Source organism: Levilactobacillus parabrevis ATCC 53295 (assembly GCF_001434055.1).
GTDB lineage: Bacteria > Bacillota > Bacilli > Lactobacillales > Lactobacillaceae > Levilactobacillus > Levilactobacillus parabrevis.
Map to the genome: position 1 here is coordinate 1 of NZ_AZCZ01000012.1, position 57,671 is coordinate 57,671.

Sequence of the window (57,671 nt, forward strand, 5' to 3'; positions counted from 1 at the left end):
TACCAACAACAGTTGACATAGAACCTAATTAATCAGCACGTCTACCAGTTCCTATTGGTAGACGTGCTGTTTCTTTTTTCGCCAAAATTAAGGAGTGTTTTCTTTTGGAATTTCAACAACGATTACCACAAAACTTACGTGAGACGGTCTTATTTATGGCGGTTATCTCAGTCATTTCGGTGAACATTATTGCGCCAATCATTACCGGACTAGAGGTCGGCTTTTCTCTCAATCATTGGATCATGGTGCTACACCAAATTCCACTTCTCTGGGTCAGCGTCATCATTCTCGTCGTCTTAACACAACAGCCCGCGGGCAAGCTAGCTAGTTATTTTCTTGATCGCCAGTCGGGCTTTCGGTCAGCCATGCTGATCACGACGATGTGCAACGTCTTCTTGATGTCGCTAGTCTTGACAATCCTGGGTACCTGGATTGGGACGGGACAGATGACACTCGACCCAATCGTCCACTTCTTTGCCAAGTGGCCTCGAAACTTCACGATTGCTCTGATTGTGGAAGCCTTCATTGCCCAGCCGATTGCGCGTAGTGTGATGGCACTCGGGTCACGGTCGAGAATTAGATAGTTGTGGCTTGGCGTTAGGTTGCGTCCGATGGGGCTTGAATGAAGCCTTACGTTCGGAAGTTTTCTATGAAAACATTTAAAAATCTAGATTGTCAGACACAACGTCGCTTGGTCAAGAAAGCGTTTCACTTGAGAAAATCTTGCTATTCCCCCAACACCCAGGTAAAATCACACTAATTGGGTCATTTTAAGCCGACCACGATTACGGGATTGAGAAAGGGAGATAAGTGTGAAAGTCGTCAGACGATTACTAATAGTCGTTGTGTTAGTAGTCGCGGGGTTTGTTGCAAAGACTGGTTGGGGCCCATTTACCGGCATGCCCGGTGAAGTCGCTCAGCTACAAGCAGGTGTGACGCGTTGGGTTAGCGGTCACCAGCAACCGACGAAACGTCAAGGTAGTGGCCAGTCGTCAGTGCCTTCTGGACAATCGGAATCTACCGTCAAAGTGGAGCAGGTCAGTCACAAGCAGACGAAACAAGCCACCGGCACGCCGATCGAACCCATTGTTGTGGATCAACAGTTGAAACGAACCTACAAATATCACTTTGCCAAGGATGTCCCGGCTAAGGAACGACATGCGTTTATCCATGCCGTTCACGTCTATAATCACACGGGAATCGTGCATCTGAAGGCCGGCCGGGCGGCACAATCTGAAAATCAGATTACCTTTGGGGCCTATCACAAGAAGGTTGCCCGGAATCAAACTAGCGTGGAGTTGGGGCGTGGCGGTCCGCAGGTCACAGAAACGGTCAGTTTTCGGGGGATGACGATTCGCAATAAAGCGACAGCCAGCCTGAATATTACCTACGCGTTGGCCTTTAAAGACTCCGTGGCGATTCACGAACTAGGCCACGCGCTGGGGCTCGACCACAGCACGGATCGTGCCTCAGTGATGTATCCGTTAGATCAAGGAAAGATGCACCTGTCCTCTGCAGATGTCCGGGGGTTGCGTCAGGTTTATCAGCAGACTAAAAGCTGAAAACAAAAGTGCGATTCCATTGTGGGATCGCACTTTTTGAGTCTAATTATTCTTGAATATGTTCCTTAACCAATTCGAATATTTCAAAAATATGCTCATCGGCGAGGGTGTACTTGATAAACTTGCCATCGCGGTTGCCAACGACCAGTCCCGCCTGGCGCAAGGTCTTGAGCTGGTGGGAGATGGCGGATTGCGACACGTCCATGACGGCCGTGATTTCACTGACGGTCCGACTTCCTTGGTAGAGAAGCGAGAGAATCTGGTAGCGAGTCGCATCGCCAAAGGTTTTGAAGAGGTCGACGCTTTTTTTAATTTCTGTGGTTGTGGGAAGCTGATTGTTTTGTTTTTCCATATTAGTCACCATAACTTTCATTTTATCATAAAAGGCCGGGGCAAGTTTGGCCACTTTAACAGTTGACACGTTTTATAGATATGTTATGATGAACACATACATATGAGCGACCATTCATATCAAATTTCAGGAGGCGAGTACGATGCGGGAATATTTAAAATTAGCAGAGACCAAACGTAACTTAGCCATGATCCTAGGGAGTATGCTGCTCCTTGCCATCGCAAGTTTTTCACCATTATTGAAAGCGGTTACAATTGGGCTATACCTGATGGCGTACCTGCTCGTAGGGGGTCCGATCCTCGTGGATGCCGTGAAGGATCTGTTTAACGGCAAGCTATTTGGTGAGGCCTTTTTGATGACGGTCGCCACGGTCGGAGCCCTGGCGATTCAGCAGTACCCTGAGGCGGTTGCGGTCATGCTGTTCTACCGTATCGGGGAATTCTTCCAGGATTCCGCTGTCAGCAAGTCCAAACAGTCCATCACTTCCCTCCTGAAGATTCGGCCGGACGCCGCAAACTTAGTGGTCAACGGCCATACGCAACAGATCACGCCAGACCAGATCAAGGTAGGGGACACGCTCATTGTTCGGCCCGGAGAAAAGGTTCCTGCCGATGGGACGGTTACGAGTGGCGAGACCTACCTGGATACCAAAGCACTGACAGGTGAAACTAAGCCCAGTCTAGTAGTTGCCGGTGATCAAGCGTTGAGTGGGACGATCGTCAGCAATGGGGTCATCGAGCTCCGGGTTGAAAAGGCCTACGCGGATTCGACGGTGGCTAAGATTCTTGAGTTGGTTCAGGATGCCACTAATAAAAAGACAAAGACTGAAAACTTTATTACAAAATTTGCACGGGTCTACACGCCCGCTGTCGTTGGGATGGCAGCGTTACTCGCCATTGTGCCCCCACTGTTCTTTGCGCAACCATTCGCTGACTGGCTCTACCGGGCATTGATCTTCTTAGTGATCTCCTGTCCGTGTGCACTGGTTATCTCTGTACCGCTCAGTTACTTTGGTGGTATCGGGGCAGCGTCGCGTAGTGGGGTGCTCATCAAGGGAAGTAATTACTTGGAGGCCTTGAATCAGGTGAAGACGGTGGCCTTCGATAAGACTGGAACGCTGACCCGGGGTGAATTTGCCGTGGTCAACGTAGCACCGGTCAGCCTTAGCAAGTCGGCGTTAATTAACCTGGCAGCGACTGCCGAAGTGGCTTCACCGCATCCGATTGCCAAGTCAATTGTGGCGATGGCTGGTCTGAACACCGATAAGCAGTCGGCCGCTGAAGAATTAGTGGGGCTGGGTGTGAAGGCTACGCAGGGTGGACAACCGCTTTACGTGGGGAATGCAAAATTAATGCGCCAAGTTGGCGTGACGGTTGATTTGCCGGGCAGTACAACTGGGACCATGGTCTACGTGGCATTAGGTGGTCAGTACCAGGGTGCCATTGAAGTTGCTGATGCGATTAAGGAAAACACGGTACCAGCCCTGCACGCGCTGAAGCAGGATGGCGTGACTCACACGGTCATGTTGACCGGTGATAATCACCAAGTCGGTCAGGCTGTGGGCCAACAGATTGGAATTGATGCTGTTAAAGCGGAGTTGCTGCCACAGGATAAGGTTGCTGAGATGGGGGCTTTGAAGGCCCAGTTAGGTCCTAAAGAAAAGCTGGCGTTTGTCGGTGATGGGTTAAACGATACGCCGGTCTTAGCCAGCGCCGACGTGGGGATTGCTATGGGGGCGTTGGGATCCGATGCTGCCATCGAGTCGGCCGACGTTGTGCTGATGAATGATGATCCTTTGGCAATTCCACGCACGATTGCGATTGCTAAACGGACTAAGCAGATTGTGTGGGAAAATATTGTGTTTGCTCTCGGCATCAAAATTCTCTTCTTGACACTGGCTGCTTTTGGCATTACGACCATGTGGTGGGCGGTCTTCTCCGATGTGGGTGTGACGCTGATTGCCGTCCTAAATACGCTGCGGCTGTTGCTGATTGGCCGCCAAGAGAAACCACAGAAGGTTCAGAAGACACTGGCTAAAGTTAGTGGCTAGAATTAGAGCTCAAATGAGACGTCATCAGGCTGATTAAAATCGGCTTGGTGGCGTTTTTAAGTTCTCATTGTTTAGCGTGAACGTGCGATGATGGTGGGGCAACATCAATCGTAGTAAAATTCGTTAAGTTCGTGTATCGTATATTTTTCTTGGCTTATCCGACGTAATCTGGTATAGTTCTCCATATAGAAATTGATAATTGGCTTTTATTTATTATTTAATGTTCGTATTTTATAGGAGGAATCCACCGTGGATAAGTTTTTCAGGCTCAAAGAGTCAGGAACCACCGTTGGTACTGAAATTGGCGCGGGAGTCACGACCTTCTTCGCCATGTCATATATTCTCTTCGTTAACCCCCAGATCCTGGGACAGACGGGGATGCCGCAACAGGCCGTCTTTCTCGCAACGATTATTGCCTCGGTTGCCGGAACATTGGTTATGGGGTTGTTTGCGAACGTTCCGTATGCATTGGCCCCTGGGATGGGGTTGAACGCCTTCTTCACGTACACTGTGGTCATGGGATTGGGGTTCACTTGGCAACAGGCATTGGCGCTGGTTTTCTTCTGTGGCATTATTAACATCATTATTACGGTGACTAAGATTCGTAAAATGCTGATCTCTGCCATTCCAGTTAACCTCCAACTCGCCATCAGTGGGGGGATTGGGGCATTTATCGCCTACGTTGGATTGAAGAACGGGAACTTCCTGCAGTTTACCAGCGATGCTAGCAGCATCCTGACGGTCAATGGCAAGGCATTTAACGCCACGCAAGAGACCTTCAAACACGGTATCGGTTCCGTCGTGACCAACGGGAGCATTACACCGGCATTGGAAGTGTTCAACTCCCCAGCTTTGATTCTAGCCGTTATCGGTTTGGTCGTGACCGTGATTTTCAAAGTGCGGAAGGTGCCAGGGGCCTTGCTGATTGGAATCTTAACCACAACGATTATTGGAATCCCCATGGGGGTGACCAATCTGCACCTGGCCAGTGGCTATTCAATTGGGTCGTCCTTTCACCAATTAGGCACTACCTTCCTGGCGGCCTTTTCGTCAGAGGGGATGGGCTCACTGTTTGCCGAGCATAACCGGGTGATTCTGGTATTGATGACGATTCTGTCATTCAGTCTTTCAGATACGTTTGACTCGCTGGGAACCTTCATCGGAACCGGTCGGCAGACGGGAATCTTTTCCGGTAAGCGGGAACTAGAGTTAGAAGCGCAACCTGGGTTTAAGTCAAAATTGGATAAGGCCCTATTCGCCGATTCCATTGCGACCGGCGTGGGCTCGATCTTTGGGACCTCCAACCTGACGACCTACGTGGAAAGTTCCGCGGGAATCGGCGCGGGTGGCCGAACTGGGCTGACTAGTGTGGTCGTTTCCATCCTGTTCCTGTTGAGTTCGTTAGCTTCACCACTGCTGTCGATCATTCCAACAGCGGCCATCGCACCATCACTGATTCTGGTCGGAATCATGATGATGAGTGCCTTCAGTAAGATCCCGTGGCATGACTTTGGCGAGGCGATTCCAGCCTTCATGACGTCGTTTATCATGGCGTTTGCCTACAATATTACCTACGGGATTGCCGCTGGCTTCATCTTCTACTGCCTGGTCAAGACGGTCGAAGGCAAGGCCAAAGAGGTTCATGGGTTGATCTGGATTGTGTCGGCGTTATTCGTGATTAACTTCGCGGTGCTGGCATTAGTTTAATTGGGGGAATCAGGAAGCACCGGGATGGTGGCGACGCCGTCCCGGTGTTTTTGTGGTCTAGAGTGATGAGCGCCGGCCGTAACTGGATATTAGAATATTTGTAAGACGTGCTACCGGGGGCTGAGCTTAAGAGTGTGTTATTCTGTGGGCAAATATGACCTGGGAGGACTTAACGGTGCATCAACAATATGAGATTTTAGCGTATGGATCACCCGTAAAGATCAAGCGTCACGTCGCGAGCATGGTGGGCAAAAGCGTTCAGGTAATGGCAGATGTTAATTTGGAAACGGGAGAAATTAAGCTCGTCGTGGCGCCCGCGGATCTGCAGAAGTTACGAAAAGATGCGAAAATATCTGATCAATGAAGCTCGTTGTTTAGTAACTATTGGTTTGCGGATGTAGTGGCTTGATACGTTAGATGGACTCATGGCCAAAGCTAGTTCACCAAATTTGGGACACAAGCTAATAACTTGAATGACGACATTATAATGAAGGAACAGCGGTGCTGGTATGGCGGCCGCTGGTCTTTTTGTTGAAATTTTTAATGGGCCGAGAGACCCGGCCTAATAGTATATTTAGTAAATAACGATTAAACTTGCTCGTGTTTTACTAAATGATAACTATACTTTACAAAATGAAAGCGTTATAATCCACTTGTAAGCGTTTTTATTAACCGCAATTTAGTAATATTGAGAAGGCTCCCGGCGTTGGATTCAAAGGAGCCCACTAAAAGCCGCGAAAGAAAGCCCTTACAAAATCTATACATACTTAGGAGTGAGAAATAATGTCGAAAGAAGATAAGACGGATCAGAAAGCTGTCAAGGCAGGTGTCGGGGTCGTTACCAACGCCAAAGTTAAAGACGAAGAACAACCCAAACTGCCTTGGATGGTTTCATCCGCTATGTTTTTGGCGCCATTATGCTGGTACGGGCCAATTGGCTCCACTAGAAGTGTTTTAATCCCGCAATTATTCGCGCAATTGGATCCTGTACATAAGGTTTGGGCCGTTGGGATCTTAGCTACGGTTGCTTCCATCACGGGGGCCGTTGCCAACCTGTTATTCGGGGCATTCTCAGATGTTACCCGGACCCGCTTTGGGAAACGGAAGCCTTACATTGTTGTCGGAACGATTGCCATTGCAATTTCACTGGTTGTCATTGCCAACGTTAAATCGATCATGGCCATCATTCTCATTTGGATTGTTGCGGCTGCGGCCGAAAATGCCATTGCTGCGGCGATATATCCGCAAATATCGGACCGGGTCGCGCCTAAATGGCGGGGAACTGTTTCGACTTTCTACGGGGTCGGGTTTACCATCGCCCAACAAGGGTTCGCGCTGTTAGCGGCCCAATTCTTGGGTAACGTTAAGATGGGGATCTACTTCATGGCCGGCAGTACCGTTGTCTTGGCCATCATTCACTTGCTCCTGATTCAAGAAAAAGGGAACATGGATGAACCCAAAGTTTCCCTGAACAAGGATACTTTAAAGAAGTACTTCTTCTTCCCAACGCATGATGCACGGGACTTCTACTTAGCTTTGACAGGTAAGTTCTTCATGGTTGTTGGGTCAACCATCGTCACAACCTTCTTACTCTTCCTGTTCACCGATTACATTGGTCAAGGAACGAGTGAAGCTGGGAAATCAATTTCCATCTTCTCCTCAATTATGTTAATCATTGGTGTGATCTTCGCTTTGATTGGGGGACCACTTGCCGATAAGCTGAACCGGGTTAAGGCACCAGTTGTGATCGCAACCTTTGCCTTAGGTTTCGCCGCATTGTTCCCACTGTTTGTTCAAAAGCCATGGGCAATGTTCGTTTACGCCGTCATCGCCGCCTTCGGGAATGGGTTATACAACTCCGTCGATGGTGCCTTGAACATGGACGTTTTGCCTTCATCTGATACTGCCGGGAAAGACTTAGGGCTGATCAACTTGGCCAACACGTTAGGCCAGATGTTGGGTGCCATGGTGGCCTCAGCTATCGTTGCTGCCTTCGGTTACGGTGCAATCTTCATCTTCGCCATCGCCATGGAATTGGTCGGTGGTATCGCGATTGCCATGATCAAACGTGTCCGGTAATCTTGGTCGGTAAAAGTGACTGGTAATGGTTTTAGGAAAAGGATACGTTTATTAGCAAACGTACGGAAGACTCTATGTCAATAACGGCGTAGAGCCTTTTTCGAAAAGTAGGTAACGGGTGAATGGCTAGTTAGCGTCAGAATCTCTGGCAACCGTAGGCGGAAGTTTTCACCCGAAAGATAGGCAAAGGAGGACTTAACTTGAAACGACAGTTATTTAACGAGCAAATCAAAGCGAACCCACTCCGTAGTAAAGCGGATGTGAAGTCGGCATTGCTAGACATTCTTAGCCCTGCAATGGACGTCTTAAGTCAACAGAAGCAAAAGGGTCGTTTCCGCATGAGTGATAGCGGGGCGGTCTACCTGCAAGACAAGACTGAAATTGAAGGCTTCATGCGCCTGTTGTGGGGCCTCGGTCCCTTCTTCAGTAACGCCGAGAACGTCAAGGCTTACCCCGATTGGTTTGAAATGACCACGCAAGGGATTCTCGCCGGTGTTGATCCCCAATCAGACAGTTACTGGGGTGGTGACCTTGGTGACTATGATCAACTCTTCGTGGAAATGGGTGCGTTGACAGCATTCCTGTACGAGACCAAGCCTAACTTCTGGGACAGCTTGTCCACGACGCAACAAAAACAGATTGTGGATTGGATGGATCAGGTCAATGATAAGGTTGTCCCAAAGACGAATTGGCTCTTCTTTAAGGCCATGGTTAACAAGTTTATCACGGACTCCGGGTACGCCGACCATTCACAGTTAGTCGCCGATGATTACGCCATCACCAACACCCACTACCTTGACCACGGTTGGTCTTACGATGGGTACAAGAATCAAATTGACAATTACATTCCGTTTGCTTACCAGTTCTTCACCTTACTGACGGTTGGTCTGACCGACTGGCAGGGAGACGAAGCCACCTTGCTGCGGGAACGCGCCAAGGCCTTCGTGCCGAGCTATGCCAACTGGTTTGCGGCGGACGGGGCGGCCTTGCCTTATGGGCGGAGCCTCGACTATCGGTTTGCCCAAGCGGCCTTCTGGGCGGTTGCGGCGTATGCGCACATCGACTTGCCAGCGGGTTATGAGCTGGGGGACATCAAACATTTACTTTTAAACAATTTGCGTTGGTGGTTCCATCAAAATATCTTCACGACAGACGGCTTGATTCCAATCGGTTACGCCTACCCGAACATGGTCTTTGCGGAAGGCTACAACGGCCCCGCTTCGGCTTACTGGGCACTCAAGACCTTTATCTTCTACGCTTTACCCGATGACGATCCGTTCTGGACCACGCCGGAAAGTGACGACTTTAAGTTTGAGCCACTCAAGAAGCAGCCGGAACCACGGATGCTGGTCGCTCACAGTAAGACGGGGATGGAAGTCCAGTCCTTTACCGCTGGCCAGCACTCCCACGAACACGCTGCCGGTGCTGCCAAATACGAAAAGTACGTGTACTCCTCATCCTTTGGTTTCAGCACCCCCAAGGGTTCCGTCTTGCTTAAGCAGTGTGCCTTTGACAACACGCTGGCAGTCTCCGAATCCGAGAACTTCTGGCGGACGGCCTTTAAGTATGCCGACTACCAGATTCACGACGATTACGTTTATTCCGATTGGCAACCATGGGACGACGTGGATATTAAGAACTACGTGATTCCGGATATGCCATGGCACGTGCGAATTCACCAGATTGATACCGCACGGGAATTACACGTGGCCGAAGGGAGCTTCTCCGGTCCCGATAGTGGCGACCCGCGTGAACACGAAGTGGCAGTCAAGGCTAAGAACGCCGTCTTCTATCAGACACGAGTCGGTATTACCGGTTTAGTTGGCTTGTCAGACAATCTGAAAGTCGAATTGTCCGTACCGGAGCCCAACACCAACATCTACTTCCCTAAGACGAAGATTCCGCTGCAGACGGGAGTTTTGAAGCCCGGGAAGCACACCTTGGTTTCCCTTTATCTGGGAGATCGCGAGTTGGAGAGCCTGGACGCTAACGGTGAGATTGCGATTCCAACCATTGCCTTGGTCGGGAACCGGGTTGAGATTACATTGAACGGGCAGACCACCAAGGTCACCTTAGACGAATTTAAATAGAGTTTGGAGGAATCAGACACATGGAGCAAGAGTTACTCTACCCACTTACGAATAAATGCCGCTTTGACCAGAAATTAGATGGTCTTTGGGACTTTAAGTTTGACCGTGAGAGCCAGGGACTGGCTGACAATTGGACCGCTAAGTTACCCGATCCCATCAAGATGCCCGTTCCAGCCAGTTTCAACGACTTCTTTACGGACAAGGATTCTCGTGAATACACCGGTGATTTCTGGTATGCCAAGCGGGTCTTCGTCCCCGGGTCACTGCGCGGTAAGCTGATTGGCCTACGGTTCGGTGCCGCAACGCACCGTGCCACGGTTTACGTCAACGGTCAGGAAATTCGGAGTCATGAGGGCGGTTTTCTCCCATTTCTCGCCGACATTACTAGTGCCGTGAAATTTGACGAGGACAACCTGGTCGTGCTCAAGATGAACAATGAGCTGCACCGTGATGCCTTACCGGCTGGCGATACGGCCGTCCTGAAGAACGGTAAGAAAATGGTTAAGCCGTTCTTTGATTTTTATAATTACTCCGGTCTGAACCGCAGCGTCCATCTCGTTGCGATGCCAGAGAATCACGTGGTGGATTACACCGCTGTCTCTTCGCTGGGTGATGATGTGGCCACGGTTCACTACACCGTGACCACCAGTCAATCGGCTGGTAGCGTCAGTGTCACGTTGCGTGATGAGAACGACCAGATTGTGGCCACCAGTAATGGCCGGTCCGGCGACCTCGTTGTGCAGCACCCGCAGTTGTGGAACGTTCGTGACGCCCACCTTTACACGCTGACGATTCAAGTCACGGCCAACGACCAATTGCTTGATGAGTATAGCGATGAAATTGGGATTCGGACGATCACTATCGCCGGGCACCAGATCGAAGTCAACGGCCAACCCGTTTACCTCAAGGGATTTGGCCGCCATGAAGACAGCATCTACGCCGGTCGGGCTTTCGATCTCAACGTGGAGAAGCGGGACTTTGAACTGATGAAATGGATGGGGGCCAACTCCTTCCGGACATCCCACTATCCATACGACGAAGAGGTTTACCGCTTTGCCGACCGCGAAGGCTTTCTCATTATCGATGAAGTCCCCGCTGTTGGGTTTAAGATGGCGGCGGCCAGCTTCCTCGGGGGCCTCGATCAGTCCTTCTTCGCTGGTGACTGGACCGAGGAACTTTACAAGAAGCATCTCGACCAAGTGACCGACATGATCCACCGGGATAAGAATCACCCGAGTGTCTTGGCTTGGAGCCTCTTCAATGAGCCCGATACCTCTAGTAAGTCTGCGGTGCCATACTTTGAAAAAATGTTTGCGGCCACCAAAGCCTTGGACCCTGATCAACGGCCACGGACCTTTACGTTGAATGAAGATGACACCTTTGACACTTCCTATTGCAAGCAGTTCCCTGACTTCTACCTGTTGAACCGTTACCCTGGTTGGTATCACAAGTGGGGCTACGAAATTTCTGATGGAGAAGCCGGTCTGCGTGAGGAACTCGACAAGTGGGCAGCCTCGGATATCGACAAACCCGTTGTGTTCTCCGAATATGGCGCTGATACTCAGCCGGGCCTGCACAAGTTGCCTTCCGTGATGTGGAGCGAAGAGTACCAGATTGAATTGCTACAGATGTTCAACCGGGTCTTCGATTCTTATGACTTCATTCGGGGGGAACAGCCTTGGAACTTGGCTGACTTCCAAACGGTTGAAGGGAACATGCGAGTTAACGGGAATAAGAAGGGCCTGTTTACGCGGGATCGTCAGCCGAAGGAAGCGGCGTTCTATCTCCGCCAGCGTTGGCTCGACATCGACAATAACTTTAAGAACTAACGCTTCCTTGCGCCTTGCCGGGCGGTGAAAATCAACTGGAACGCTGAGGGCGGGCGCCTAAAGCCATAGAGCGGTCTTTAGGCTTGCTTTGAGCCTCTGAGGGACTAGTCTTAAAGGTACCAATTCCCTAAGCGGCACAGCCGCTAAGGGAATTCCCACAGCTGAGTTGATTTTCACCGCCCTCACGGCTGACGTTGCGTTAGTTCAAAGTTATTCGACTCTCTTAGATATTTTATAAAATTATATAAGGGCAGTTAACAATGTCTCGTGGTGTTGAGGAAACTTTGACTAGGTTTTTGTGGAAATTTAGCGATGTAGATTTCTAAACGATTGGACCAATTAAACAGCTAAAAACCGCAGTAAACCAGGTGTTGAGAACCTTGGATTTACTGCGGTTTTATTTTGATTGTTTTATACGCTACTGTCGCGCTTGATGATGCGGGTGCTGATGACCACGGATTCCGGAATCTTGTTGGCATCTTTGATCTGTTCCTGTAGGAGATCGAAGGCCCGTTCGCCCATGATCTCCGTGTAGACGTGAACCGTCGTCAGCGCGGGGTAGGCGTATTTGGCGATTGCCACGTCGTTGAAGCTGATGATGTTCACCCGACCGGGAACGGGGATGTCGTGCTGTTTCAGGGCTTTCAGCGCCCCAATTGCCATGGAGTCGCTGCCGATAATGAAGGCGTGTGGCAAGTCATCTTTCAGCTCAGTGATGGCCCGTTCCATCAACTGGTAGCCAGAGTCCGGACCGTAACTACCCGTGAACAGGAAGTCCGGATTGAAGAGGTCCTCGTGGACGAGTCGATTGCGGTAGGTCGTGGCGCGCGGGTCGTAGACGGCATTGTGCTCAGTCAACGTCTTTTCCTGGCCGGCAATCAGGCCAATGTCGGTGATTCCTTCGGTCAGGTAGTGGTTGATGATCCAATTGATGGGCGTCAGGAAGTCACTTTGAACGCTGTCGAAGCCATAGAGCAGGTAGTTTTCGCCGATGAAGACCAGTGGCTTGTGGTAGCCGGCCAACCGGTGGATTTCGGACTCGTCGTACTTGCCCACCGCGATGATGCCAGAGTAGCCGGTGAGGTCGATGTTGGCGATGTTGTTAAACGAGATGGTGTCGACGGAAACGCCGCCGCTGAGGGCCTTGGTCTCGATACCATACTGAATCTGGTAGTAGTACAGGTCATTGAGTTCTTCCTTGTCGGAGTGCCATTGCACCACGGCAATCTTGGCCCCGGACTGTTTAACCTTCTTGGGTTTCTTCTTGTACTGCAACTTTTCGGCGACTTCTAGGACCTTACGCCGGGTATCTTCGCTGACGGCGAGGGTGGCATCATAATTTAGGATACGAGAGACGGTAGATGCTGAAACGCCGGCGCTTTTCGCCACGTCCTTGATGGTTGTCATCGGGTAGTCCTCCTTCGATTAGATTTATTTATAGGCTATGTATTCCATTCCTTATAATTATTATAGCCGTAAATTTCGGAAAAACGTTTACTAAACTGGAAACTTCTAAATTTCTTCATTTTTGATAGATTGGAGTGTGTGAGCAGTCATGAATACAACACAGGTAACAATTGATGGTGATTTACTGGATACATCGGCGCAGGATGCCAATACCTTCAAGGGGTTTGGGTACTTGAGCTGCAATAATTCGTCGCGGCTCTTGCTGGATTATAAATGGGAACAGCCCGAGAGCTACCAGCAGATCTTAGCGATTCTCTTCGGCGGCCAGCACCCGCTGATGTCGATGGTCAAGCTAGAACTCGGGGATGATGCGAATACGTCTTCTGGGACCGAACCGGCGACAAAGCGCAGTGCCGATGAACCCGCTAACGTTTTGCGGGGCGCCGGCTACCAGCTGATTGCCGATGCCAAAAAGTTGAATCCGCGGTTAAAGACCAGCCTGTTGCGTTGGGGGGAACCCGGTTATTTGCGGCCACTGTGGGCGCCGGTCAAGAGCACTGATCCCGATCACAACGTACCGGAGGCGGCGTATGAACCGATGTATCAGCTCTACAAGCAGACCATTGTGGCAGCGTACCAGCAGTTCGGCTACCTCTTTGATTACGTGGATCCGGACAGAAATGAGACCAAACATCCGATGTATCGCTGGATCAAGTGGTTTGCCGACCGGTTACATAACGACACTGATTTCCCGGCGGGCTTTCCCGTGGCACGCTACCACCGGATCAAGTTGATTGCGGCCGACCAGAATTACGAGACTGAGTTTGGCGATACCATGCTGAAGGACCGGGAGTTACTCGAACGCGTGACGGCAGTCGGCTATCACTACAATACCGATGATGGGACGCATAATCAATACAAACGTTTAGCCGATGATCACCAGCACGAGGTCTGGTACAGTGAGGGCATTGCACCGATGACGTTTGGCAAGTATCGTGTACGAGCCAGTTCCGGCGATGGCATCGGTGGCAAGCAGAGTGGGCTGGATGTGGCGAACCGGCTGATTAAGGGTTATGTGAACTCTCGGCGGACCTTCTACATCTTCCAGCCCGCCGTTTCCGCCTATTATCCCGGGGTCAATTACAGTCACAAGGAGTTGATCACTGCGAGTCACCCGTGGTCCGGATACTTTGAAGTTGACAACGTGGGGTTGCAGATCATGAAGCACTTCACGGACTTCGCACAAACTGGCTGGCACGAGAGCAATCCGTGGCGTTATTTACCGAGTGCCTGCGACAGTCAGATCGGTGGGACGGAAAATCTGGATAGCCACACGGATGCGCCCAGTTATTTGACGTTGGTGGCGCCGGACAAACAGGACTTTTCAACGATTTTGGTCAACGATAGCGCGAGCCCTCGTCGGTATACGCTGGCACTCGTCAATCTACCAGCAGTTGGTAAGCCGGTCACGGTGTGGGAAAGCCGCGGTCCGGAACCGGGGCAAGTCTATGATAGCGGGCTGAAACAGCAACGTGAAACGCTCACGGCTACGGCTGGTAAGCTGACGATTCTCGTTCAGCCACATAGCATTGTGACCGCAACGACGCTAGATTTGAGTAACGATACCGAGGTCGTTTATGCACGGCAGACAGCACCCGCAGCCAATACGCTGTTGGACGTGACGGATAGCCAAGACATCTTCTATCAGGATGACTTCGGCTATGCGGCGGACTACCACACGACTCGAGGTGGCACACCGCGGTACACCACGGATCAGGGTGGGGCCTTTGAAGTCGAGCAGCGTCATGGTCAGGGCGTCCTGCGCCAACAGATCACCGAGGCCCAACGTGCGCTGGACTGGGAATACTCGTATGCACCGAACCTGACGTTGGGGGACGACCGCTGGAGCAACTACACCGTGGTAGTCTCCGTAAAATTCGATGACACGACCCAGCAGAATTCGGCGACTGGCAATTACTTTGGGATCGGCCTGTATCAAGTCACGGACGTCAAGGGGCGGCTGGAAAGCGCCCCGTATGTCTTTAAGGTAGCCACGGATGGTAGCTGTCAGTTGGTGAAGAATGATCGCATCGTGGCTTTGGGTTACGTGGATGGCTTGAACTTGGCACAAATTCACCAGCTGAGCTTTGGCATCAGCGGCAATCGATTAGCGGCGGGCATCGACGGGCAGACAGTATTGACCTTTGTGGACACGGACAATCCGCACTATAGCGGTCGCGTCAAACTGGGCACCGGCTACTATCACACGGAGATTACCCAGATTGTCGTTAAGAAGAATGATGTGGCGGATGGCGTCCAGTACCAGCGGATCGATGACTTAGACGAGCGGATCACCTACCGTGGCGACTGGCAACACGTCTGCGGGTTAGGCAATACGATTTGGAACCGAACCTTGTCGACGGGGACTGCCGGACAGAAGACCCAGGTGGCGTTTGACTTCACTGGGACTGGCTTTGCATTGTACGGTCGCCAGGTTGCGGCTAGTCGCTTAACGGTCAAGGTCGATGGTCACCTGTTGGTCCCTAATTTCGAACCGCAGCAGGCTGCCGATAAGGTGGAGAACGCCGTTTTCTTGGGGTTGTCTGCGGTCAAACATCACGTCACGACTGCGGTGACGGCCGGGACTTATACGCTGGATGCGGTTGGGTTTTACCGGTAGGCTGAGGGTGTTTCTGAATTCTTCAAGTATACTGGAAGAAAAGTGAAAAAATTGAATTCCTTCAAGTATGATTGATAAAAACAAAAAATCATTAATGTATTGAATCACTGTCGTCTGCATCCCTTTGCCGGGTACAGACGATTTTTTTGATGATTTCGAAAAAAGATGAGACTGAAACGGCGATTTTTACATTAGTAATAAGTATAAGGAGAATTTTTAAGGCGTTCGTGCTACACTCAAAGCAACTGAGTACTGAAAGGATGACAACCATGCCACAAGCAGATGTACTGTTAGTAATCGATGTTCAGAATGGGCTGAGCCAGGCCGCGGGGTATACCGCACTGGTGGATCGCATCAACGAGCGCCTCGATATCTATCATGACGAGGAGCGGCCGGTAATCTTTATGCAGCATACTGATGATGAAATGACTTACGGTAGCGATGCCTGGCGCCTCGACACACGACTTCACCGCCAGGCCGATGATACCGTATTCCTGAAGTACCATACGGATTCTTTTTACGAGACGGGGTTAGCGGATCGGTTGCATCATATTCTGGCTGAAAGCGTGGAAGTCTGTGGTTTACAGACGGAGTACTGCGTGGATACGGCGTTTCGGGTCGGTCACGACCGTGGCTTTGATATGATTACGACGGCTGGCATGAGTACCACCTTTGATACGCCGGAGCTCAGTGCGGCCATGATTCGCAAGCACCATGAGGGCATCTGGAATGGTAGCTTTGCAACGGTCTATCCGGCGGCGGAATAGCTGTCTCTCGAAACTAGTTAGTGTATAATTGAATTATGCACAACGGTTTCGAGAAGGGAAGTTTTCTAATGATAACGATCTATGATTTTTCCGAAATTGAGATGAGTGGCCAAGCCATCAACTTCGCTGATTACCGGGGGAAGGTCGTCCTAATTGTGAATACCGCTAGCAAGTGTGGGTTAGCACCGCAACTAGTGGGTATCGAAGCGTTGTATAACCGGTATCACGATCAGGGCCTGGAAGTCCTGGGATTGCCGTCGAATCAATTTCATCAAGAACTGGACTCCGACGAAGCGACGAGTGACTTTTGCCAGCTACATTACGGCGTGACTTTTCCGATGACCAAGCAAGTTCGCGTGAATGGTGAGGATGAAGATCCATTATTTACCTACCTCAAAGCCACCGCCGGTCATGGTCGAATCAAGTGGAACTTCACCAAATTCTTGATTGGCCGAGACGGCCAGTTGATTGACCGCTACGCACCGATCACGAAGCCAGAGAGTATGGAAGACGCCATCGTTCAGGCGTTGGGGACGACTGACTAACGATTGCCAGTCAAGTGTACACATTATTCAGACTGAGGAATAAATCAATAATTTTTCAAAATGAACAAAAAAATCGTGTTGCTTACCGGATAGGTTTACCCGCTAGGCAACACGATTTTTGTCTAAATTAATGTGCAATTAGGGAACCAATACCAACTGCTGCAATCACGTAAACTAATGCAATTGCAATGGTGGTCCAGGTCTCTTTTTGCCAGAATTTTTCAGTCACGGTTAGACCTCCTTAGGCTACCTTAGCGATTGGTGCAGCGGTAGACGTGAGCTTCGACTTGTTCAGAAGTAGGGAGCTGGCGACCACGGAGAATGAGCTGAACGCCATACCCAGGCCAGCAAGCTCTGGACTGAGAACGAGTCCGAGGGCGGCGAAGAGTCCGGCAGCCACGGGAATTCCCAACGTATTGTAGATGAATGCCCAGAAGAGGTTCAACTTGATACGGCTGAACGTCTTTTGACTGAGCTCAAGTGCGCGCACCACGTCCTGCAAATCATTCTTAACCAGAACGATACCACCGGCTTCGATGGCAATGTCGGTACCAGAACCCATGGCGATACCGACATCAGCGGTCGTCAAAGCTGGTGCATCGTTGATACCGTCACCCGCGAAGGCAACGGGACCATCTGTTTGTAATCGCGTGATGGCAGCGGCTTTGTCACCGGGAAGAACATTGGCGATGACTTCGTCGATACCGACTTGGTCAGCAATGGCCCGTGCTACCCGGTCATTGTCACCAGTCAACATTACCGTTCGTAAGCCGCGTGCTTTGAGCGCTGCGATGGCACCTGCTGAGCTAAGTTTAGGGGCGTCCTGAATGGCAATCAGGCCAATGACCTGGTCAGCTTGGCCGACGATGACGACCGTTTTAGCGGCGTTTTGTAACTGGGTCATTTGTTGCGTCAGTTCTGGCGTAAGCGTGTAGTTATCGAGAAGTTTGTCATTACCGATAAAGGCGGATTGACCGTCGACTGTGGCTTGCACACCCTTGCCCTGAATGGCTTGGAAATCAGTTGCGGCGACGGGGGTAAGACCAGTGTCGTGGGCCTTGTCCAGAACCGCGGTAGCCAGAGGATGTTCGGAGGCAACCTCCAGATTGGCGGCCACTTGAAGGACTTCAGGTCCCCCCACAATGTCGGTGACTTGGGGATGGCCCTCGGTGATGGTGCCGGTCTTGTCGAACACGACGGTTTTGATCTTATTGGCTGCTTCGAGGACTTCACCGTTTTTGATGAGAATACCCATCTTAGCGCTACGACCAGTACCGACCATCAATGCCGTCGGGGTGGCGATTCCTAGTGCACAAGGGCAGGCGATAATAATGACCGAAACGGCGAATAACATGGCATTCACGAGGCTGGCGCCCAACAGAACGTACCAGACGGTGAAGGTAAGGATGGCGGCAATCAGGACAGCGGGGACGAAGATGTCGGCGACCCGGTCCACAGTCTTTTGAATGGGTGCGTGACTGGTCTGGGCCTTCTTGACCATTTCAACGATTTGAGCCAACAGAGTGTCGTCACCGACTTTGCTGGCAGTAAACGTAAAGGTTCCTGTACCGTTGATGGTGGCGCCAATGACGTGGTCACCAGCTTGTTTGGTCACGGGCATACTTTCTCCAGTCACCATGGATTCATCGATGCTTGAGTGGCCATCGGCGATGGTGCCATCAACGGCGACCTTTTCACCGGGTCTTACGCGAATTGTATCGCCGACCACAACGGCACTCAGAGGGACCTTAGTGAACTGACCGTCACGGAGCACGTCGGCACTCTTGGCTTGGAGACCGATCAACTTTTCGACGGCCCCTGAGGCGGAATGCTTCATCTTTTCCTCGAAGTATTGTCCGAGAAGGATGAAGGTGATGACGAAGGCGGCACTCTCATAGAAGACGGCTCTGCCCGTAAGCATTGCATAGACACTATAGAGGTAGGCCGTTGCGGTACCAACAGCGACTAGTGTGTCCATGTTGGCATGATGATGACGGAAGGCAGCCCAAGCGCTTTGGATAAATGGCCGAGCGGAGACGGCCATGACCCCGGTCGTCAGGAGAAACATCGTCCAGGCGCCGCCAGGAAGCGTGAATCCAAAGGGGGCTGCCACCATTTCAATCAGCATAGGTAGAGAAAGAATCAGTGAGAAAACGAAACGATTCTTGATGCTCATGGTTCGATAACCACCTTTCCGCGGAACATATCCATACCGCAGGCAAACTTATAGGTGCCGGCGTGGCTGGTATCAATGGTGATTTTCTGTGGTTGGTTCAGTGGCAAATCGGCTAAGACATTGAAGTCGGGAAGCTGAACCTGATCCAGACAGCCAGCGTCGTTGATGCGGTTAAACGTGAGCGTGGCTGGCACGCCTTGTTTCAGAACGATCGTGTCGGGTTGGTAGCCACCGTCAACGGTGACGGTCGCCTTTTGTGTGGTATTTGTTTTTGTCATAAGATGACCTCCAATAGGGTTGTGTGCGTGATAAGTGATAGTTATTTGATGATGACCTTGCCGTGGAACATGTTCATTCCGCAAGCGTACTCGTATTCACCGGGGGTGCTGGTATCGATGGTAACGGCGTGATTTTCGTCCTTAGGCAAGAACTCGTTGATACCGAAGTCGGGGAAGACGACCTGTTCCAGACAGTTCGAGGGATCCTTGCGGTTAAATGTGATTTGAGCGGGAATCCCGCGCTTGAGAACGACGGTGCTTGGGGTGTAGCCACCACTGACGGAAACGTCGACGTCCTGTTTATCGTGAGTGACCGCCGCGTCGACCATTGCGGTGGTGTGCTTACCGAAGAACCACCAAGCGATGAAGCTAATCGCAATCACAGCGCCAATTGTAACGAAGAGTTTATCCATATTTAATTAGACCTGACTTTCTTTTTGTGTTTACAAACGTAATCGATGTAAATAGCATAAGACTATCGTTTACATTTGTCAACGAAAAAATAGCTTTAGATCATATTCTGTCTTTGATGACCGCCAAAAAACGTCACAGCCACTTGGAAGAAGTGGGCTGTGACGTCAGTGTTTGAATTTGAAATGAAGCGGGCGTTAGATTTCTTGGACCAGACCATCGAAGAAACGTTTGAGGGAAATCTTTCCCCGGGTGCTGCGTTCGCCCTCCAGGTACAGCATTTCACTCCGGACGTTCTTATATTCATACAGCGTGTTAGCGTATTCTACGACGATCTCGTCGCCCATGTCGTCGAGGCAGAGGTGAGCGAGGTTAGTCAGGCCGGTCTTTATGGCGCGTCGAACGCGCTGAAAGACGATCTTCTTCTCGCGGTCGTCAATGTGGTAGGCCACGTTGAAATCAATCTCACGAAAACTCAATTGTTGGTCAATCATGATCTGGGTGATAGCTAGAATGTCGGCGGAACCGGCTTCCGAGGTGATGCCCAGAAAACGCAGAATTGACAGGATCTTAGCCTTTTGCGCCTGATGGGGGTCCACGGTCGGAGTTGCCGTGGGAATGCCGCCAACCAGCGACTGCACGGCGTTGAGCTTGGCGGCCATCTGGATGCTTTGAGCGACCTTTTCCACGACCGTCTTGACCTCGATCAGGTTGATTGGCTTGTCGATGAAGAATTCGATGCCCGCCTGATAGGCCTCAGCTCGTAGCTCGTCGTCCTTAACCTGGGAAATCATGATGAAACGGAGATTGGGATGGAGGCGTTTAAGCTTTTCAACCAGTTCAATCCCGGACATGCCGGGCATCAACAGGTCAACTAGGACAATATCGACGTGTTGGATCATGATATCAGCGATTGCCTTCTGAGCGTTGGCGGCGACGCCAATCACGCTGTTGTTAGCGTCCTGTTCGAGAATCCGGCGTAGCATCATTGGGATAGCGGGGTCATCGTCGACAATGTAGAATTTCATGCGGAAACCTCCTGTGCGAGTCGTTGTTTATTGAGCGTAATTTCAAAATTAGTCCCTTTGCCGAGCTGTGAATGGACCTGAATATCGCCGTCAAATTGTTCCTGAACGATAATTTTGACGTGCGAGAGGCCGATGCCCCGGTAAACGTTCCCGGTGTTCTCGTCGAACTTAGTACTGAAGCCCGGCTGGAAAATCATGGCCTGAGTCTCTTCGTCCATGCCGGAGCCGTTATCACTGACGGTAATGATGACGTTGGGACCGACGTCGGCGACCGTGATGCGGATGTAGCCGTTGGTCTGGTCGAGCATGGCATCGGCGCTATTGAAGATCAGATTGGAGAGAATTGAGACCACGTAGTAGTGGTTGGGGATGACGATATCGACGTGGCTGTGGGTGTCGATAACGACACCCCGTTGCTCATCTTTAAGGGCTTCGCGGATGTAGCGAGTGGTCACACGCAGAATATCGGCCAGTTGCATGGGGGTCGCTTGATCGTTGCCAAAGGAACTACCCAGCCCGCAGATGACGTTTTGGTAGTCCTTCTTGATTTCGTGAACGTCGCGGGCGATGTCCAGGGCCATTTCACGTTGTGCGGGGGTGACATCGGCGCTTTGAAGTTGTTTGTTCAACAGGTAGGCGTTCTTCATGACGTTTTCAATCTCCGTAATATTTTTACGCATGAAGTAGACCTCACTCTTCACGACCGATGCCACCCAGATGAAGTGGTAGTACTGCTGTTCGTGGTCCTCATCGCGGACGAGAAGCGTGAAGTGGTGGTAAAGAAAGGCGAGACAGCAGCTGAGCAGGCTACGCAGGAGTGCGGTGACGAATAGCAATTGAAATAATCGGTAGTGGTAATCAGTGAACCCAGTTAAAATACTGACTTCCAGCAAGTTAGCGAGGTAGTCACAGACGATGATCGTCAGTAGAAAGGAGCTATTGTTTCGCTGACCCTTGCGCCAATATAGCCAGTAATACAGCACACCGTAACAGACGTAGAAGGCCATGTCGGCCGCCACGTAGCGCAGATTGTCGGTACGGCTGACATCGTTGCCAATGAATAACAGGATTCCCCGAAAGATGGGTGAGGCGCCAGCAATGGCGACCGTCAAGTGGATTGGATTCAGGTCACCGTTAAAGTAGAGAAAGATCGGCAGTAACAGCGCCGATAACGTCAGGATAAAGCCGGGGGTGTAGGCGGTGAAGTTGACCTGTGAGGCTAGGGCGATGCAGATGGCGGCAATGAGAATCCGCCGGTAACGTTCGTGACTAATGAAGCGGGATTGTTTCAACATCTTGAAATAACTCCTAACTTATTATGGACAATGGACGTTGCAAATATATGTATGATTGCTTTGACCTGAAAACAGTGCGGGTTCGCCTGCGGCTACCCAAAATTCCGTCTGCTATGGGGAACGGAGAAAGCCACAGTGCGGTCTTTCTCCTCGACTTGAAGCTGCAAAGTTCGTGCATCTTCAAGTGCGTCCCACGCTGTAAGGCCAGGAAAAATCGCCTGGTCTAACAGCGTCGTCACAGCTGACTGCATTTTGGGCCTCCTCCGGCTAAAATGATTTGGCAGTCAGTACCAAGCAATCTTTGTTCAGTGTAACGTACTTGGTTAACTTCGCAGAGGGAATCACTTTTATAAATTTGCTGTAAGTGACGAATAGTGATGATGTTGATAATCTTTTTTATTCCTTAGCGTGATTCAAGTAAAGCGAGTGTGTGAGTTAGCTGAAGCGCAAAGGGACACTTCAGTCTGACACACTAGCATTTACAGCGGCTTGGATCGCCAATTATGGTCAGTAGCCGTGGGAGCTTCAATATAATAAAAAAAGTATTTTCCCGACGACTTGAAGCTTCGTGAAGTTTCACGAAACCGATTACATATACTGTCATTGTAAATAACAAAGGAGGAATTAACAATGTACAATTTGCGGAATCGGAGTTTTCTCACTTTATTGGACTACACCCCTAAGGAAATGGGTTTCCTGTTACAGCTGGCTGAAGATCTCAAGAATGCCAAGTATGCGGGCACGGAACAGCAAAAGTTAAAGGGTAAGAATATCGCTTTGATTTTTGAAAAGAACTCGACTCGGACCCGTTGTGCATTTGAAGTTGGGGCCTACGATCAAGGGGCCCACGTGACTTACCTCGGCCCTTCCGGTACACAAATGGGCAAGAAGGAATCAGCCAAGGATACGGCACGCGTGTTGGGCGGGATGTTTGACGGTATCGAATACAGGGGCTTCTCCCAACGGACCGTGGAAACGCTGGCTGAATACTCAGGCGTCCCCGTTTGGAACGGTCTGACTGATGAAGACCATCCAACGCAAGTCTTGGCGGACTTCCTAACAGCTAAGGAAATCCTCAAGAAACCATACAACCAAATCCACTTTACATACGTGGGTGACGGCCGAAACAACGTGGCTAACGCGCTGATGATCGGTGCCGCAATCATGGGGATGACCTACCATCTGGTCTGCCCACAAGAACTGAACCCTTCACCAGAACTGTTGGCTAAGGTTGAAGCCATCGCAGAAAAGACGGGCGCAACTATCTTTATCACCGACGATGTGGACCAGGGGGTTAAGGGGTCTGACGTGCTCTACACCGACGTTTGGGTATCAATGGGTGAACCAGATGAAGTCTGGACGGAACGGATCAAGTTACTCTCACCCTACCGGATCACCAGTGAAATGATGGCAAAAACCGGCAATCCAAACTGTATCTTTGAGCACTGCCTACCATCCTTCCACGATACGGAAACCAAGGTAGGTAAGGAGATTGCTGAGAAGTTTGGAATTACCGAAATGGAAGTTACCGATGAAGTCTTCGAAAGCGACGCATCAGTGGTCTTCCAAGAAGCCGAAAACCGGATGCACACCATCAAAGCGGTGATGGTTGCGACCTTAGGCGAATAAACGGGGGACGAGCAGATGGCAAAAATTGTTGTGGCCCTCGGCGGAAACGCCCTGGGAAAATCACCGGAAGAACAGTTGCAATTGGTTAAACACACCGCAACGTCACTGGTTGGCCTCGTGGCGGCTGGTCACAAGGTTGTCATCAGTCACGGGAATGGTCCGCAAGTTGGGGCCATCAACCTGGGGATGAATTACGCGGCGGAACACGGTCAGACGGCGGCGTTCCCCTTCCCTGAGTGTGGGGCGATGAGCCAAGGCTATATTGGCTATCACCTCCAGCAGAGTTTGCAGAATGAACTCCATCAACGGGGGATTGTGAAGGATGTGGCGTCGGTCGTCACCCAAGTCGAAGTTGATGAAAGTGACGCGGCGTTCCAGCACCCTACTAAGCCGGTCGGCGCGTTCTACAGCAAGGAAGATGCCGATCGCATCGTAGCCGAAAAGGGCTACACCTTCGTTGAAGACGCGGGCCGAGGGTATCGCCAAGTGGTCCCTTCACCACAGCCCCAGTCGATCATTGAACTCAAGAGTATTAACGACTTGATTGAAAACGACAACCTCGTGATTGCCGGCGGTGGCGGCGGGGTTCCCGTGGTCAAGACCCCAGCTGGTTTGAAGGGTGTGCCAGCGGTTATCGACAAGGACCGCTCCAGTGCTTTACTAGCGGCCAACATCGCGGCGGAACAGCTGATTATCTTAACGGCGGTCGATGCCGTGTACGTCAATTACGGAAAACCGGATGAGGATGTACTCCGCGAGTTAACAGCGGCGGATGCCAAGCGCTACATTGACGAGGGCCAATTTGCACCGGGGAGTATGTTACCTAAGATCGAAGCCTGCTTAGACTTTGTCGCTTCGGGCAACAACCGAACGGCCCTGATCACGTCACTGGACCGGCTGGACGATGCATTGGCTGGAAAGGTCGGCACACTGATTAAGTAAGTTAGAACACCACTTATAATTTGGCAGACACATAGAGCGCGGTCCAAGGGATGTTGGCGTAGCACCCGTTCTTGGGACCGCGTTTTGGTATGACGTTTGGTTGGAACAAAGCTTGCTATCGCCTTACCGGGCAGCGTAAATTGGCTGGAACGCGTGGGCGGACGCCTAAAGCCATAGAGCGGTCTTTAGGCTTGGGTTTGAACCTCTGAGAAGCGAGTTTCAAACCCACCAATCACCTAAGTGGCATGCCACTTAGGTGATTCCCACGGCTGAGCCAATTTACGCCACCCTTACGGCTTACGTTGGCTTAGATCCAATCAGACGGTGAGTACCGGTTAATACTGTGACGTAGTGGTAGTTATACGAAGTACGTGTGTCTGTGGGTTGGTTAAACTAGTTTCAAATTTTTTGAAAGTGGCAGCCGCAGGCGGAAGTTACGCACAGTTTTCGGAATTGTTTAAAAGCAAGGACAGAAGTCAACTAAGAGCAAAGGGGTGGAAACATGGATACACCAGCACAACAACCTAAAAAGAAGTTCAAGCTGCGAATGCCCGGCGCGTTTGTGATCTTATTCATCTTAACGATCGTTGCCGTGATGGCGACCTGGATGATTCCTGCGGGGTCCTATTCCAAGCTTGCTTACGAATCGTCCAGCTCGTCATTGGTCATCACTAAGCCTTCGGGGAAGACGGAAAAGGTGGCGGCCACTCAGGAACAACTGGATAAGCTGGGTGTCAAGATTCAGATCAAGGAATTTACCTCAGGCGGGATCACCCAGGCCGTCTCGATTCCCAATACTTATCAACGGTTGAAACAACATCCGGCGGGCTTGGGCGCCATCACCAGTAGTATGGTGCGTGGGACCATCGAAGCCGTGGATATCATGGTCTTCATCTTCGTGTTAGGAGGACTCATCGGTGTGGTTAAAGCCAGCGGGGCGTTTGAAGCCGGCCTGCTGGCGTTGACCAAGAAGACGAAGGGTCACGAATTTATGTTGATCTTCATGGTGGCCGTCCTCATGATCTTAGGAGGAACGCTCTGTGGGATTGAAGAGGAGGCCGTGGCCTTCTACCCGATTTTGGTGCCGATCTTCATTGCGATGGGCTACGATTCCATCGTCTGTGTGGGGGCCATCTTCCTGGCGAGTTCGGTCGGGACGTCGTTCTCCACGATTAATCCGTTCTCCGTGGTGATTGCGTCCAACGCGGCCGGCATCAACTTTACGGAGGGAATCGTTTGGCGGATCGTCGGGCTGATTGTGGCTTCCATCTTCGTCATCTGGTACCTGCACTGGTACAGTAAGAAGGTGAAGAACACGCCGGCCTTCTCCTACACCTACGAGGACCGCACGTCGTTTAACAAGATGTGGTCGGTAGCCTCCGGCGACAGTGAAGAAGGCAGCGAGTTTACCTTCCGGAAGAAATTAATCCTGATTCTGTTTGTGGTGACGTTCCCCATCATGGTCTGGGGCGTGATGTCTCAGGGCTGGTGGTTCCCAACCATGGCGTCATCCTTCCTGGCATTTGCCATTATTATCATGTTCCTGACAGCGACTGGTAAATACGGGATCGGTGAAAAGGGTGTCGTGGATGCCTTTACCAACGGGTCTGCGAGCCTGGTCGGGGTCTCGTTGATCATTGGACTTGCCCGGGGGATTAACCTGGTCATGAACGAAGGTCTCATCTCCGACACGATTCTCCAGTATTCCTCAACACTGGTGGCGCACGTGAGTGGATCGGTCTTCATTCTGATCCTGATGCTGATCTTCTTCGTGCTCGGGTTCATCGTGCCATCCTCATCTGGTTTAGCCGTGCTGGCAATGCCAATCTTCGCACCGTTAGCCGATACGGTTGATATTCCACGGTTCGCCGTGGTTACGGCCTACCAATTCGGTCAGTATGCGATGCTCTTCCTGGCGCCAACCGGGCTGGTGATGGCAACCCTGCAGATGCTGGACATGAAGTACTCGCACTGGTTCAAGTTTGTCTGGCCAGTCGTTGTCTTCGTGCTGGTCTTCGGTGGCGCCATCCTGGTCGCAGAGGTGCTGGTCAGTTGAGTTTAGTGAGTTGAAATTGAAAAGTTAGCAAATAGCCGCCAGTCCCTGTCACTGAATTGCGATGGGGCTGGCGGCTATTTAGGTTGGATTAGACAAGTTAGTTTTTAGATTTGTAGCCAAAATCAGGAATGTTACGCCAGCGCTCAGAGAGGTAACGCACAGCCTGTTTGGGTTCGCGGGCCCGGGTGAAGATGCCCTTCTTGTTGCCTTGCACCCGCTGAATGCCGAATTTCGTTTGAAAGTCGGCGAAGTTCCAGAGCTGTTCACCCACAAAGTTCGGGATCTCATCGAAGACTTTACTGTAGGTCCGATAGTAATCGGTCTGATATTCCTCGGAGAATGGTTCGCCGTAAGCGCTGTGGACGCCGGCAATGGTATCGGCGCCATACTCGGTGAACATGATTGGTTTGTCGGGATACAGTTTTTGCCACGCCTGTAATTCTGCGCGGAGGTGAGTCTCGGCGGCTGACAGGTCGCCGGTATCGAGGTACCAACCGTAGTAGCGGTTGAGAGCCAGTACGTCGACCAGGTCGGATGATTTATCGGCGGCGGGTGACGCTTGAATCTCACCCACGTAGGTTAAGGGCCGATTCTGGGGATCTAACTGGCGCGCTAGCTTGAAGAGTGGCGCGAAGTATTCGTGGGCCCCCAGCGAGTAGTTGGCGGCTTCATTGGCGATTGACCACATGACGACACAGGCGTGATTCTTATCGCGGTCGATCATTTCGTGAATGACCTGACGGTGGGCCGGTTCGGTCTTCATTTTGGTCCAGGTGCCGTCATTGAAGTCGGGCTGAACGACGGCATTCATATTGAAATCAAAACGGGTCATTAGCCCGACCGCGGGCGTTTCGTCGATGACCACGATGCCTTCGCGGTCGCACAGCCGCATCATTTCATCCGAGTAAGGGTAGTGCGAGGTGCGAAAGGAGTTGGCACCCATCTGCTTCATGAGGTTGATGTCGAGAACGTTGTAGGCCGGGTTGAGCCCCTTGCCGTTGACGTAGGTGTCCTCGTGCTTACCGAAGCCTTTGAAGTAGAACGGTTGATTGTTAATCAGAAATTGGCCAGCTTTGACCTCGACCGTGCGGATGCCGAACGGCTCGTCGTACTGGTCAATGATCGTACCAGCAATAGTTCCGGACACATGCGCCGTATAGAGGTAGGCGTTGCCGGGTTGCCAGAGATGGGCGTGTGGGACAGTTGCCGTGTGGGTGGTTGGGTCGACGGTCGCCACGACTTGGCCGGTGGCATCGCAGATGGTCGTTGTCAGGTCGAGCCCCTCACCGGTTGAAGTGACCGTCACCGTAGCCGTTCCGGTAGTGAAATCTACCGTAGGGACGATGGTCACGTCACTGATGAAGTGCTGGGGTGTCGTGTAAATCTTAACCGGGCGGTGGATGCCGGCGTAGTTAAAGAAATCGAAGTTCTCATCGACGTGACGGGTCACCCGGCCATCGGCGTCGGTCGTTTCGTGATAGTTGCCGACGGGCAAGGTCGTGTGGTCGAGAAGGTTGCTGACTTTGACGGTCAGACGGTTCTTGCCGGGGATGAGGTGGTTATTTAAAACGACCTCAAATGGAGTGAAGCCGCCCTTGTGATGGGTAATTTCGATACCATTGACGAAGACCCAAGCCTCGTGGGTGACGGAACCAAAGCGTAAGACGAGCCGCTGGTCTTGAAGGGCGTGCATGATGGTGAAGTCACGTTCGTACCAGAAAAAGCCATCGTGTTGGCGAATCTTGGGGTTCACCGTCTGGTCGTTGAATGAGGCCGGGACGGCCATGAGCGTGGTGGTGGCGAGGGGCTGGGTGACTTCGACCGGGTGTTGTTCGTCTTCGACCTTGAATTTCCAGGTGCCGTCGAGGTCGAGGACGGTGCGGTCAGAATTGCTGACGGGATAGAGCATAGATTGTAATCTCCTTTGGTTATCAATGTGGGGTTAGTGAAGAGTTAGGATACTGCAAGGTTAGGATAGCACGCACCGACAGCGCTTACAACTGAGAGCCTGTTCGAACCGTTACGGTATGCCAGCGGGGTGTGCTATACTAGCAAAATGTAAGCAATATACCGTGAAATCTTCAAGGAGGATGCCCGAATGTCACTGACGACCGCAAAGAATTATCTCTTATTAACTGAAAGAATTGGCAAGAAGCCGATGCTGCGAACTCGTTTTACCACCCAAGCCTACCTGGTTCTAGCCACGTTACTGGATCTACGTGACCAGGATGTCCTGACCGTGACCGCGGGTGAAATGAAGATTGCTGACCAAGCCAAATTGGCGGCACTCCCGCAATACTTAGACGAGCTCAAGAGCCGGCTACAAGATGACCTGCAACAGGATGTCCAGCTTAAGTCGGTATTGAAAGTCGTCACGAGCTGGAACATTGTTAATGAAATTTATGACGGTATCGGTGGTGAGCTGGAGCGGGACGGCCGGGTGGAGAAGGTCGTCTTCCAAAATAATTTGAAACCGCACATTATCTATGAACCAACGGCGGTCAGCCGGACCCACGTTGCTGACACTCTAGCTCAGGACATCGACAGTCATCAACTGACGGCGGCGGATGTAAATCTGTGGTTGTTATTGCGGCAGCAAAAGGCATTACCGTATCTCTTCAGTGATGAGGCGCGCCTGACCAAATTGACCGCCGAGTTTGATCGGCAGACGGTAACTGATACGGATGCTGCAACGACACAGGTATTGACCGAAACAGCTGGTGAGATCATTCAGATGAAGAAGTTTGAAATGGATGGTTGGTTAAGCTAAATAGGTTGTGGTAAAAATAAACGGTCACCTCAGTTTGCTGGGGTGACCGTTTGTTTTTAGTTTTAGAAAATCTCATATTCGTCTGGATTTCTCTTTAAAACAGCAAGTAGTAAATCCCGCTCACCCCAATAAAGACGTAGATATACCGCTTAACGGTACCGATATTCAGGTGATTCAGCAGGTGTGCGGCAATCGCCGTTCCAATGATGGCGCCAACCATCCCGACCAGGATGTAGGGAATCACGCTGGTGGTGAGAATGCCATTGAACACCCGCAGCGTGGTGATATAGACGATGTCGATCAGAAAAAAAGTCTGGATATTCCCAATGTATTCGCCAGTGGTGTTGGCTAGCGAGAGAAAGTACAGCGCCATTAACGGGCCACCGATACCAAACAGACCATTAAAGAAGCCAGAGATAATCATGAAGATGCCGGCGACCAGCCACGGATAGGGTTTGGTCCCGGCATTTTTGTTAAATGAAAAGTAGAGGGACAGCGCAATCAATAGGCCACCGAGGAGCATGCGCAGCAGGTGGACGTCGAGCACTCGGACCAGATGAACCGACCAGGCCGCCACACTGGCGTAGACCAGGAAGGGAATGATGATTCGCTTGATATGGATGTCGTGGCGGTAGCGCAGTACCAGCGTGAGGACACTGGCCGCCATGATCAGCGAAGCCACACCGGCGCTTTCCGCAATCGGCAGAATGCTAGGCAGAAAAATCATCATCATGATAGCCGCACCGAAGCCCGTCAATCCCTGAACCAAGCCGGCGAGAAAGCCAAATAAAATTATGAGTAGCCAGGTCATTGATCAAATCTCCTTAAAAATAACTTAGTCTCAGTGTGGCCGATTGCCGAGAAGATGTCAACGCGTGAACGGATTCAAGCATGAGGGTTGCCAGCCAGTGCCATTGATGTTATAGTGTAATAGTAAAATATAACACTAGGGAGGCGGCGGATATGCATTTCGATGATAAGATTCCAATTTATTATCAAATCAAGAATCATATTTACCACGAAATCATCACGGGTACGCTACAACCAGGGGAAAAGTTGCCGTCCGTTCGGCAGCTGGCGGTGGACGTCACGGCTAATGTCAACACGGTTCAGCGGGCATTAAGCGAGATGATTGCGGCCGGAATCATTGAATCCAAACGCGGTAGGGGGAATTTTGTCACGATGGAAACGACCAAGATCACGGCGTTAAAAACACAGCTGGTGACGACCCAGCTGGCACATGTTTACCAGCAGTTGCACGCCTTGAATCTCAGCGATGAAGAAATTTTAGTGAGCGTGCAACAGTACATTGAACAGAGGGGGCAAAACAAATGACGGACAGCTTGGAAATTCAAAATGTGACCTATAAACGCGGGATGAAGACGATCTTGCACGATGCCAACCTGACGCTAGCCCCCGGGAAGATTGTTGGGCTACTTGGCGAGAATGGTGCCGGAAAGACGACCTTGATGCGCTTGATTACGGGAAGCGCTAAGGGCGCGGGCGTTATTACCGTGAGCGGCGAGAGTGCCGAGGCTGATCGAAAACGCAACGTCAGCTTTTCCGAACAACTCCGCGGGTTTGCGGGCAGCACGAAGTTGACCCGGATCGTTGATTTTTATGAAACGGTCTACGGTGACTTTGAAGCGGACCGCTTCACGGAGCTAGCGACATTCTTACAGATTGATACCAGCCTCAAGCTGGCGGCATTGTCCAAGGGGATGAAGGAAAAGTTAGTCATTGCCCTGACATTAGCGCGGCGGACAAACCTCTATTTATTGGATGAACCCTTCAGTGGTATCGACAGTATGAGCCGTAAGAAGATTATCAACAGTATTATCCAGTGGAAACCGGAGAACGCGACGATGGTGATTAGTGACCACTACGTTTCTGAGATTGCACCGATTCTGGATGAAATCGTAGTTGTTAAGGATCAGACCATTTACGCGCACCGACAGGCCGATGAGGTGCGGGCAGAATTCCATATTGGGATTGAGGCTTACTATGAGAGCCTGTACGAGAGGGGCAATGACAATGACTAATTTTGGCAAATTATTTAAGGTGTTCAACCGCAGCAAGTTTTCGGCGGTTAACCAGTTAATGTTGATTGAGCTGGCGGCGATTGCAGTCAGCCTGATCTGGACGTTGGTCTCGGGCCACATGTCGCAGATGAACTTTCTGGGAGCTGTGAGCGGCTGGTCTGGCTTGGTCTACATCGTGGGATTTGTTCTGATTGCCCGACAAGCTGAGATGGCTTTCACACGGGACACGTACCGATTGATTCCGGCTAAGAACGTCACTTTTTATGTGGCAAATTTAGTGTCTTCGCTGGTCATGTTCCTGTACCTAATCCTGTTACAAGTCGGCTTGCACCTGATTGGCCTCGCGGTTGCTTGGCGTAAAATCCGCAGTGAGCTAGGGGGACTGACCATGAGTCACCCCTTGGGCATCAGTGCCGGGGATATTACGCAAATTGGGTTGACCGTGACGTTGCTGGTGCTAACGGTCTTTGTCCTCGCACTGACGACGGTCACGCTGATCCACTTGACGGTTAGTGCCACAAATAACTTCCTGCCAGCTGCGGGTAAGCGGGTCGTGGATGCTATCCTGTATATTGTGGTGATTCTATTGGTGATGCGTGTGGGTGTCTTCTTGTTCGCCCAGCTCAATCAGGTCATGACGACCCTTAACGTCCAAGGGCTGACGAACATGGTGATTCCACTGATTGGGATGCTGGTCGTGGCCGCATTGGAGTCCTTCATCAGCGTCTTCCTGATGAAGCGTTGGGTGGAGACGGTTGCGAACTAGGCCTATCATTTAAATCCGAAATAAAGTAAACACCGAGGAACCGTGCTTAAATTAGCACGGTTCCTCGGTGTTTTTGTGTGTTCATTTAGATGTTTTGTAAGAGTTCTTGAGTGGCTGGAATTGCCGCCCCAATAGCAACGGCGTGGTCAACGACGGTTCCACGTTTCAGGTATCCTGGTGTTTCGGGAAAGACGGATAGTTTGCCCAATCGGTGTTTTAGAGCCGTGATATTGGCTTCGCTGAGGTACTTCGTTAACTCGCCGGCAATGACGATAGGGAGGTCAACAAACATGTGGAGATTGTAGATGGCTTCCGACAGGTAATTGAGGTAGGTTTCGAAGCGTTGTTCAATCTGCTTATCGTGATGATGGAGGTCTGCAAAGAATGTACCGAGATCCTCGTTTGCTTGGAGTAGAGAACTGACGGAACAGTAGGTTTCAATGCAGCCACGGCGACCGCAGTAGCAGATGGGGCCATCGGTGGAGTTTAACGTGATGTGTTCCATCGTGCCACTCCGACCGCTGGGGCTTTTGAAGACTTTTCCGTTAATGATGATGGCGGTCCCGATGTGCTCGCTGATCGACAGGAAAATACCGTCGGTCGGCTGATTTGCGTATTCGGCAACGGCAACACAGTCCGCGTCATGGTAGAAAGTCACTGGGAAGGGGAGGTACTGGCCGAAGTTATCGGTCTTCATCCCAGTGCAATCAAGAATCTTACCATAAAGAATCGTCGTACCATCGTTGGAAATCAGCCCTTGAATTCCGATTCCCACGCCGCTAATCTGAGTCAAACTGAAGCCCTTGGTTCGTAGAAAAGTCAGCAGTTGTTGGCTGAGTGCCTGCGCATACTGGTCGTCATTGGCAAAGGGAAGATTAGTTGTATGAATGTCGAGAACCTCATTACGAAGGTTCAAAACGGCAATCGTTGCGTAATTTCGAAAAATCTCGACACCGACGCTCAGGCTAACATTGGGGTCGATGGCGTAGGCGGTCGCGCGCCGCCCAATTAGTGATTTTAATTGGCCACTCTTAATGATCAGGTGCCGTTCGGTTAGTTTTTGGAGATTGGAGCTGACCGTGGGCAAGCTGAGATTCAATTGGTCCGCGATGTCCTGCTTGGAAAGCTTGTCATTGTCATACAGCAGATGATAAATATTCGAGTAATTGGAACGTTGAATGGATTGCATATTACTTGTGCGCATGGTGGGCTCCCTTCTGAATGATTGAATGACTTTAGTGTAGCACATTTAGACGAAATAGAAAGTGACTTGCCACAATTAAGTAAGCGCTACCAAAGAAATGCAGGCAAGGCTCGTGATTAGTGGCTGGGATGGTTGTCGGCGAGGTTCCGAACTTAAGAGGATGGATAAGTGAAAATTTCACAGAAGCAAATTAGTTTCACACAATCTGTAGTGGATAAGCGCTGTATCAGTGGGAATACTGGATACCGAACATTATGTGAAATTGATATTTAAGTGTTCAACCGGTTGCTTATGAAAACGATTGCAATTATACTAGTGCAGTAATAGATTTTATCAAATGGGTTTGCAAAACGATTTATACTAATTATTTGTGGGGTGTTGGAATTGAAAAAGTACCTGTCCTATGCTTTAGGAACGTTTGGTCATGACGCGTTCTATAATACGTTGAGCATCTATTTCATGATGTTTCTGACGAGTCAGCTATTTACGAATAGCGGCGACGAGAAGATGGTAGGAATCGTCACGATGCTGGTTGTGGTGATTCGAGTTGGTGAGATTATCTTTGATCCCATGATTGGTGGGGTGGTTGATAATACGAATACACGCTGGGGGAAGTTCCGACCGTGGATCATGATTGGGTCGGTCGTTGCCTCGGTTGGCTTGGTGTTCTTGTTCTCAGATTACTTTGGAATGGCTTGGAGTAGTCCCACAGTATACTTGATCTTGATTGCGGTGACCTTCTTAGTCGTCGATGTTTTCTATTCATTTAGTGATATTGCACTGTGGTCGTTACTTCCCGCAGTCAGCCTGGATTCCAAGACGCGAACTAAATTCGGGACGGCCTCACGGATTGGGTCTACTTTGGGGGCACAAATTGTCATTGTGATTATTACGCCCGCGATTATGCTCTTTTCTCACTGGATTTCTAAGGTGCCATTTGGTCAGCAAACACGTGCAGGCTGGACGGGTTACGTATTGATTGTGGCTGTGTTGTGTACCGGTGGGGCACTGATTACCTCACTGAACCTGAAGGAAGAACATAACGTGATTCGGTCCAACGTCAAGCACACCACGCTGTCCGATATCTTTCGGGCGATTGGCCGGAACAAGCAGTTGCTGTGGATTGCGGCGTCCTATTTCCTATTTGCGTTCAGCTATGTGGTTACCAATTCTCTACTGATGTACTATTTCCGCTATCGTTTGGGCAATGCTGGTGCATATACCTGGGTCGGTGTGATCACCTGTGTCTTGGGGGTTGTTTCAGTTGCCCTGTACCCCGCACTGGAGGACCTGATTCGGCGGAAGGCGATTTACATTGGCGGGATTGCCTTTATGTTGATCGGTTACATCTTGTTCTTGTTTGCCGGACAAAACTTGTTGCTGGTCTTACTGGCAGTGTCATTTTACTTCTTCCCATATCCGCTGATCTTCTTGGCGACGTTAATGACGATCACCGACAGTGTTGAGTATGGGCAGCTGGTCAACGGTGTGCGGAATGAATCCGTGACGTTGTCAATCCGGCCATTAATCGACAAACTTGCCGGTGCGGCGTCTAACGGGATTGTCGGCATCGTTGCGGTGATGGTTGGGATGACGGGGAACGCTAAGCCTAGTGATATCTCGGCTAGCGGTGTCAGTCAATTCAACATGTTTATGTTCTACATTCCAATTGTGTTGTTAGTCATTGCTGCTCTTATTTTTTGGCTCAAAGTGACCCTGACCGAAGAAAAACACGCTGAAATTGTCCGTGAATTAAAGAAACGGCTAAAGTCACAACCCGCTGAAAGCTAGATATGATGGGGGTTAGCTACAACGAGTAACCCAGACGAATAAAAATATTTGAAAACGGTACCAAAAAGGATTGACTTCTAGAAATTTTGGGTTTATGCTTAATCGTGAATTAAAGAAAGTCATTTTACAAAATACATTTATCTTTTAGGAGGAATTATCATGGGTATTTTAGATAAGATGCGTCTTGATGGTAAGAAAGCATACGTTACGGGTGGTGCTCAAGGTTTAGGTAAAGCCATGGCAACTGGATTAGCAGAAGCTGGTGCCGATGTCGCAATCGTTGATATCAACATCGCCAAGGCGCAACAAACAGCTCGCGAAATTGCGGAAGCAACTGGTCAAAAGGCTATTGCAATTAAGACCGACGTCACCGATCCTGAACAAGTTCAAAACATGATCGACACGGTTGTTAAGGAATTAGGTGGTTTGGATGCCGCCTTCAACAACGCCGGAATGTGCTTGAATGTACCAGCCGAAGAAATGACGTTTGAACAATGGCAAAAAGTTGTTAACTTAAACTTGAACGCTGTCTTCCTTTGCTCCACGGCTGCTGGTCGTTACATGTTGAAGCAAGGTTCAGGTTCAATCGTAAACACCGCGTCAATGTCAGCACACATTGTTAACCGGCCACAACCACAATGCTCTTACAACGCCACAAAGGCTGGGGTTATTCAATTGTCCAAGTCATTAGCCATTGAATGGGCTAAGAAGGGTGTGCGGGTTAACACCATGAGTCCTGGTTACATGGGCACCGACTTGACCTTGAACTCACCTGACTTGAAGCCATTAATCAAGACTTGGAATGACTGGGCACCACTTGGTCGTTTAGGCAAGCCAGAAGAATTACAAGGAATGGCCGTATACTTGGCTAGCGATACCAGCAGCTTCTCCACTGGTTCCGATTACTTAGTTGATGGTGCCTTCACGGCATGGTAAACCGTCGCGATTAACGTTTGATCAAAGAGGGGAATAACGATGAAATACTTGATTGGTACTGATATTGGGACATCGGGGACGAAGAGTATCCTGATGGACACGAACGGCAAGTTAATTGCGCAGGACTTGGAGGAATACGATGTTCTAACACCGCGTCCACTCTGGGCTGAGCAGTGGCCAGATGTCTGGCTGAAGGGTGTTAAGGATTCCATCCGGGCGGTCGTTAATGAAAGCGGTGTCTCGCCGGATGATATCAACGGAATTGGTCTGAGTGGCCTGTATGGCGGCTCTGGTGTTCCAGTTGATGCCGACATGAATCCGGTACGGCCGGACCTGATTTGGATGGATCGGCGCGCTGCGGGTGAAACGGAATGGGTCAAGGAACACGTTGACCTGGACCGGTTATCCGAAATTACTGGTAACGATGTGGTTGATCCATACTACGGGTATACGAAGGTACTGTGGATCAAGAATCACGAACCAGAAAATTGGAAGAAGACGGCGATGTTCTTACCACCGAACAATTACGCAATCTACAAATTAACTGGTGAAGTTTCCATTGATTACTCAGCTGCTGGGAACATCGGTGGTTTCTACGATGTGAATACGGGCACTTGGTCTAAGGAAATGATGGACGCGATGGGTGTCCCGATGAACAAGATGCCACAGAAGTTCGTTGATGCGACCGAGATTGCGGGTCGGTTGACCGCGGACGTTGCCGCTGACTTGGGATTGAATGCCGGAACGCCAGTCATCGCCGGGGGTGTCGACGTTGGTGCTGCTAACATCGGGATGGGTGTCTTTGAACCCGGCCGGTACGTAGCTGCCATTGGATCATCCATGAACGCCGCACTTGTCAGTGAAAAACCAATCAAGGGTAAAGGACTCATCGTTTGGCCATATCCTTATAAATCACGAGAACTGGTTTATAACTTTAGTGGATCAGCCACAGCCGGGGCCATTACGAAGTGGTTCCGCGATAACTTTGGGGATGCTGAAGTTGCTGTTCACAATCAAGGTGGACCGAACGCCTACGTTACTCTGGGTGCGGAAGCTAAAGATGTGCCAGCTGGTAGTCGGGGATTAGTAGTTCTCCCATACTTCATGGGGGAACGGGCGCCTGTCTGGAACTCTGATGCGAAGGGCATGGTCTTCGGACTATCGTTAGTTCATACGAAGGCAGATCTGTTCCACGCCTTCCAAGAAGCGGTTTGCTACGCTTTGCGGCACAGTATGGAAAGCACGGGCCGTGACTTGGGTGATTACATTGTGATTGCCGGTGGCGTGACGAACTCGCCAGACTGGGTTCAAATGTTTGCCGACGTGACGGGTTATGCCGTCCGGACACCTGTCGATGATGCGGAAGCTAACCTGGGTGATGTGATGTTGGCTGGTTTAGCAACGGACACCTTAACGGTTGATGAAGTTCAGAAGTGGCAAGTTCTGGGCGATAAGATTGAACCCCGTGCTGAGCAGCATGCCACCTATAACGACTACTACAAGCTTTACCGAAAGCTCTATGATGACTTGGGCGATGATATGCACACCTTGTCGTTGATTTCCGGTATCGAGGAGTCTTAACACGTTAGACGATCGATTTCTGACGAGAGCAGGCTCGAGAGTAAACGTGAACGATTAAATGAGGAGTTCGGGAACTATTCTCGGACTCTTCATTCGATTGGGGGAAATGAAGATGTACCGAATGATAACGAGTGATCTAGATGAGACGTTGCTTCGAGCAGATGGCAGCATTTCAGCGGCAAACATTGCAGCAATCAAACGGGCCACTCAAATGGGAATCAAATTTGTACCGAATACGGGGCGTAGCTTTCTGAGCATCCAACCGCTCTTGCGACGTCTTGGACTGTGGAACCAGCCCAATCAGTATGTGATTTCATACAATGGCGGCGCAATCGTCGAAAATTGGGAAAATCACGTTCTGCTGAGTCGTGAACTGCCCTACGAGGTGGCTGCGGCGGTCTTTAAAGTTCTGCAGCAGTTCGACGTGGCAATTCACGTGTATACGTTGCGAGGACTCGCAATTTATCATCCTGTAGCGGCTGACTTGGCTTACCTGAAGACGCGCGGCGTATCGGCCACAACTATGCGTGGTGACTTTTCGCAGTTTCAGTTGGGGCGAATCATGAAAGTAATTGCGATGAGTCCAAGCCTAGCAGTCCGACGTGCAGCAAAGGCGGCGGTAGAGCAACAGGTTACGCAGCCGGTGACGTGCACATTTTCATCGGATCGCTACATGGAAGTGAATCCCGTTGGTGTTGACAAGGGGCAGGCCACGTTAGCTTTAGGACAGCGCTTGGGAATTTCGCCAGCAGAAATTATGGGAATTGGGGACAATGCCAATGACCTGGCGATGCTTGAGCAAGTCGGGTGTGCGGTTGCCGTACAAAATGCCTCGGCAGCAGCTAAGAAAGTGGCTACGCATGTCACCACCGCAAACTTTGAATCTGGGGTAAGCGAGGCAATTGATCGCTGGGTTCTGAATTAGCAAGCGGGTGCGAATGAAAACCCGTGGTGATACAACTGAAAAGGTGACTCACAGAATAGAATGAAGGGTCATACCGGCCGAAAACCAGTGTGAAGGGCCATTGACTGGATTTGTGGAAATGAGGCCACGCCGGTGTGCTTGGAACGGCATGTAGAATGCTGGGGGACTAGACCAATAAGTTACATTTGAAAATAAGTCGTCAATTTTCCTTGTGAATGTTAAAACTTGTTATCAAATCCACTTAACTAATTGATTCGAAAATTCAGTGCGTAAATGGAAAAATGTTTTGTGATTTCATTGAACCATGGGAGCACTTACTGCCGCGTGGCACAAAGAATTGTCGCTTGTGCACAAATGGAGCTGAAAGCATTGTTTTGTGACCTGAAATGCTTTATAGTTAACTTGTGAACAGCTTATCAAAAAGGGGATGTGTTGAATGGCAATTACCATTTCGGTTTTAAAAGAAGCGCCTGGTGAAAACCGGGTCGCATTGTCACCGGACGTCGTACGTAAGCTCGTCAAGAATGACTACCAAGTACTGATTGAACAAGGTGCTGGGGAACGGTCCTTCTATCGGGATGCAGTCTACACTGAGGCCGGTGCCAAAGTCGTTGACCGCGCAGAAGCGATTACGCAAGCAACTGTAATCGCCACGATTGCCCAACCAGATGATGCAACCATTGATCAGATGAAGGCTGGACAAGCACTGATTGGTTTGTTATCGCCATTGACGGATATTGACTTTGTTAAGAAGTTAGCCGCCAAGAAGATTACTGCATTAGCGTTTGAACTCTTGCCACGGACGGTCTCACGGGCCCAAACGATGGATGTTTTGAGTTCGCAAGCCAGTGTTGCTGGTTATAAGGTGGGCCTGATGGCCGCGGATCATTTCTCACGGTATTTCCCAATGATGATCACCGCCGCCGGGACTGCCAAGCCAGCTAAGGTGTTAGTCTTAGGGACCGGGGTTGCCGGACTACAGGCCATTGGGACCGCTAAACGGTTAGGGGCCATGGTTTCCGGTTACGATATTCGGCCAGCTTCACGGGGTGAAGTGGAATCGTTGGGGGCAACTTTCCTGACGACCTCCGTTTCTGCCACCGGTGAAGGGGGCTATGCTCGGCAATTGACCGAGGAAGAAACTGCACAACAACAAGCAGAATTGGAAGGATTCATCGCCCAAAACAACGTGATCATTACGACCGCGCAAGTGCCTGGGCGGCGGCCACCACTGCTGGTTACCCAGAAGTCCGTGGACGAAGCCAAGACCGGGACGTTATTTATGGATTTAGCCGCTAGTGACTTAGGCGGGAACGTTGCCGGATCAAAGCCGGGTGAAACGGTCACAACGCCAAATGGTGCTGAAATTGTGGGTGCTGGCGATATGGCTAGTCAATTGCCAGCCTCCGCTTCTGACATGTATGCCAAGAACGTGCAAGCTGTCTTAAATGATGTAAACGAGGATGGCAAGTTGGTCTTTGACATTGATGATGAAGTGGTTGGTGAACTCTTGGCAACCTATGACGGTGAGATTATTAGTAACCGACTACGGTCTGTCATGGAACTGCCGGAACGTAAATCAGCAGAACCGGAAGAACCTGAAACGCCGGCTGAAGATCAAGACGACGCGAAAGGAGCTGATTAGTGATGAGTGAGGAATTATTTACGAATCTAGCAATTTTTGTTTTAAGTCTATTGGTTGGGTTTGAAGTTATGAGTAAAATTCCAGCTACCCTGCAAACCCCTATGATGTCCGGGGCCAACGCCATTCATGGTGTCGTTGTGGTTGGGGCCTTTGTCATTGCAGCCGAAGCCAATAGCTGGGTCTTCTACATCTTGGCATTCTTTGGTGCCGTATTTGCGGCAATCAACGTGGCGGGTGGTTATACCGTTACCGACCGGATGCTCGGGATGTTCGATCGTAAACCAAAAGCAAAATCAGAGGGGGATGATTCTAAATGAGTACCCTACAAACGATTGCCTCTTTAATTTACTTAATTTCCGCGGTGTGCTACGTCTTGGGTGTGCACATGATGCGTTCTCCTAAGACTGCCCGCAAAGGGAATGGGCTTTCCGCCATCGGTATGTTTATGGCCGTTATTATGATTATTATCGAAGTCGTGGCCGATGGTAAGATTACCGCTACTGGTTGGATTGTCCTCATCGCCGGCTTAGCAGTCGGAATCGCATACGGGGTCGTCAAGGCGCGCAAGGTGCCAATGACTGACGTGCCGCAACTGGTTAGTTTGTTCAACGCCGTGGGTGGTGGTGCCGCTGCCGTTATCGGGATCTTCGATTACCTGATGAAGGGTGACGGGGTCGCTTTAAGCCTTGCGTTCTCGATTCCTGTATTCCTTGATGTGATCATCGGGGGGATTACCTTCTCCGGGTCACTGATTGCGACTGGGAAGTTGTCTGGGAAAGTTCCCGGGAAACCGATTACCTTCCCTGGTGCCAAGATTCTCAACATCATCGTTGTCTTGGGGATGCTGGTCGCTGCCTGGTTCATGATTGCAACGCCAACTAATATCTGGTTCGTGATTCTTGGTTTAGCCATGGCACTGATCTTCGGGTTACTGATGACCTTGCCAATTGGTGGGGCCGATATGCCGGTTGTCGTTTCACTCTTGAACGCCTTTACCGGTTTGGCCGTTGCCTTTGCCGGGTTCGTTATCAATAACCAAGTCTTGATCATTGCTGGTGCCTTAGTTGGGGCTGCTGGGACGATCCTGACGCTGCAAATGGCCGAAGCAATGAACCGTTCCGTTGCCAATATCTTAGCCGGTGGCTTTGGGACTGGCGACAGTGACAGTGGTAGTGCTGGTCCAGATGTGCCAGTTGATGTTAAGGAAACTTCAGCTGATGACATTGGTCTGCAACTGGCCTACGCTCAGAACGTCATGATTGTTCCTGGGTATGGGTTAGCCGCAGCGCAAGCCCAACACGAAGTTGCTGAATTAGCTACGGTTCTGACGGAAAAGGGTATCAATGTCAACTACGCCATTCACCCGGTTGCCGGGCGGATGCCTGGGCACATGAACGTGCTGTTGGCTGATGTTAACGTCCCCTACGATCAGATGAAGCAGTTGGACGATGCTAACCCAATGTTTGAAAGCACCGACGTTTCCCTGGTTATCGGGGCCAACGATGTTACCAACCCACTGGCTCGTGAAAGTGGGAATGAGATTTCTGGGATGCCTATCCTGGATGTCGACAAGTCGAAGTCCGTGGTTGTCATCAAGCGGTCAATGAGTACCGGGTACGCAGGTATCCAAAACCCACTGTTCTCGCTGGATAACACGCAGATGTTCTTCTCTGATGCCAAGGTTGGATTGCAAGACATTGTGGCTGCAACGAAGCAATACTTGGACGATTAGTCTAAAAAGATGTAACAGAAAGGTTCGCGAAACGTGCCGATTGGCGGGGCGTTAGCGAACCTTTTTTGATGCCGGAAAAAGGTGAGGGCTGACAGGGAAGCTTGTGATTTTCCCAGGAGAATCCGGCATAATATCGAACTGTGAATGACTCGTTAATCAGAAGTATACGGGAGTGAAATTGGGAAAGCAAGGACAACTGAAACAGCCTGGAATACGTTAAAAAGGTTCATGATCGGTGCCATGATTGGCGTTGATCATGAACCTTTTGTGGGTAACGGTTAGTCTTGCTTACGGTGGAAACTGATGAAGCCAAGCAAGGAAAGCGATGCTAGGCCAAGGTAGCTTAGCCATGAATGGGCGTCGCTAGTTTGTGGCAACGTGGTTTGAGCGTTACCAGATTGGCTAGCCATTGTATTATCGGTAGATTCATTTTGCGACGCGTGAGAAGTCGACTGAATTTTAGCAGCTTGATTATTGGAACGGTAGGCGGCTCTGATTGGCCAGCTAGTGGCAATAGCGGCCGAGTTACCAGTCGTTAACGCGGATAATCCATGCGCTTTTTTGACACTAGTTGCGGCAGAAAGTGCTGTCACTTTTCCGCGCGTAGTCGTCTTGATCGTTGGCTTTGTGACAGAGTCAACATTGCGCCATGGCTTCCCAGGCTTGCTGGACGGTTTGGTCGTTGGCGTACTTGGCTTGCTCGTGACCGGATCAGTGGCAGTGGTGGTACCAGGATCGGGAGTCGTTGACCCAGAGGTTGCTGGTGCCTTAACAGTAACGATTGATGTGGCCGTAATCGCTTGGCCATTGGAATCGGTATACGTGTAGGTTACCGTGTAAATACCAGGAACTTTAGGATCAACACTATTGCTGGCAGTCGCTGGACCACCAGCTGATTTCTGGTATGAATACGCCACTTTGATAGTGCCGTCCGCGAGTGCTTGCGCTAGTGCGGCTGCGTCAGTTACTGAATCGGTCGGTTTGCTATCCGCTGAGGTATCCGAGTAGCCGGTAAGGTTGGCTGTGGGATCCCAAGTTCCCGATGTCGTCAGTTCAGACGATGGCAATACAGAAAGTGTGCTGCTATTCGGAAGAACCGTAATAGTTGCGGGTACGATAGTCTGAGTGCCTTGAGAGTCCGTATAGGCGTAGTAGACGGTATACGTGCCGGCCTTAGTGGTATCGACCAGGTTGCTTGGGTCGCTGACCGAAACGGGGGCACCGTCCTTATCTGTCATGACAACACCGTTACCAACGGAAATGGGCTGGCCATTTTCGTCCAAAGCATCTACCAAGGTATTGTTGGGATCCCAGCGGTTGGCGGCTCCGGCGACGAACTTGGTTCCCTTTTTGGTGGATAGTTTAGTCTGGATAGGACTGACGTAAACAGTATAGGTTTGGCCAGTCATAGTAAGATCGTCTAGATTGGTTACATTTTTTAAATCATTAGTCGATACATCAGCGACTGTGGGATTGTAAACAGCATTGGTTGGGACAGCTGTGAATGTGTCTTGGCTTAATGAGAATTGGTAATTTTGGGGATCTTTGTAGACCGTGTTTGCCATGATCTCACTTATAGGATCGTAGTTGGATCCGGTAAGCCCAGTAGTATGAAAGGTTGAGGTCAGACCAGTGTCTTTGTTAATTACATTGTAAGTATCTTCTGCTTTAGCAGAGATATAGTTTAAAGTTTTGGCCCATTCACTGAGAATAAAGTAGGGGTTACCTTCGGAATCAGTACGTGGAAGACCATTAGCGTATCCGGCTGTACCGACAAGATAATCGTCTGGATAGGGATTGTTTGAATCAGAGCTAAATCTTTGCCAAGAAAGCGCCTTGTAATAAGTAGGGGTGGCTGTCGTGGTATTCGACTGGCCATAAAAGAGAATATCGTTTTGCACGGCTTGCTGTAGTTGGTCTTCGCCAGTTAGCTTTGTCATTTGACCAGTGGTCGAATCAAAGTTTCTAGCGATATCTGCATTGATTGTGACCGATTTAATACTGGAGCTTGCGGGAGGCGTGGTGATAAGTAAATGAAGCTTCGTACCATTTGGGCTGCTTTGGGAAGAAATTACTGCACCGTCATTCGGCCGGAAATAAAAGACCTCCCGCCCATTTGGTTCAGTTGTTGTTGGCGAAGTGTTTTTAAGCTGGTAAACATCTATGCTGGTCAGGTTGTTGATATATCCGTCTTTATTTAAATCTGCAAGAAAAGTACTAGCTGAGGTTTTAAAATCGGCTAGATTTGCGGTAACCCCATTAGGGAGGATAATGTAGAAGCCCCAGAGTTGCTGATCGCCAGTAATTGGGTTGGTTTTATAATTGGTTGTGCTATAGGGCTGAACAGACACACTAGCGGTTGCTCCATAAAGGGCATAGCTTGTTGCACCGTCAACGGTGACGTAGAAGTTACCAATGATAGGAGCGTAATTTAAAGTCGGTGCGGCTACGGTCGTTGCTGGGACTTTCTCGTCTGCTAACGTATCCACACTATCGTCAGAGATAGATAGATCTTCCACTGAGAAAGATTTAAAAAGGCTATCCGTCTTTATGTCATTTTGACTGACTAAAAAGTTACTACTATCGACGTCACCAGAACCTGTGCCACCGTCGATTTTTTCTGTTGACTTGTCGCCAGGCAGTGTCGAATCAGGATTGCTATTGTCAATACTATTTGTAGGAGCAGGATTCCCAGATTGATCATTGTTCTTGCTTGGCGCATCAGCGGGATCTGAGCCTTTAGGTGTGTTCGGAATCTGATTATTGTTAGTGACACTACCATCTTTGGAGGTGTCTGTATCACCGTTGTTTGATTCAGGGACTTTTTTTTCAGCCGAATCGGTAGGGTTAGACTTTGAGTCCTCGCTTGTCGTCTCTGGTGGTGTGTTACTTTTATTGTTTTCAAGTGAAGAAGTGTCACTATCTCCAGAATTGGATTTTAGCGGAACGGTGCCCTGTGTGTTTGCATTCTGACTGGATGATTCGGCTGTGGGGTCATCTGTACTTGTCGTGGCCGCGTGAACTGGCGCCATTCCAACTAAAGTTAATCCAGTTAATAACGATAGGGTGGTAACGCCACTCACTAGCCAGAGCTTCCCTGATTTATAAAGTTTAAAATGAACCTTCGTTGTGGTGCTTGATTGCTGCTGATATTGTTTTCTAGACATACAAAAAGTCCCCCATCATAATGATGGCCACAGATAAGTCATCTTGTTGACTTATAAAGAAAATATATAGTTAAAACTGGCAAAAGGTGTGGTCAATTTAACGCTGATATAGCAGCATATCAGCCGCATTTAATGTCTTAATACTACCACAAAATAGGTTAAGTATAAATTAGTTAATTCAGTGAAATAATCTGTCAAGATTGCTTTTACAGTACCTGGGAATAACTAATGATGGGGTGCAATCAATATGAGCGCAAAAAAAAAGCCCCCATCAATCCTAGATGAGGGCACCAGTTGATCCATAGGATACATCTGGAATGTACAGAGCAACTGGACAGGCGTGGCCTGCATTACCTAGTGTACGCGATATCTGAGAGAATAGCCAGCTAAATTTGGAATTGGCAGCAAATTCTTTTCATGGTAGGATAGGCGTGATCAAATAAATCAGCGAGGTGACAGGGTATGCAGAAGATGCGGACAATGTTGTATGTCGATGATGTGGAGCAGGTTGTGCAGTTCTGGCAGGATGAACTCGGTGCGGAAGTTATTGAGGTTAACGCCATGCCTGATAGTTCTAATAATGTTGTGGTGAATATTGCGCCCAACGTGGAGTTGTCCTTCTTTGCAAAGTCGTTTATTCGTCGATATTCGCCAGAGGTCTTAGGAAACATACCATCCTTAATGTTCTATAGCAAGGACTTTAAGGCGCTACATGACCGATTGGCAACTGCGGGTAAAATTGTGGAGAATGCTGGAACTGCGACCTTCAATTTCAGAGATCCTGAAGGTAACTACTTCGTGATTGCCCAAGCTAAATCGTAAATTTAAGCAAGCGATGCGAGGAACGCATCGTTTTTTTGTTGCAATTTTAAATTATTTTTATTGTGATAAACGTTGGTATCAACGGTATACGAGATGATGCGTACCGAATCAATTTGAAAATATATTAGCTTTTAGTTAGTTTTAGTTTACAAAAGCTAACTAAAATGCTAACATTATCAGCATCAAGAAAACGAGGAGGAAATTAACATGACAGATTCGAGTCGTGACTTATTAAAATGTTTTGGAAAGCTTTTACAGAACCGGGCCTTTTTGATGGCAGTGGGGCATCAGGCAGGGATGGGCGGCCATGGTGGACCGCACAGTGGTAATCGTGGCCAGGGAAAATTATTGAAAGTTTTAGCGCAGTCACCTAATGGACTCACGAACGCTGAAATTGCTGAACTACTCGATATTCGCCCCAGCTCCGTGAGTGCGACCATTAGTCGGTTAGTTGACGCTGGCTTCGTTGAGCGAATCCCCAGTCCAACCGACAAGCGCGCAGTCATCGTTCAGTTGAGCGAACGGGGAAATGAACTTTTTACGCAATACGACGAGCACGTTGACACGACTGCTGATGAACTGTTCGGTGGATTGACGCCAGACGAGCAGGCGCAATTGGAACACTTATTGACGAAGTTGACGCACCAAGTCGCTGACCTTGACTGGGGGGACTTTATGGGGCACCGACCAACGGACTGGCCACACCGCGGCATGGGTGGTATGGGCCGCCCAAGATTTTAAATCTTAGCAATACCGGAGGCAAAGAGAGATGGAACGTAGAATGGTAGCGCCACGGACCGCCAAGCAACGGCAAACGGGCAAGTTTGATTTTAAAGGCTTCTTACATTTGATTCGGCAGACCAAACCGAAATACTGGCAACTCTGGATTGGTCTAACGCTAGGGCTAATTGCAACGGGTGCTCAACTGGCAGTTCCTAAGTTGGCGCAGTCGTTGATCAATGGCTTGGGGCATGCGCTGAACCAGCCATTACTGATTGGTGTTGTGATTTTATTTGTGGTGAGCGCCGCTGTTAGCGCCGTTTCCGGGGCCTTACTGGGGTTCTTTGGCGAGAACGTTGTTGCCCGTTTGCGGAGCAACCTCTGGCAAAAACTCGTACGGCTCCGTGTGAGTTACTTTGACAACGTGAAGACCGGCGAGATGACCTCACGGCTGGTCAACGATACCATGCAGATCAAGAATCTACTGGCAAATTCGTTTCCCCAGATGGTGACGTCACTCTTTCAACTTGTGGGCGCACTCGTCATTATGTTACTGATGGACTGGAGGATGACAGCTATTATGTTCAGTGCCGTCCCCCTGATGATGGTTGTTATGTGGCCAATCATGCGCCAATCTGGTAAGATTGGCCATCAACGACAGGATGCCATGGCCGCCTTTAGTGGCGAGACGGACGAGACGCTCAGCGAAATCCGTTTGGTCAAGTCGTCCAACGCCGAGAATTATGAAACACAGACGGGGACCCAGCAGATTCAGGACCTTTACCGGATTGGTTTGCGCGAGGCAATTTACGATGCCATCGCTAGCCCTGTGATGACTGCGGCCATGTTGGCGGTCTTCGTGGGTGTACTGGCTTACGCTGCTGTACGGGTATCCGCTGGCACAATGAGCATGGGGACGATGTTTTCCTTCATGATGTATTTGTTCCAAATCATTGGCCCGGCTGGTACGTTAGCCCGGTTCTTTACCGACTTGTCCAAGGCTAATGGATCAACTGAACGTGTGCGCGAGTTGCTAAGTGAACCGGAAGAAGCACTTAGTGAGGGAGCGACACAGTCCGTCAGTGATGCCACGTTAGCCATGACCCACGTTGACTTCGCTTACGAAGATGGACAACCAGTCTTACACAACGTGAATTTCGAAGCCAAACCCAACACAGTCGTTGCGTTTGCGGGACCATCTGGTGGCGGGAAATCTACAATCTTCGGTTTACTGGAGCGCTATTATCAACCACAGAATGGGCAAGTGACCATTGGTGGATCGGATGTGCGTGACTTCAATCTCAGTGATTGGCGTTCGCAGATCGGCTACGTCAGCCAGGATTCCGCTATCATGGCTGGTACGATTCGACATAATCTGACGTATGGTGCGGACCGCAACTTTACGGATTCAGAGTTGTGGCACGTACTGAAATTGGCTTCTGCGGACGGTTTCGTAGCTAAGATGACGGATGGCCTGGACACCCAAGTGGGTGAACGGGGCGTTAAGGTCAGTGGTGGTCAACGTCAACGGTTAGCGATTGCGCGTGCCTTTCTACGTGATCCGAAGATTCTCTTGTTAGATGAAGCCACTGCTAGTCTGGATTCTGAGTCCGAAGCTATGGTGCAACGCGCTCTAACGGAGTTGATGAAGGGGCGGACAACGTTAATCATCGCTCATCGTTTGAGTACGATTGTGGATGCCGACAATATTTACTTCATTGAAAACGGCCATGTCAGCGGTCAGGGCACGCATCATGAACTGATGGCGAGCTTACCGCTGTATCGAGATTACGTTAAGATTCAATTCAAAGGCTAGGTGCTAGCTTGCGACTTTGCCGATAGTGATGACACAGAATCGATTGGTCGGTGGTAATTCTGTGTCAAATTAGGGTAAAACGAGTGTCTCATTATGGCCGCTTTCAATTTGTGGAAAGCGGCTATTTTGGTGTCGTTAGCCATCTTAAGAATTGATTGAGATTCAGTTACGAATATATCGTTTATCAATAAACGTGAATATAATCGATTCTAAAAGGGGATGGCGTTATGCGAAAGCAGATAGTCGTATTAAAAGGGGCTTTAGGGCTCGCGGTCGTTGCCGTACTGGCCTTAGCAGTTATCGTAGCACCCGTGATTCTGCGAGTCTCAAGTGTAGAACTTCATCAATTAGCCGTCGCGCTTGGCCAGGGGTTATACGTGGCCATCGGTTTGATTTTGTGTGCAATTTTCGAAGCCTTTAACTTGTTACGTAGGATTGCGAGGGGAACAGCTTTTTCCACGGAATCAGTGAAAGCACTTGGCTGGATTAAATGGAGTGCGTATGGGGTCACGCTGACTTTCACAGCTGTATTACCGTTGATCTATTTGTGGGCGGACGGTGAGGATGCACCTGGCCTGTTGCTCTTTGCCTTGATCTTAACAGCCGCTGCATTAGTTGTAGGCGTTTTTGCTAACATTCTGGAACAACTTCTGCTGAGCGTTGTCGTGATGAAACGAGAAAATGAGCTGATGGTCTGGTTGTAATTTGGGTAGGTGCGATCCTTGAGAAGAAACAATTGACGTAGGTGACCGATGGTGGTGCTGTTGCGCTGGGAAGGCTTGAGACGCTAAGGTTGCACGCACTAGCTGGTTAATATTGAAAATAAGTGGAACCGGACTGAATCCTAGCTGATTCAGTCCGGTTCCTTTGTGAATTGATAATTTATTTAGCGAGTTTTACAGCGTGCTTGGTGTAAACAATGTGCCAACCCTTAGGTAAGCCATTAACGTGTTTGAATTTACCGGTATGTTTCTTGTAGGTGATCAGTTTGGCACCCTTTTTGAGTTGCCCCTTGGTAACCTTCAAGGTCCCGTTGAACTTGGCGGTCTTCTTAATCGTTAAATGACCGGCGCGACTCATCGTCAACTTACCAGCTTTGGCTTGTTGGAATTGTCCGCGGACGGTGACCTTAGTCGTAGCTAACTTCAAGTTCCCCTTAGTCAGCTTAACGGTTCCCTTACCCAAAGCAGTGGTGTTAGCAACTTGAAGCGTTCCACCCTTAAGTTCAGTACCACCAGTGTATCGGTTGGCGCCACTCAGTGTGAGTTGACCAGTGCCGGTCTTGGTTAACTTACCAGTACCGCCAATTTGGTTTTTCCAAGTATCTTTGGCGTTGAAGTTCCCCTTCTTGGCGTCCATGTTAACTTTGACGTTGTTTAAGAAGGAACCATAACCGTTAGCGGCAGAGAAGAGGTCCAAACGGCCCCAACCTTCGGCATCGTCCATTCCAGGGTAACCAGAAGGCATTCCGGTGGTGAAGAGGACAGCTCGGCGTTGAGTGTTGTTTAAGTAAGGAAGACGGGTTTTAAGTAATACTTCGGCACCCTTAGGGACACGCATCGTTTGAGTGGTGTCTCCAGTTTGATCGAAACCGTAAGTCATGCGGTAACGGTAGTCTTGACGGTTCTTTTCGTAACTCTTAAAGTCGTCTTGGGCTGTAGCGTCCTTACTACCCAGTAACGCATTAGATTGAGCAGCTTCGTAGCCAGCTTTGGCAGTTTCTTGATTAGCAGGATCGTTCAGAACAGCCGCTGCGATGGCTGTACCAGTCATCCGACCACCCATGACGGCCAGTGGTGAGTGACGGCCAGCAATAATCCGGTCATAACCCACTTCGGAGGAACGGGTAATTAATTGCTGAAAACGTTGTGGTAGAGCGTAGGCAAAGGCGATACCACTATCAAAGGCGGCAGTAGTGTGACCACTTGGCAAGTCAAAGGAGTCTGGCTTGGCGTGTGCCATGATATTCTCAACAGCTGGTAAAGGTTTGACGGCTTTACTCAAGCGATAAGGCCGTGGCATGGCTACGTAGTGCTTAGGTGAATTAATGCCAGAGTAAGGAGAACCTTCGGCCACATCGACGAGTTTAACCAGGTCCCCTAATTGAGAATCTTGGGTCGCCCATTTGGGATTCTTCGGACTGTAGTTGGCAGGTAGTGGGGTGCTAGGCATGGACAGGTAATTCGTTTGGGCGTTAGCGTTTTTAATGAATGCTGGTGCGTAAGGTCCCAATCCTGAAATTAAATTGTAACGCAGGTCACGGCGGTCGCTGAAGTAGGCCCGTTCCATCTCACTATAAGAGCGTTCTTCGGTAACCTTAGCGGACTTGGCGAGGTTAAGATCAATCATGTCCTTGTCGATCACTTTCCCTTTATCCCAATACTTAGTAAATCCTGTGATGACACCAATTACGGGGTCGCTGTTTGGCGTCATGTAGGTCATGTTATCTAAATTTTGGTGATACTCGTCTACCAAGTAGCCATAGTTCGCCTCATGGGGCTTCAACAAAGCCGCCACGTTAGGTTGTTTTGCCTTAGCGCTGGCGGTTGTCACGTTGGTCACCATGGGAAGGGTGACGGCAACCAGGGAGAGTACGGCTGCTGCCCGTTTGGTCCAAGTCCGTTGTCTAGTTTTCATGAAAATACCTGCCTTTCAAAATTGAGGGTGCGTTTTCATTTTTTATTACAAAGCCAGCATACCTGATTGTCATCTCTTTGTCAGCAGGCTTAGGCAAACCAATACAGGAACCATACTAAATTGATACATGGTGTTCGGGTAGACACTATTTTAGTATGATTATCCTTATAATGGCGCGTTTTCACAATCAAACTAATAAAAAACGGCGGTCCAGTAAAGCGGACCGTCATTTTAATTAAATAGATAAATTATTTTCTAAAGTATCATTGCCCCAGTCTTCCAATTCACGCAAGATCTGGTGAAACATCTCACCAGTCTGGGTTAACCGGTAGCTGTAATCGTCCTCGGGGAGCGTTTCAATCAGCCCCCATTTTTGCAAGTGCTTGAGCCGCAGTAGGAGGTTGAAAGTTGAGATACCGCGCACCGTGACGCGCAAATCCATGAAATCCGTGGGAACTGGATCGAGTTGATACAAAATCAATGCGTACCAGCGCTGATGAAGAATTTCTAGGCCGAGTTCGCTGCCTAGATTGAGTTGGGTTAGAGCCATTTGAAACCGATCCTTTCATTGTCAAAGTTGTAAAAAGTTAAACAGCCGGTAGCTGAGCCGGAGGCCAAAGGTTTTGTCGGGGTCATCAAAGTTGATTTCGATTAGGTCTTGGATTTTTTGCAACCGCTTGGTTAGGCTGTTTCGGTGCAGGTGAAGCTGATCGGCTGTCACGCTGATTTTGCAGTCGTTTTCCAGAAATTCGAAGAGCGTTTTAAACAATTCGCCGTGATGTTGTCGGTCGTATTTTTTTAGGAATAGGAGCTGTGAGCACATGGTATTCTTTAGCAGGGAGGCGTTGTCCACTTGAGAAAGAATCACGTAGATATTGTATTTCTGTGTGGCGTTGACCACCGTCAGCGTCCCCAGCCGTTGCGCAATTTGGGCGGCTTGTTCACAAATATTTCGGAATTCGGCCGTCTTGCTGACATCACCGTAAGCTTCTGAGATAAAGAAGTAGTGGTGAAAGAAAGTCCCTAACTGTTTTAATTGCGGTTGTAGCTGGGACAGGTCATCCGCGTTCAGTAAAAAAGTTAGGCGTTGGTGATCCTCGGCCAACGGCATCGGTGCGATAAGATCGCGAAGCTGCTGAATAAAGGCCGTTTGGTTAGTAGCTCCCGCTTCAGGTGTGGCGGTCACACAGACCATCTTGTCCCCAAGTAGTGGTTGCAGGAGAGTCGTATCCGTTTGTGCTGGTTGAGTCAGCAACTGGCTAAAGAGACTGTTGACCTCGCTCTGGTTGGGATTTAGTGCGTATCGGTCGATGAAACTGTTAATGGCTCGGATGGCAAGTTGGACTTTATCGTGGACGACTGGGTGACGCTTGGTGTGTGACGTGAAGAGGTACCACGTGTTCAATGCCAGGGGATTAATGATGTTACGAATGAATTCCAGCTGGCCGTGGCGATACAGGGAGACGTTAGCGGCAGGAGTCAGCCAATCTGAGGGAATCTGGATGAGTGTGGTGTGACTGTTGCTGATGATGCGACCAGATTGATCGGTCAAGATAAGCGGTTGGTCGAGATAGGCTGCAACTAGATCCGTTAGCTCGTCGAGGGTTGAACATTGAATTGATTTTAGAAGAAAATCCTCCGTATTCATCTGGCAGGTCCTTTCGGTGTGCAATATGCACATTTATTTGATTGATTAATGGGCAATATCTACTATGTAGGTCTATTTATGCTGATGATACAGCTGTTAAACGATGAAAGTATCATAGCAGTTAGTGGGCAGATTGTCTATAGAAGATAGCTGTAAACGAATTTTTCTTGTCGATTCGGTCTGTCAACCAAGCGAGAGGTAAACCAATTTCTGATGAGTCGTCGTTTTGATGGCAAGAGCAGTATAATTGAAAATAAACTATTCGGGAGGTCACCTAAATGAAAATATTAGTCACGGGTTTTGACCCATTTGGCGGTGAGACAACCAACCCAGCCATCGAAGCGGTCAAGCAGTTGCCAGATAAGATTGCCGGAGCTGACATTGTTAAACTGGAGGTTCCCACGGAGTTCAACCGCTGTGCCGAGGTCGTTCGGGCGGCTATTCTCGCGGAACAGCCGAATGTCGTCCTGAGCATTGGCCAGGCAGGCAGACGGGCGGCGCTCACACCAGAGTTGGTTGCCATTAATCTGAATGATGGTCGGATTCCAGATAACGCTGGTCAACAGCCCGTGGATCAACCAATTCAACCGGCGGGAGCTGCCGCCTATTTCACACAACTGCCAATTAAGGCGATGGTTAGGGCCATTCAGACAGCCGGGTTACCGGGTCAGGTCTCGACGACGGCGGGAACTTACGTCTGCAATCATCTAATGTATCAAGTCCAATACCTGCGGGCGACCGAGTTCCCTGCGTTACGGGCGGGGTTCATGCACATTCCGTTTTTGCCCAGTCAGGTCACAGATAAGCCGAATATGCCATCCCTATCGCTGGTGGATGATGTCCGTGGTATCACAGCAGCTATTGCGGCAATTGTTGCGGAATAGGTATGAACATTGACAAAGCACGTGTTAACTAGCGGATGCGTTAAGTAATTTGCGTATTGGGAGCGTTCCCGAAATATTTATATTATAATAATGTTAGTTCGACAGAGAATTGGATTGGAGGAATTAACATGCAGAAATATACTGCAGAGTTTTTGGGCACCTTTATGTTGGTGTTCTTAGGGACCGGTGCCGTGACCGTGGCAGCCGGAAGCACGTTAACGATTGGGCTGGCGTTTGGTCTAGCCATTACGGTGTCAGCCTACGCCTTTGGCGGCATTTCCGGCGGGCATTTTAATCCAGCCGTTACCACGGCAATGCTGATCAACCGGCGAATCTCTGGGCGCGATGCCATCTGGTATATCGTTGCGCAAGTCTTAGGTGCCACCGCAGCATCAGCTATTATGAAATTATTTGTCGGCGGTCTGGGCTTGGCAACGAATCAATTGGGTCAGACGGACTTTCCCAAGATTTCAACGGGGTTGGCTTTCCTAGTTGAAGCACTCGTGACCTTCCTGTTCCTGCTGGTCATCTTAAATGTGACGAGCGACCGTCACGGTAACGGCGACTTTGCGGGGCTTACGATTGGGGTGACGTTAGCCTTCTTGATCATTGTGGCGTTGAACCTGACTGGTGGGTCGTTGAACCCAGCACGGTCGTTTGGGCCCGCAGTGTTCGCTGGTGGTAGTGCGTTGTCTCACCTATGGTTGTACATTGTTGCCCCAGAGGTTGGGGCCATCCTGGCAGCGTTTGTCGGCCGGATGATGGGCAGTGAAGACTAGGTTAAACGCAAATGAAAAATGGCCGACTCCATAGAGGAATCGACCATTTTGTTTATCTATGCTGAATCTCGTCTAGCTTAAACTGAACTATTTTCGTAATTAAGTCTTCGGGTAATGGCTTGTTGTAATCGAATTGAATAGCACCCTTGGAGTATTTGTAGCGGCCTTCCAAGTCATCTTCAAACTGAATGATCGGGGTGCTCGTGGGATAGAATCCCAAGTGATTCTTCATCGCCGCAAAGTAAACGATGTCCTTGTCTTGGTGAAAGGCGGGCATCCCGTAACTCATCTTTTCAGTGGCTTCGGGTAGTAACTTCTTGAGAATCTGGTACATGGCGGTTAACTGGGGCTGTTGCTTAACATCTGCCTCTTCGATATAATCGGTAATGACGGTCATGAAAGCGCCTCCTATTTGGTGATAAACACCTTGTCTTGATAGTACCATAGATGGGGTAGTTTCCGTTTGGTAAAACGATTTACTCGTGAATCTTTAACAGCACGTATGACCTAGAGCAAACGTGCTGTTAGAAATCATTTCAGGCTGATGCGCGGACACCAACCGGGATGGCTGTAATAAAGGCAACGATTTGGTCGTAAATGGCCAAACTCTCGGGAGTCGCTTCGCGGTCAAAGTCGTGCTCATGATGGTCGATGGGTAACAGGGTTGCCTCCGGCAGGTACTTCACCGCGTATTCTGAGGTGGCAAAGGGGACGTCGGGGTCGTTGGTGCTGTGGATCATAAGCGTCCGCGGCAGGCGACCTAGCTCGTCTGGCGCCAGTGAGTAGGCTGCCACGTCACGCATGCTTGGTAGAAATTGGCTGAGCCAGGTGCCAAATTGTCGGCCGGAAACGTATAGCGGATAACGATCCTTCATTTCGCCAGCGACTAAGGGCTGCCGCTGAATCAGTGCTTGTGCATTCATTGGCAGGACTTTTGGAAAGCTGTCGTAAAATTCAGCGGGCATCCGGAATTCGGGGTAATCCAAGCCGGAGTAACCATACAGGTCAACGAAACCGTCTGCCGCGAAGCCGTCCCGTAACAGGAGGTAGGCGAGGTAGGAGCCGGCTGAACGTCCCATCAGGATGACACGGGTGGCGTGAGGTGTTTTGTCCAACATGACCCGAATGGATTCGCGTAGGACGGGTAAAATCGTGTCAATTTTAACCTCTGGTGCGAGGAGGTAGTCAAATGTAAATAGCTGAATACCCGCGGCCGTAAATTTTTTGAGGTAGGCCGTGGGAAGATCGTCCCGTTGGCCAAACTCTAGTCCGCCACCGTGAAGATAGAGAATGGTGGCCGTTGGCGTCGTGTCGGGGGCGTAACTGGTTGCCATCAGCGAAATGTCTTGGTAGGTATTTAATTGTACTTGGGTTGTCTTCAAAACCGCCACACTCCTTCTAATATTGTAATCGGTTTCATTTTACCAAATTTTCAGCCGTTAAGGTGACAAATGAAAATGTTTTTCTAGTCATTTTGGACAATGCTCCCAAGAAAGAAACCGCTTACAATGGGCAGTGATAAATAGTTAGCTCCTAACTGGCAGGCCACCAAGCCTGCGACTGATCGGAATCCTTGCCCGTTCGCGCGAACATCATCTTCTGAGGACTTTAGGGCGCGGCCGTTTATCGAGACTATTCTGCAACGAAGGTGGTTAAAGATTACATTCTAAGGGGTTTTGAAGGTGAAAACGAACGAGTATGAAGTAACTGAGCAGCAAATTGCAACGTTCAAAGAGCGCGGCTACAACGATGATTTACTTCCTAAGACCGGCGATAAGCGGAACATGGGAATTGGTAACTTCTTTACCTTGTGGATGGGGTCCATCCATAACATTCCTAATTACGCGGCCGTCGGTGGCTTCCTGTTCTTAGGCTTATCACCGCTTAACGTCATGATCGCCATATTCCTGAGTGCATTCTTCGTCTCCGCATTCATGGCCATCAACGGTATCGTCGGATCCAAGTATGGAATTCCCTTTGCAATGCACCTTCGTTCGGCCTACGGCAACCTCGGTGCTAAGCTACCAGGATTCTTGCGTGGCTGTGTCGCGGCAATTGCCTGGTTTGGGTTACAGACGTATACGGGTTCTCTAGCTTTACTGATTATGATCGGTAAGATTTGGCCAGGCTTCCTCGAAATTGGGGGCTCGACCAAAATTCTAGGAATCAGTATCCCGGGCTTAATCTCATTCACGATCTTCTGGGTCTTAAACGTCCTGGTTGGATTTGGTGGCGGGAGTATTTTAAATAAATTTACCGCAATTTTAAGCCCACTGATTTATGTCGTATTTGGCGGGATGGCAATCTGGGCAATCTGGGGTGCTGGCGGGTTAGGACCGATTCTGTCCTACCACATTACCGCAACCTCCCATGCCAACCCACTTCTGGTTTACTTTATTATCTTCAACTCTGTAATTGCCGTTTGGGCAGCACCCGGGACCAGTATCGCGGACTTTACGCAAAATGCCAAGTCCACGAAGGCCCAGGCGATTGGCCAGACGTTAGGCTTATCAGTTGGTTACCTGATCTTTGCCTTCACCAGTGTGGTGATCCTGATCGGGGGCTCGATTCATTACAACATCCAGGAATGGAACGTTTTGAACATTATCGAACGGTGGGATAGCCTGCCCGCAATCTTGATTTCAATGGCCGTCTTCCTACTGACCACGATTTCAACGAATGCGACCGGGAACATTATTCCAGCCGGTTACCAATTGACAGCTTTATTCCCTAAGAAGTTGAACTACAAGAGTGGTGTAATCATTGCTAGTATCATTAGTTTCCTGATTATGCCGTGGAAGTTGATGGAAAACTCAGACAGTATCTTCATTTTCTTAAATGGAATCGGTGCTGTCCTGGGACCAGTTGCTGGGGTCATGATTGCTAACTACTTCTTCATTCACTACCGGCATGAAAATCTGGA

Annotated in this window: 48 protein-coding genes (1 of these 48 running past the window's edge); 32 read left to right on the plus strand and 16 right to left on the minus strand. The window is 49.8% G+C overall.

Translation table 11 applies throughout. The features are described 5' to 3' along the window. Window positions 1-104: 104 nt before the first annotated feature. Window positions 105-584 carry a hypothetical protein gene (locus FD07_RS04435; protein ID WP_020089378.1) on the plus strand — a complete coding sequence of 160 codons (480 nt, stop codon included), beginning with the start codon at window positions 105-107 and terminating at the stop codon, window positions 582-584. 228 nt (window positions 585-812) lie between these two features. Then, window positions 813-1,562: a matrixin family metalloprotease gene (locus FD07_RS04440; protein ID WP_155823058.1), complete on the plus strand. Its 750-nt coding sequence runs from the start codon at window positions 813-815 to the stop codon at window positions 1,560-1,562. Between the two features lie 46 nt (window positions 1,563-1,608). Here the strand turns inward: FD07_RS04440 and FD07_RS04445 are convergent, their stop codons facing one another. Continuing rightward, window positions 1,609-1,914 carry an ArsR/SmtB family transcription factor gene (locus FD07_RS04445; protein WP_020089376.1) on the minus strand — a complete coding sequence of 102 codons (306 nt, stop codon included), beginning with the start codon at window positions 1,912-1,914 and terminating at the stop codon, window positions 1,609-1,611. Window positions 1,915-2,056: 142 nt separating this feature from the next. Between FD07_RS04445 and FD07_RS04450 the strand changes: the two genes are divergently transcribed. The 6 genes from FD07_RS04450 (at window position 2,057) to uidA (FD07_RS04475) (ending at window position 11,669) form a co-directional block, all read left to right on the plus strand. Next, window positions 2,057-3,964 carry a heavy metal translocating P-type ATPase gene (locus FD07_RS04450; RefSeq protein ID WP_020089375.1) on the plus strand — a complete coding sequence of 636 codons (1,908 nt, stop codon included), beginning with the start codon at window positions 2,057-2,059 and terminating at the stop codon, window positions 3,962-3,964. A 249-nt stretch (window positions 3,965-4,213) separates the two neighbouring features. Further along, the gene (locus FD07_RS04455; RefSeq protein ID WP_020089374.1) at window positions 4,214-5,671 is read left to right on the plus strand and encodes an NCS2 family permease; all 1,458 of its coding nucleotides are present in this window, start codon (window positions 4,214-4,216) and stop codon (window positions 5,669-5,671) included. A 175-nt stretch (window positions 5,672-5,846) separates the two neighbouring features. Further along, window positions 5,847-6,035 (plus strand): hypothetical protein, encoded by a 189-nt coding sequence (locus tag FD07_RS04460; RefSeq protein ID WP_020089373.1) that lies wholly within the window; start codon window positions 5,847-5,849, stop codon window positions 6,033-6,035. A 419-nt stretch (window positions 6,036-6,454) separates the two neighbouring features. Then, a complete protein-coding gene (locus FD07_RS04465; protein ID WP_020089372.1) occupies window positions 6,455-7,750 on the plus strand; it encodes an MFS transporter in 1,296 nt (431 codons plus the stop codon). 200 nt (window positions 7,751-7,950) lie between these two features. Then, complete coding sequence (locus FD07_RS04470; protein WP_020089371.1) at window positions 7,951-9,840, plus strand: DUF2264 domain-containing protein; 1,890 nt, start codon at window positions 7,951-7,953, stop codon at window positions 9,838-9,840. A gap of 20 nt (window positions 9,841-9,860) precedes the next feature. Continuing rightward, complete coding sequence (gene uidA / locus FD07_RS04475) at window positions 9,861-11,669, plus strand: beta-glucuronidase (RefSeq protein ID WP_020089370.1); 1,809 nt, start codon at window positions 9,861-9,863, stop codon at window positions 11,667-11,669. 411 nt (window positions 11,670-12,080) lie between these two features. Here uidA (FD07_RS04475) and FD07_RS04480 read toward each other — a convergent pair whose 3' ends face one another. After that, complete coding sequence (locus FD07_RS04480; RefSeq protein ID WP_020089369.1) at window positions 12,081-13,076, minus strand: LacI family DNA-binding transcriptional regulator; 996 nt, start codon at window positions 13,074-13,076, stop codon at window positions 12,081-12,083. 148 nt (window positions 13,077-13,224) lie between these two features. Between FD07_RS04480 and FD07_RS04485 the strand changes: the two genes are divergently transcribed. The 3 genes from FD07_RS04485 (at window position 13,225) to FD07_RS04495 (ending at window position 17,068) form a co-directional block, all read left to right on the plus strand. After that, on the plus strand, window positions 13,225-15,756 hold the full coding sequence (locus tag FD07_RS04485) for a glycoside hydrolase family 30 protein (RefSeq protein ID WP_020089368.1): 2,532 nt from the start codon (window positions 13,225-13,227) through the stop codon (window positions 15,754-15,756). Window positions 15,757-16,025: 269 nt separating this feature from the next. After that, the gene (locus FD07_RS04490) at window positions 16,026-16,523 is read left to right on the plus strand and encodes an isochorismatase family protein (protein WP_020089367.1); all 498 of its coding nucleotides are present in this window, start codon (window positions 16,026-16,028) and stop codon (window positions 16,521-16,523) included. 68 nt (window positions 16,524-16,591) lie between these two features. Continuing rightward, complete coding sequence (locus tag FD07_RS04495) at window positions 16,592-17,068, plus strand: glutathione peroxidase (protein WP_020089366.1); 477 nt, start codon at window positions 16,592-16,594, stop codon at window positions 17,066-17,068. A gap of 241 nt (window positions 17,069-17,309) precedes the next feature. Here the strand turns inward: FD07_RS04495 and FD07_RS04500 are convergent, their stop codons facing one another. The 5 genes from FD07_RS04500 to FD07_RS04520 all read right to left on the minus strand — a co-directional run bounded on the left by FD07_RS04500 (window position 17,310) and on the right by FD07_RS04520 (window position 22,256). Beyond that, a complete protein-coding gene (locus FD07_RS04500) occupies window positions 17,310-19,244 on the minus strand; it encodes a copper-translocating P-type ATPase (protein WP_020089364.1) in 1,935 nt (644 codons plus the stop codon). Then, window positions 19,241-19,522, minus strand: coding sequence for a cupredoxin domain-containing protein (locus FD07_RS04505; protein ID WP_020089363.1), 282 nt, complete (start codon window positions 19,520-19,522; stop codon window positions 19,241-19,243). The genes FD07_RS04500 and FD07_RS04505 overlap by 4 nt, the downstream gene beginning before the upstream one ends. 41 nt (window positions 19,523-19,563) lie before the next feature. Further along, a complete protein-coding gene (locus FD07_RS04510; protein WP_020089362.1) occupies window positions 19,564-19,935 on the minus strand; it encodes a cupredoxin domain-containing protein in 372 nt (123 codons plus the stop codon). 195 nt (window positions 19,936-20,130) lie between these two features. Then, window positions 20,131-20,961 (minus strand): DNA-binding domain-containing protein, encoded by an 831-nt coding sequence (locus tag FD07_RS04515; protein WP_020089361.1) that lies wholly within the window; start codon window positions 20,959-20,961, stop codon window positions 20,131-20,133. Further along, window positions 20,958-22,256 carry a sensor histidine kinase gene (locus tag FD07_RS04520; protein WP_020089360.1) on the minus strand — a complete coding sequence of 433 codons (1,299 nt, stop codon included), beginning with the start codon at window positions 22,254-22,256 and terminating at the stop codon, window positions 20,958-20,960. Before FD07_RS04520 ends, FD07_RS04515 begins: the two co-directional genes overlap by 4 nt. A 630-nt stretch (window positions 22,257-22,886) precedes the next feature. On the opposite strand from FD07_RS04520, the gene argF reads away from it, so the two are divergent. The 3 genes from argF (at window position 22,887) to FD07_RS04535 (ending at window position 26,883) form a co-directional block, all read left to right on the plus strand. Next, the gene (gene argF, locus FD07_RS04525) at window positions 22,887-23,885 is read left to right on the plus strand and encodes an ornithine carbamoyltransferase (RefSeq protein ID WP_020089358.1); all 999 of its coding nucleotides are present in this window, start codon (window positions 22,887-22,889) and stop codon (window positions 23,883-23,885) included. 15 nt (window positions 23,886-23,900) lie between these two features. Next, window positions 23,901-24,827 (plus strand): carbamate kinase, encoded by a 927-nt coding sequence (arcC, locus tag FD07_RS04530; protein ID WP_020089357.1) that lies wholly within the window; start codon window positions 23,901-23,903, stop codon window positions 24,825-24,827. 502 nt (window positions 24,828-25,329) lie between these two features. Continuing rightward, window positions 25,330-26,883 (plus strand): YfcC family protein, encoded by a 1,554-nt coding sequence (locus FD07_RS04535; protein WP_020089356.1) that lies wholly within the window; start codon window positions 25,330-25,332, stop codon window positions 26,881-26,883. A gap of 97 nt (window positions 26,884-26,980) precedes the next feature. Here FD07_RS04535 and uidA (FD07_RS04540) read toward each other — a convergent pair whose 3' ends face one another. Continuing rightward, window positions 26,981-28,792: a beta-glucuronidase gene (gene uidA, locus FD07_RS04540; protein WP_020089355.1), complete on the minus strand. Its 1,812-nt coding sequence runs from the start codon at window positions 28,790-28,792 to the stop codon at window positions 26,981-26,983. 189 nt (window positions 28,793-28,981) lie between these two features. Here uidA (FD07_RS04540) and FD07_RS04545 point away from each other — a divergent pair, with 189 nt between their 5' ends. Beyond that, window positions 28,982-29,653: a hypothetical protein gene (locus tag FD07_RS04545; protein ID WP_020089354.1), complete on the plus strand. Its 672-nt coding sequence runs from the start codon at window positions 28,982-28,984 to the stop codon at window positions 29,651-29,653. A gap of 94 nt (window positions 29,654-29,747) precedes the next feature. On the opposite strand, the gene FD07_RS04550 is transcribed toward FD07_RS04545, so the two are convergent. Then, window positions 29,748-30,464, minus strand: coding sequence for a sulfite exporter TauE/SafE family protein (locus FD07_RS04550; protein ID WP_020089353.1), 717 nt, complete (start codon window positions 30,462-30,464; stop codon window positions 29,748-29,750). Between the two features lie 152 nt (window positions 30,465-30,616). Between FD07_RS04550 and FD07_RS04555 the strand changes: the two genes are divergently transcribed. The 3 genes from FD07_RS04555 to FD07_RS04565 are packed head-to-tail and all read left to right on the plus strand — an operon-like array spanning window position 30,617 to window position 32,461. After that, entirely contained in the window at window positions 30,617-30,988 is a 372-nt protein-coding gene (locus FD07_RS04555) for a GntR family transcriptional regulator (RefSeq protein WP_020089352.1), read from the plus strand. Continuing rightward, window positions 30,985-31,695, plus strand: coding sequence for an ATP-binding cassette domain-containing protein (locus FD07_RS04560; RefSeq protein ID WP_020089351.1), 711 nt, complete (start codon window positions 30,985-30,987; stop codon window positions 31,693-31,695). Before FD07_RS04555 ends, FD07_RS04560 begins: the two co-directional genes overlap by 4 nt. Next, on the plus strand, window positions 31,688-32,461 hold the full coding sequence (locus FD07_RS04565; RefSeq protein ID WP_020089350.1) for a hypothetical protein: 774 nt from the start codon (window positions 31,688-31,690) through the stop codon (window positions 32,459-32,461). The genes FD07_RS04560 and FD07_RS04565 overlap by 8 nt, the downstream gene beginning before the upstream one ends. 85 nt (window positions 32,462-32,546) lie before the next feature. Here the strand turns inward: FD07_RS04565 and FD07_RS04570 are convergent, their stop codons facing one another. Further along, on the minus strand, window positions 32,547-33,665 hold the full coding sequence (locus FD07_RS04570; protein WP_020089349.1) for an ROK family transcriptional regulator: 1,119 nt from the start codon (window positions 33,663-33,665) through the stop codon (window positions 32,547-32,549). A 384-nt stretch (window positions 33,666-34,049) separates the two neighbouring features. Between FD07_RS04570 and FD07_RS04575 the strand changes: the two genes are divergently transcribed. The 7 genes from FD07_RS04575 to FD07_RS04605 all read left to right on the plus strand — a co-directional run bounded on the left by FD07_RS04575 (window position 34,050) and on the right by FD07_RS04605 (window position 42,275). Next, the gene (locus FD07_RS04575) at window positions 34,050-35,456 is read left to right on the plus strand and encodes a glycoside-pentoside-hexuronide (GPH):cation symporter (protein WP_020089348.1); all 1,407 of its coding nucleotides are present in this window, start codon (window positions 34,050-34,052) and stop codon (window positions 35,454-35,456) included. 159 nt (window positions 35,457-35,615) lie between these two features. Further along, entirely contained in the window at window positions 35,616-36,392 is a 777-nt protein-coding gene (locus FD07_RS04580) for an SDR family oxidoreductase (RefSeq protein WP_020089347.1), read from the plus strand. A 39-nt stretch (window positions 36,393-36,431) separates the two neighbouring features. Beyond that, entirely contained in the window at window positions 36,432-37,973 is a 1,542-nt protein-coding gene (locus FD07_RS04585; protein WP_020089346.1) for an FGGY-family carbohydrate kinase, read from the plus strand. A gap of 112 nt (window positions 37,974-38,085) precedes the next feature. Beyond that, a complete protein-coding gene (locus tag FD07_RS04590) occupies window positions 38,086-38,898 on the plus strand; it encodes a Cof-type HAD-IIB family hydrolase (RefSeq protein ID WP_020089345.1) in 813 nt (270 codons plus the stop codon). Window positions 38,899-39,334: 436 nt separating this feature from the next. Then, window positions 39,335-40,543: an NAD(P) transhydrogenase subunit alpha gene (locus FD07_RS04595; RefSeq protein ID WP_020089344.1), complete on the plus strand. Its 1,209-nt coding sequence runs from the start codon at window positions 39,335-39,337 to the stop codon at window positions 40,541-40,543. Window positions 40,544-40,545: 2 nt separating this feature from the next. Beyond that, window positions 40,546-40,860, plus strand: coding sequence for an NAD(P) transhydrogenase subunit alpha part 2 (locus tag FD07_RS04600; protein ID WP_020089343.1), 315 nt, complete (start codon window positions 40,546-40,548; stop codon window positions 40,858-40,860). After that, the gene (locus tag FD07_RS04605; RefSeq protein WP_020089342.1) at window positions 40,857-42,275 is read left to right on the plus strand and encodes an NAD(P)(+) transhydrogenase (Re/Si-specific) subunit beta; all 1,419 of its coding nucleotides are present in this window, start codon (window positions 40,857-40,859) and stop codon (window positions 42,273-42,275) included. The genes FD07_RS04600 and FD07_RS04605 overlap by 4 nt, the downstream gene beginning before the upstream one ends. Window positions 42,276-42,553: 278 nt before the next feature. On the opposite strand, the gene FD07_RS04610 is transcribed toward FD07_RS04605, so the two are convergent. Beyond that, the gene (locus tag FD07_RS04610; RefSeq protein WP_081624582.1) at window positions 42,554-45,442 is read right to left on the minus strand and encodes a KxYKxGKxW signal peptide domain-containing protein; all 2,889 of its coding nucleotides are present in this window, start codon (window positions 45,440-45,442) and stop codon (window positions 42,554-42,556) included. A gap of 462 nt (window positions 45,443-45,904) precedes the next feature. On the opposite strand from FD07_RS04610, the gene FD07_RS04615 reads away from it, so the two are divergent. The 4 genes from FD07_RS04615 (at window position 45,905) to FD07_RS04630 (ending at window position 49,504) form a co-directional block, all read left to right on the plus strand. Beyond that, on the plus strand, window positions 45,905-46,264 hold the full coding sequence (locus FD07_RS04615) for a VOC family protein (protein ID WP_020089340.1): 360 nt from the start codon (window positions 45,905-45,907) through the stop codon (window positions 46,262-46,264). A gap of 207 nt (window positions 46,265-46,471) precedes the next feature. Beyond that, complete coding sequence (locus FD07_RS04620) at window positions 46,472-47,005, plus strand: MarR family winged helix-turn-helix transcriptional regulator (protein ID WP_020089339.1); 534 nt, start codon at window positions 46,472-46,474, stop codon at window positions 47,003-47,005. A gap of 28 nt (window positions 47,006-47,033) precedes the next feature. Further along, a complete protein-coding gene (locus FD07_RS04625) occupies window positions 47,034-48,800 on the plus strand; it encodes an ABC transporter ATP-binding protein (RefSeq protein WP_020089338.1) in 1,767 nt (588 codons plus the stop codon). A gap of 227 nt (window positions 48,801-49,027) precedes the next feature. Next, window positions 49,028-49,504 carry a DUF2975 domain-containing protein gene (locus FD07_RS04630; RefSeq protein WP_020089337.1) on the plus strand — a complete coding sequence of 159 codons (477 nt, stop codon included), beginning with the start codon at window positions 49,028-49,030 and terminating at the stop codon, window positions 49,502-49,504. A 178-nt stretch (window positions 49,505-49,682) separates the two neighbouring features. On the opposite strand, the gene FD07_RS04635 is transcribed toward FD07_RS04630, so the two are convergent. The 3 genes from FD07_RS04635 to FD07_RS04645 form a co-directional block, all read right to left on the minus strand. After that, on the minus strand, window positions 49,683-51,437 hold the full coding sequence (locus FD07_RS04635) for a phosphatase PAP2 family protein (protein ID WP_020089336.1): 1,755 nt from the start codon (window positions 51,435-51,437) through the stop codon (window positions 49,683-49,685). Window positions 51,438-51,672: 235 nt separating this feature from the next. Next, entirely contained in the window at window positions 51,673-51,987 is a 315-nt protein-coding gene (locus tag FD07_RS04640) for a winged helix-turn-helix transcriptional regulator (protein ID WP_020089335.1), read from the minus strand. A 21-nt stretch (window positions 51,988-52,008) separates the two neighbouring features. Next, entirely contained in the window at window positions 52,009-53,085 is a 1,077-nt protein-coding gene (locus FD07_RS04645; protein ID WP_020089334.1) for a PucR family transcriptional regulator, read from the minus strand. 278 nt (window positions 53,086-53,363) lie between these two features. On the opposite strand from FD07_RS04645, the gene pcp reads away from it, so the two are divergent. Both pcp and FD07_RS04655 read left to right on the plus strand, forming a co-directional pair. After that, window positions 53,364-53,969 carry a pyroglutamyl-peptidase I gene (gene pcp, locus FD07_RS04650; RefSeq protein WP_020089333.1) on the plus strand — a complete coding sequence of 202 codons (606 nt, stop codon included), beginning with the start codon at window positions 53,364-53,366 and terminating at the stop codon, window positions 53,967-53,969. A 128-nt stretch (window positions 53,970-54,097) separates the two neighbouring features. Further along, window positions 54,098-54,748, plus strand: a complete 651-nt coding sequence (locus FD07_RS04655) for an MIP/aquaporin family protein (protein WP_020089332.1) — start codon at window positions 54,098-54,100, stop codon at window positions 54,746-54,748. Window positions 54,749-54,800: 52 nt separating this feature from the next. Here FD07_RS04655 and FD07_RS04660 read toward each other — a convergent pair whose 3' ends face one another. Next, window positions 54,801-55,145 (minus strand): iron chaperone, encoded by a 345-nt coding sequence (locus FD07_RS04660; RefSeq protein WP_020089331.1) that lies wholly within the window; start codon window positions 55,143-55,145, stop codon window positions 54,801-54,803. A 139-nt stretch (window positions 55,146-55,284) separates the two neighbouring features. After that, window positions 55,285-56,130 carry an alpha/beta hydrolase gene (locus FD07_RS04665; RefSeq protein WP_020089330.1) on the minus strand — a complete coding sequence of 282 codons (846 nt, stop codon included), beginning with the start codon at window positions 56,128-56,130 and terminating at the stop codon, window positions 55,285-55,287. A 300-nt stretch (window positions 56,131-56,430) separates the two neighbouring features. On the opposite strand from FD07_RS04665, the gene allW reads away from it, so the two are divergent. Continuing rightward, a protein-coding gene (gene allW, locus FD07_RS04670) for an allantoin permease (RefSeq protein ID WP_020089329.1) crosses the window boundary here: on the plus strand, window positions 56,431-57,671 show its 5' portion. It continues 265 nt past the right edge of the window; the window shows 1,241 of its 1,506 coding nt (coding positions 1-1,241); the start codon lies at window positions 56,431-56,433; the stop codon falls past the right edge of the window.

Excerpts from the sequence above, each read along its gene's own strand:
- FD07_RS04445 (WP_020089376.1), bottom strand. The coding sequence starts at position 1,914 with ATGGAAAAACAAAACAATCAGCTTCCCACAACCACAGAAATTAAAAAA.
- FD07_RS04450 (WP_020089375.1), top strand. The coding sequence starts at position 2,057 with ATGCGGGAATATTTAAAATTAGCAGAGACCAAACGTAACTTAGCCATG.
- FD07_RS04465 (WP_020089372.1), top strand. The coding sequence starts at position 6,455 with ATGTCGAAAGAAGATAAGACGGATCAGAAAGCTGTCAAGGCAGGTGTC.
- uidA (WP_020089370.1), top strand. The coding sequence starts at position 9,861 with ATGGAGCAAGAGTTACTCTACCCACTTACGAATAAATGCCGCTTTGAC.
- FD07_RS04480 (WP_020089369.1), bottom strand. The coding sequence starts at position 13,076 with ATGACAACCATCAAGGACGTGGCGAAAAGCGCCGGCGTTTCAGCATCT.
- FD07_RS04485 (WP_020089368.1), top strand. The coding sequence starts at position 13,225 with ATGAATACAACACAGGTAACAATTGATGGTGATTTACTGGATACATCG.
- FD07_RS04490 (WP_020089367.1), top strand. The coding sequence starts at position 16,026 with ATGCCACAAGCAGATGTACTGTTAGTAATCGATGTTCAGAATGGGCTG.
- FD07_RS04495 (WP_020089366.1), top strand. The coding sequence starts at position 16,592 with ATGATAACGATCTATGATTTTTCCGAAATTGAGATGAGTGGCCAAGCC.
- FD07_RS04500 (WP_020089364.1), bottom strand. The coding sequence starts at position 19,244 with ATGAGCATCAAGAATCGTTTCGTTTTCTCACTGATTCTTTCTCTACCT.
- FD07_RS04505 (WP_020089363.1), bottom strand. The coding sequence starts at position 19,522 with ATGACAAAAACAAATACCACACAAAAGGCGACCGTCACCGTTGACGGT.
- FD07_RS04510 (WP_020089362.1), bottom strand. The coding sequence starts at position 19,935 with ATGGATAAACTCTTCGTTACAATTGGCGCTGTGATTGCGATTAGCTTC.
- FD07_RS04515 (WP_020089361.1), bottom strand. The coding sequence starts at position 20,961 with ATGAAATTCTACATTGTCGACGATGACCCCGCTATCCCAATGATGCTA.
- FD07_RS04520 (WP_020089360.1), bottom strand. The coding sequence starts at position 22,256 with ATGTTGAAACAATCCCGCTTCATTAGTCACGAACGTTACCGGCGGATT.
- argF (WP_020089358.1), top strand. The coding sequence starts at position 22,887 with ATGTACAATTTGCGGAATCGGAGTTTTCTCACTTTATTGGACTACACC.
- arcC (WP_020089357.1), top strand. The coding sequence starts at position 23,901 with ATGGCAAAAATTGTTGTGGCCCTCGGCGGAAACGCCCTGGGAAAATCA.
- FD07_RS04535 (WP_020089356.1), top strand. The coding sequence starts at position 25,330 with ATGGATACACCAGCACAACAACCTAAAAAGAAGTTCAAGCTGCGAATG.
- uidA (WP_020089355.1), bottom strand. The coding sequence starts at position 28,792 with ATGCTCTATCCCGTCAGCAATTCTGACCGCACCGTCCTCGACCTCGAC.
- FD07_RS04545 (WP_020089354.1), top strand. The coding sequence starts at position 28,982 with ATGTCACTGACGACCGCAAAGAATTATCTCTTATTAACTGAAAGAATT.
- FD07_RS04550 (WP_020089353.1), bottom strand. The coding sequence starts at position 30,464 with ATGACCTGGCTACTCATAATTTTATTTGGCTTTCTCGCCGGCTTGGTT.
- FD07_RS04555 (WP_020089352.1), top strand. The coding sequence starts at position 30,617 with ATGCATTTCGATGATAAGATTCCAATTTATTATCAAATCAAGAATCAT.
- FD07_RS04560 (WP_020089351.1), top strand. The coding sequence starts at position 30,985 with ATGACGGACAGCTTGGAAATTCAAAATGTGACCTATAAACGCGGGATG.
- FD07_RS04565 (WP_020089350.1), top strand. The coding sequence starts at position 31,688 with ATGACTAATTTTGGCAAATTATTTAAGGTGTTCAACCGCAGCAAGTTT.
- FD07_RS04570 (WP_020089349.1), bottom strand. The coding sequence starts at position 33,665 with ATGCGCACAAGTAATATGCAATCCATTCAACGTTCCAATTACTCGAAT.
- FD07_RS04580 (WP_020089347.1), top strand. The coding sequence starts at position 35,616 with ATGGGTATTTTAGATAAGATGCGTCTTGATGGTAAGAAAGCATACGTT.
- FD07_RS04585 (WP_020089346.1), top strand. The coding sequence starts at position 36,432 with ATGAAATACTTGATTGGTACTGATATTGGGACATCGGGGACGAAGAGT.
- FD07_RS04590 (WP_020089345.1), top strand. The coding sequence starts at position 38,086 with ATGTACCGAATGATAACGAGTGATCTAGATGAGACGTTGCTTCGAGCA.
- FD07_RS04595 (WP_020089344.1), top strand. The coding sequence starts at position 39,335 with ATGGCAATTACCATTTCGGTTTTAAAAGAAGCGCCTGGTGAAAACCGG.
- FD07_RS04600 (WP_020089343.1), top strand. The coding sequence starts at position 40,546 with ATGAGTGAGGAATTATTTACGAATCTAGCAATTTTTGTTTTAAGTCTA.
- FD07_RS04605 (WP_020089342.1), top strand. The coding sequence starts at position 40,857 with ATGAGTACCCTACAAACGATTGCCTCTTTAATTTACTTAATTTCCGCG.
- FD07_RS04610 (WP_081624582.1), bottom strand. The coding sequence starts at position 45,442 with ATGTCTAGAAAACAATATCAGCAGCAATCAAGCACCACAACGAAGGTT.
- FD07_RS04615 (WP_020089340.1), top strand. The coding sequence starts at position 45,905 with ATGCAGAAGATGCGGACAATGTTGTATGTCGATGATGTGGAGCAGGTT.
- FD07_RS04620 (WP_020089339.1), top strand. The coding sequence starts at position 46,472 with ATGACAGATTCGAGTCGTGACTTATTAAAATGTTTTGGAAAGCTTTTA.
- FD07_RS04625 (WP_020089338.1), top strand. The coding sequence starts at position 47,034 with ATGGAACGTAGAATGGTAGCGCCACGGACCGCCAAGCAACGGCAAACG.
- FD07_RS04630 (WP_020089337.1), top strand. The coding sequence starts at position 49,028 with ATGCGAAAGCAGATAGTCGTATTAAAAGGGGCTTTAGGGCTCGCGGTC.
- FD07_RS04635 (WP_020089336.1), bottom strand. The coding sequence starts at position 51,437 with ATGAAAACTAGACAACGGACTTGGACCAAACGGGCAGCAGCCGTACTC.
- FD07_RS04640 (WP_020089335.1), bottom strand. The coding sequence starts at position 51,987 with ATGGCTCTAACCCAACTCAATCTAGGCAGCGAACTCGGCCTAGAAATT.
- FD07_RS04645 (WP_020089334.1), bottom strand. The coding sequence starts at position 53,085 with ATGAATACGGAGGATTTTCTTCTAAAATCAATTCAATGTTCAACCCTC.
- pcp (WP_020089333.1), top strand. The coding sequence starts at position 53,364 with ATGAAAATATTAGTCACGGGTTTTGACCCATTTGGCGGTGAGACAACC.
- FD07_RS04655 (WP_020089332.1), top strand. The coding sequence starts at position 54,098 with ATGCAGAAATATACTGCAGAGTTTTTGGGCACCTTTATGTTGGTGTTC.
- FD07_RS04660 (WP_020089331.1), bottom strand. The coding sequence starts at position 55,145 with ATGACCGTCATTACCGATTATATCGAAGAGGCAGATGTTAAGCAACAG.